This window comes from Mesorhizobium sp. WSM4884 (assembly GCF_029625675.1).
In the GTDB taxonomy this organism is placed as follows: Bacteria; Pseudomonadota; Alphaproteobacteria; order Rhizobiales; family Rhizobiaceae; genus Mesorhizobium.
In genome coordinates, this window is the sequence record NZ_JARTVO010000028.1 from 1 (window position 1) to 55923 (window position 55923).

Below are 55923 nucleotides of genomic sequence, written 5' to 3' on the forward strand. Positions count from 1 at the left end.
ATCCAACGTCACCATCTCGAGCGCGGTCTGTTCGGGGGTGGGTCGCTTCAACATGACCCAGTGAATCAAAAACCCCCGGCAAAAGCCAGGGGTTTGTCAGCAGTCTGAACGGGGCCTGGCAGGCCCCGTTTGCATCGTCAGCTGTACGGCGATCAGAGCTTGTGCCAAGTCTGGCTCTTGCAGATCAGCCCGCCCAGCACGCAGCCGCTCATCTTGAGCGAGGCGCCGGAAAGCGTCGCCCTGCCGGAATAGGTCTTGTCGGTTTCCGGATCGGTTATGGTGCCGGTGTATTTGTTGTCGCCGGCTGCCTTGAATGAGCCGATGGTCTTGCCGGCATATTTGCCGGACTTCAGCGTGATCGAGAACGAGTCGCTGCCGGCGATCGCCGCGGTCGAGCCGGCCTGCGTCTTCCAGTTGCCTTCGATCGGATCGGCCGACGCGGCGCCTGCGATGATCAGGGTAGCCGCCAGGGCCAGGCTTACTTTTCGAAACATATCTGTCCTCCTCCCTACAGGTTCCGGCGGGACTCGCTCCGCCTCTCCGCCCCTTACGCAAACGTAAGCTAATCCAGCCGCCGCCAAAACGAAAGCGGTGCCGCCAGGGAAGGTTGCGAGGATTTTGGCCGCGCGGGACCTTGAAAATAAACGGGTGGCGAAAAAGGCTTCGGTTTCCGTGGTTAGCGAAGTCTTGATTCCGGCGCCTGAAATTTTCATCGAATTTAGCGCAAAGAGGCGGAATTGCGCCATTCCTATGCTTAACAGTTTTTCGCGTTTACCTCTTGTTTTAGCTTTGTTTTCTTCAAATTAAGCAAGCCATTTAACGACGAATTCAAGGCGAGCCGTCATCCTCGAAAGCATCGAAAGAGCGGCCCGTCCCGAGGGATTTCAGGGGACAGAAGGAGGCAGCTCTCGGGAGCAGACAGGGGATTGAAATGGCACGTTTTGAAATGCTTGAAGACGGCTTCGGCGCCATGGGGGCAACTGCCCAGGCCGACATTCTTTTCGAACTGGGCATGATGTATGCGACCGGCCGCGACTGCGAGACCGACGTCGTCGCCGCCCACAAATGGTTCAACATCGCCGCGATCAAGGGCTCGGCCCGCGCCGCGGAGCTGCGCTCGGAACTGTCGGCCACGATGTCGAAGGCCGATATCGCCAAGGCGCTGCGCGAAGCGCGCGAATGGATGACGATGCACTGATCTTGCGGGCCAAGAGTCTTCAGGGGACAAGGCCGCGAAAAGACGGTCAGCAAATAACGAGAGAGAACGCGGCAGGTCAACGAACCAAGCCGTGCGACAAAACAGGGAAGCGAGCGGGTTCAGGCGCGGGGGGCGCTGGGGAAGCTCGACTGCAAAAAGCCGCGACCGGCCGGAACAAGGCCGGCGCGGCTTTTTGCATTTCACGATCCTCCTGCTTTCATCGCGGCTTGGCCCAAGCAATCCTCTCCAAAATGAACCAAATCCGGTTGCACTGTCCTCTCGACAGTTCCGGCGAAGGGTGAAATTGTCCCGGCTCTGTGGAACAAGCGCGGCCGGGCGGCCGCGCGCAAGTGGAGGAGTCCATATTGTCATGAAAAGATTAGGTATTTTGAGCGCGGCCGCATTGGGCCTGATGATGAGCGCATCGGTTGCCTTCGCCGATGACATCACCATTTCGGTGGTCGGCCCGATGACCGGCCAGCTCGCCACGATCGGCGACCAGTTCAAGCAGGGCGCGCAGGCCGCCGCCGACGCCATCAACGCGGCCGGCGGCGTCAACGGCTCCCAGATCAAGCTCGACATCGAGGACGACCAGTGCGACCCGAAGCAGGCGGTGTCGGTTGCCAACCGCATCGTCGCCAACGGCGTCAAGTTCGTCGACGGCCATGCCTGCTCGGGTTCGAGCATCCCGGCCTCCGCGGTCTATGCCGAAGCCGGCACGCTGATGATGAGCCCGGCCTCGTCCAACCCGGTGCTGACCGACGCCGCGGCGAAGTCCGGCTGGCCGACGATCATGCGCCTCTACACGCGTGACGATGCGCAGGGCGCCTTCATCGGTCCCTGGATCGCCAAGAAATTTGCCGGCAAGAACATCGTGATCCTGCACGACAAGAGCGCCTACGGTCAGGGCGTTGCCGATGCCGTGAAGGCGACGATGAATGCCGGCGGCCTTAAGGAGGTCGACTACGAAGGCATCAATGCCGGCGAAAAGGACTATTCGGCTCTGGTCACCAAGCTGAAGCAGCTCAAGGCCGACGTCGTCTATTTCGGCGGCTATCACCCGGAAGCCGGCCTCATCCTGCGCCAGTCGGCCGAGCAGAACGTCAAGTTCCAGCTGATCATGCCGGACTCGATCGCATCGCCGGAATTCTGGCAGGTCGCCGGTCCGGCCGGCGAAGGCACCATGTTCGTCTTCCCGTCGGATCCGCAGGCCAAGCCGGAAGCGAAGGACGCGGTCGCCAAGATCAAGGCCGGCGGCTTTACCCCGGAAGGCTTCACGCTGTTCTCCTATGCCGTGATCCAGGCCGTTGCCGAAGGTATCAAGCGCGCCGGCACCGACGATCCGGGCAAGGTCGCCGAGGCGCTGAAGGACGGCAAGCCGATCAGCACCGTGGTCGGCGACGTCATCTTCGACGAGAAGGGCGATCTGAAGAACGCCAGCTACGACATCAACCAGTGGCACGACGGCAAATACGCGCCGATCAAGCCGTAATCGCTTCCGCATACAGACGGAGATGGCCGGGTACATCCCGGCCATTTCTTATTGCCGGCTAACCGACGCTGGCGCTCTACGGCGCCCCCCTCTGTCCTGCCGTCCTACCTATTTGTTGCGCTGGCGACCCAAAGCGAACAGCCGCCTCAGCCTTGGCCGTCCTCGACAAACCGCACCAGCACCGTGCCGTCGCTCACCTGTGCGCCCTCGGCCGCAATCTCGGCGACCACCCCGTCATGCGGGGCCGCGATGGTGTGCTCCATCTTCATCGCCTCGAGGATCAACAGCGGCTGGCCCTTGATCACGGCATCGCCCGTGGCCGCGCGCACCAGCTTGACCAGCCCCGGCATCGGGGCGCGCAGGCTACCCGAAGCGGCCGCGGCCTCGTCCGCCTTGGCGAGCGGGTCGGGAACCGCGAAGGTGTGGCCGGCCGCACCTTCGAACACGGTGACATGGCCCGGCCAGCGGGCGGTGCGCGGTAAGTTCCTGAGGTCGTGCGAATTGATCGCGTCATGCGGCGCCTCCAGCGCCACCTGGAAGCGGCCGTCCGGTCGTGCCGAGACGCGCGCCAGTATGTTCTCCTCGCCGAAGCGCAGCCGGATGCGGCGCGCGAGCGTATGGAAATGCGCATAACCCGCGAGCGCGAACCATGGATCGGCGGCCGGGCTGGGCGCGCCCGCATCGGTCGCCGCCAGCGCCGCCGCAGCGATTGCCTCATCGCTTGGCGCGGCAACGGCGACGAGAGCATCCTGATGACGGCCGATCAGGCCGGTGTCGACATCGCCGGCCGCGAAATCGGCGTCGGCGGCGAGTGCCGCGAGGAAGGCGGTGTTGACGGTCGAGCCGGCAATTTCCGTCCGTGCAAGGGCGTCGAGCAGCGCGCCAAGCGCCGTGGTCCTGTCCTTGGCCCGCACCACCAGCTTGGCGATCATCGGGTCGTAGAAGGGCGAGATCGCATCGCCGGCCCGCACGCCGGTTTCGATACGCATGGCGGTGCCCGCGTGCGAGGCGTCCGGGAATTTCAAATGGTGCAGCGTTCCTGTCGCGGGCAGGAAGCCTTTCGATGCGTCCTCGGCGTAGAGGCGCGCCTCGAAGGCATGTCCGGCAAGCACGATCTCGTCCTGCGTCTTCGGCAGCTTTTCACCCGAAGCGACGCGCAATTGCCATTCGACCAGATCGACGCCGGTGACCATTTCGGTGACGGGATGCTCGACTTGGAGCCGCGTGTTCATTTCCATGAACCAGAAGCGGTCGGGCATGAGCCCCGCGGAGGCGTCGACGATGAATTCGACCGTGCCGGCGCCCGAGTAGTTGATTGCCTTGGCGGCAGTGACGGCCGCTTCCGTCATCGCCTCGCGCAATTCAGGCGTCATGCCGGGGGCGGGCGCCTCCTCGATCACCTTCTGGTGGCGGCGCTGCGCCGAGCAGTCGCGCTCGAACAAATGCACGGCATTGCCGAAATTGTCGCCGAACACCTGCACCTCGATATGGCGCGGCTTGTCGACGTATTTTTCCACCAGCACGCGGTCGTCGCCGAAGGCGGCCTTGGCCTCGCGCCGCGCTCCGGACAGCGCCTCCGAGAAATCGTCCGGATGGTCGACACGCCGCATGCCCTTGCCGCCGCCGCCGGCGCGCGCCTTGATCAGCACGGGATAGCCGATCTCGCGCGCCTTGGAGGCGAGCAGCACGATCTCCTGCCCTTCGCCGTGATAGCCAGGCACCACCGGAACGCCGGCCTTTTCCATCAGCCGCTTGGCGGCGTCCTTCAGTCCCATGGCGCGGATCGAGGCGGCGGACGGCCCGATGAAGACCAGCCCGGCCTTCGTCACCTGGTCGACGAAGTCGGGGTTCTCCGACAGGAAGCCGTAGCCGGGATGGATCGCCTCGGCGCCGATGGCGCGCGCCGCGGCAATGATCGTGTCTCCGCGCAGATAGCTTTCGCCGGCGGGTGAGGGGCCAATATGCACCGCTTCGTCGGCCATCTCGACATGCAAGGCGCGGGCATCGGCATCCGAGTAGATCGCGACAATGCGTACGCCGAGCTTGCGCGCGGTGCGGATGACGCGGCACGCGATCTCGCCGCGATTGGCGATCAGGATCTTGCCGAACATGGAGCCTCCTCGAGCAAGGTCCGAACCGAGGGAGAAGCACGGCGCTTGTGCACCCCCCTCTGTCCTGCCGGACATCTCCCCCGCAAGGGGGGAGATTGGCTGTCGCGACGACTTTCGCCAATCTCCAGCGTTGGAAGGATTGCGCAAGGGCGAAGCTGCTGATCTCCCCCCTTGCGGGGGAGATGGCCGGCAGGCCAGAGGGGGGTGCTGTCCCGCCAGCCTCTCCGGGCAGGCATTCGCCCAACACGATGGACCTCTCCCTTACCAAGGGAGTGCTCCACGCAGAGCGAGGTTTCTTGCGCAATCTCTTGGCCCATAAGGTCAGCTTTCCCTAGTGGCGTGCCGGTATAGCGCCGCCGTCGCTTCATCGAAGCAGCAGAAAGTAACGACTTCCGGCATCTTATTTTGCCGCAGGAAGCCGCTCACGGTGGCAACGGCGATCTCGGTCGCCTCGTCCTTCGGATAGCGATAGATGCCGGTCGAGATCGCCGGAAAAGCGACCGTCCGGCAGTCATGGTCGCGGGCGATTTCGAGCGAGCGTCGATAGCAGGAGGCGAGCAGATCGGCCTCGCTCCTGTCGCCGCCCTGCCAGACTGGCCCAACGGTGTGGATGACATAGCGCGCCGGCAACCGATAGCCCTTGGTCAGCTTGGCGTTGCCAGTGCTGCAACCGTTCAGCGTCCGGCATTCGGCGAGAAGCTCAGGCCCTGCGGCGCGGTGGATGGCGCCGTCGACGCCGCCGCCACCGAGCAGCGAGGAATTGGCGGCATTGACGACGGCATCGACCGCGAGCCTGGTGATGTCGCCGGTGTGGACCCGGATCCTGTCACTGACGCCGTTCATCGTCACATCCTGAACACGCCGAACTTCGTCTCTTCGATCCCGGCATTGAGCGCAGCCGAAAGGCTGAGCGCCAGCACCTCGCGCGTTTTCGCCGGATCGATGATGCCATCGTCCCAGAGCCTTGCCGAGGAATAGAGCGGGTGGCCCTCATGCTCGTATTTCATCAGGATCGGCTTCTTGAACTTCGCTTCCTCCTCGGCGCTCCATTGCCCGCCCTTGCGCTCGATGCCCTCGCGCTTGACCATGGCGAGCACGGTCGCCGCCTGCTCGCCGCCCATCACCGAAATGCGCGCGTTCGGCCACATCCATAGGAAACGGGGCGAATAGGCGCGCCCGCACATGCCGTAATTGCCGGCGCCGAACGAGCCGCCGATGATGACGGTAAGCTTGGGCACGCGGGCCGTGGCAACCGCCGTGACCAGCTTGGCGCCGTCCTTGGCGATGCCGCCGGCCTCGTATTTCCTGCCCACCATGAAGCCGGTGATGTTCTGCAGGAAGATCAGCGGAATGCCGCGCTGGCAGCACAGCTCGATGAAATGCGCGCCCTTCAGCGCGCTTTCCGAGAACAGCACGCCATTGTTGCCGAGGATGCCGACCGGCATGCCGTGCAGATGGGCAAAGCCGGTGACCAGCGTCGTGCCGTAGTTCTGCTTGAACTCGTCGAACTCGGAACCGTCGACGAGACGTGCGATCACCTCGCGCACGTCATAGGGCTGGCGCAAATCCGTCGGCACGATGCCGTAGAGTTCATGCGGGTCGTGAAGCGGCGGTACAGGTTTCTGCAAGTTCAGGCTTACGGCCTTGTTTCGATTCAGGCTCCTGACGATGCGCCGGCAAATGGCCAAGGCGTGTTCGTCGTCCATCGCGTAGTGGTCGGCGACACCGGAAAGCCTGGTGTGGACATCGGCGCCGCCGAGTTCCTCGGCGCTGACATCCTCGCCGGTGGCGGCCTTCACCAGTGGCGGGCCGCCGAGGAAGATGGTCGCCTGGTTGCGTACCATGATCGTCTCGTCCGACATCGCCGGCACATAGGCGCCGCCCGCCGTGCAGGAACCCATGACGCAAGCGATCTGCGGGATGCCCGCCGCCGACATGTTGGCCTGATTGTAGAAGATGCGGCCGAAATGCTCACGGTCCGGGAAGACCTCGTCCTGGTTGGGCAGATTGGCGCCGCCGCTGTCGACCAGATAGACGCAGGGCAGGTTGTTTTGCAGCGCGATCTCCTGCGCGCGCAAATGCTTCTTCACGGTTAGCGGATAATAGGTGCCGCCCTTCACCGTGGCGTCGTTGACGACGACCATCACCTGCGTGCCCTCGACGCGGCCGATACCGGTGATGATGCCGGCCGCCGGGATGTCCTCGCCATACATCGACCATGCCGCGAACTGGCCGACCTCGAGGAAGGGCGAGCCGGTGTCGAGCAGCTGCGCCAGCCGCTCGCGCGGCAACAGCTTGCCGCGGCCCTGGTGGCGCTCGCGCGCTTCGTCCGAGCCACCGCGCTCGATGCCCGCCGCCTTCTCGGCAATATCGTCGACCAGCGCCCGCATGCGCTCGGCATTGGCGCGGAAGCTGTCGGAGGAGGGGGAGATTTGTGTTTGCAGTGTAGTCACGTTCCTCACACCTCTTGATGCCGCAACGGAACCGGTGTAACAGCCCACGCCCGAATGCTGCGTGCCAAGCGTGGCATCTTTTGTATGAGCGACACACTCAGGAGGCGATGATGAAAGGCATGCATATGCACTTCACCAGATGTCTCCCTTCGGCCATGGCCTGACGCCGCCGAAGGGCGGCTTTCCACGTCCCGAATTTGAACAACAGGAACACGACGCTGGCCAGCGTCGTGGGTGTCGTCATGTATGTGCGGTTTGTAACGCCGCTGATCCATCCGAAGAGCCGGGTGGAGACCGGCTTTTTTCATGCGTCCGGGTATCTGCACCGGAACGGATGCCCTGACTGGATTCATGGTGAGCTTGAGGATCAGTTCGACTGGTTCAACCAGCATCTGCCCTTTCCCGGTCGGGTTGGCCGGCATTTCAAGCGGCGAAATTCGATCTGGGGTATCTGCTGGTTCCACCCGGACGCCAGGGAAGCCATCAGCCGTGCGCGCTATTGCGCCTGGCTGATCGAGGAGGGCGGCTTGCCTGTGCGTTCGATCACGTCGCGGCGCCAACGTGAGATTCTGTGGCGCGATGCGCATCAGATCGTCGCCAAGCCAACCGACGACCTGCCCAAGGCTTTCGGCTGAGATGGCGGAGGGGGACATCACACCCCCTCCGCCATGATCTCGCGGCCGATCAGCCAGCGGCGGATCTCGCTGGTGCCGGCGCCGATCTCGTAGAGCTTGGCGTCGCGCAGCAGCCGTCCGGTCGGATAATCGTTGATGTAGCCGTTGCCGCCGAGCAGCTGGATGGCGTCGAGCGCCATCTGCGTCGCCTTCTCGGCGGCAAACAGCACGCAGCCGGCGGCGTCCTTACGTGTGGTCTCGCCGCGGTCGCAAGCGGCGGCCACGGCGTAGACATAGGCGCGCGCGGCGTTCATCGTCGTGTACATGTCGGCTAGCTTGCCCTGCACCAGCTGAAAGCTGCCGATCGACTGGCCGAATTGCTTGCGCTCATGCACATAAGGCACCGTCACGTCGAGACAGGCCGCCATCAGCCCGATCGGCCCGCCGGAAAGCACTGCGCGTTCATAGTCGAGACCCGACATCAGCACTTCGACACCGCGCCCTTCTTCATGCAGCACATTCTCGAACGGCACCTCGACATTCTCGAAGACGAGTTCGCCGGTGTTGGAGCCGCGCATGCCGAGCTTGTCGAGCTTCTGCGCCACCGAAAAACCGGCGAAAGTTCTCTCGATGATGAAGGCGGTGATGCCGCGCGAATGGCGCTCCGGATCGGTCTTGGCGTAGACCACCAGCGTCTCGGCGTCCGGTCCGTTGGTGATCCACATTTTCGAGCCGTTGAGCACATAGCGGTCATTGCGCTTTTCGGCGCGCAGGCGCAGCGACACCACGTCGGAGCCGGCGCCGGGTTCCGACATTGCCAGCGCTCCGACCGCCTCGCCCGAGCAAAGATCGGGCAGATACTTCTCCTTCTGCGCCGGCGTCGCCCAGCGGTTGATCTGGTTGACGCAGAGATTGGAATGCGCGCCATAGGAGAGGCCGACCGAGGCTGAAGCGCGCGAAATCTCTTCCATCGCCACAACATGTGCGAGATAGCCCATGCCGCTGCCGCCGAAATCCGGATCGGCGGTGATGCCGAGCAGGCCGAGCGCGCCGAGCTCTCTCCACAGATGCGCCGGGAATTCGTTGGAGCGGTCGATCTCGGCCGCGATCGGCGCGATCCTGTCCTGCGCGAAACGCCTTGCCGTATCGCGCAGCGCCTCGATATCGGCATCGAGTCCGAAGTTCAGCGTATTCGTGTACATGCCGTTCCTCCCCGCGCATGACCCCGAAAAAGGATCATGCGCAAAATTCAAAGTGCTGCAGCGTCCCTTGCGCGTCCGAAGGGACGCGCCGCGCCGTAGGCGTCAATCTTCGCGCCGACCAGGCGCATTGTCATCGAAAGATATGATGCCGTTACCTCGGCGATCGACAGCCGCTCGCCCGGCCGGAACCAGACGATGACGCCGGTCATCATCTGGATCAGCGCCATGGCGGTGAGCCCGACATCGTCGATCTCGAAGACGCCTGCCTCTGCGCCGTCGCGCAGGATCGCACGCAGCTCCTTCTCATAGGCGGTGCGCAGCTTGAGAATCTGCGTCAGCCGCTCATGCGAGAGGCTGCGCAATTCCATGTTGGAGACATGGGTGGCATGGCGCCGCTCAATATGGAAGGCGATATGGTTCTCGACATAGGCGGCAAGCCGCGCCGCGGGATCGAGTGTGGCCGGACGCGCCGTGTTCCAGGCGTCCAGCAGGCCTTCCATGTGCTCGCGCATCAGCGTGAACAACAGGTCTTCCTTGGTCGGGAAATAGCGATAGAGCGCGGCGGCCTGCACACCGACTTCGGCCGCCAACTGCCGCATCGACATCGCCTCGTAGCCGAGGCGTGCAATCAGGCTGACCGCCGCTTCGCGGACGGCCGCCTCGGTTTTTTCTCCGTCGGAACCCGTGGTGCGCGCCATATTTCGCCTCTGGCGGCATTAATAAAACGAACGTTCAATTAATTCAAGGGTCGAATCTCCCTCCAGAAGAGAGATACCTGGCCTAGGCGACAATCCTGAAGTCGGCTGGCGCATCATCCGAGGCTTCCTCGATCTCGACCTTCGAGACCAGCGCGCCCCGCGGCCCTTGCCAAAGCCGCTCGATCATGGCGGTGACTGCGGCGTCTGCGCCGGCGACGAGCGCTGTGACCGAGCCGTCGCGCTCGTTGCGCACCCATCCCGTCAACCCGAGACGCATGGCTTCGCTCCGCATCCAGACGCGATAGCTGACGCCTTGCACCGTACCGAAAATGCACGCCCTGACAGCCCGTTGTTCGCCCTGCATTGCCAAGCTCCAGTATCCTCATCAATCTGGAGCAGCGCGGATCAAATGCAACGGCCATGAAAGGCGAATGACTTCGTCAATTAAATAGTTGACTTGGTCAAGTTGAAGGAGAATTGTCGGATGGCGCAAATGTCTCTGAGGGGAGGTCTGCATGCCTCACGAAGCCCTGGTTGACGAGATTCGTCGCTTCAACCGGTTCTACACCGGCCTCGTTGGACTGCTCGATGAGACATTGATCCAGAGCCCCTACACGCTGACCGAGGCTCGCGTGTTGTTCGAGCTTGACCGCAGGCCCTTAACGGCCGGCGGCGAGGCCGGCCTCCTGGCGCGGATGTTTCATCTCGATGTTGCGCCGATAGCGTCGGAACTGGCCGGCGAGCTGCGGCTCGCGCCCGTCTGCGTTCTGAGAATCCTTAGGAATTCATCGCTATGGGGTTGGCTGGGATACATGCTGACCCCGAAGGCGGGCTATCCTTCGTGTCGCTCACGCCGCGCGGCAAGGCCGCGCTGGCCGACCTCGAGGCTGGAACGATCCGCGACCTTGCCCGCCTGACCGACAAGCTCGGCGATGAGGAAGCCCTGGCGCTTTCGGATGCGCTGAAGCGCGTAACGCGCCTGCTGGAAAAATCATAAAAAGCGCAAGAACTGCAGATGCCCGCGCGGCTCATGCCGATGCTGCGGCCCTAATGCTCTTCAGTTCCCTCGCGCCGCGGCAAGCGCGCCCGGCAATTCCTCGGCGAAGATGTCGAGCTCGTGGTCGAGGCCGACGCTGACCCTGATGCAGCGGTCGAGCCGTGGCGCCATCGGCTTGCGGATGAAGACGTCGCGCGACAGCAGCCCCTGCATCACCTTCAGCGCGAAAGCGCCGTCGCTGCCGCAGTCTATGGTGACGAAATTGGTGGCCGAGGGCAGCGGCGTCAGCCCGTTTTCCTCGGCGATCGCCGCAATGCGTCGGCGCCCGGCGGCCACGCGCGCCACCACCGAATTCAGATAGTCCTGGTCGGCAAGCGCCTCGAGGCCGGCGATCTGCGCCATGCGGCTGACGCCGTAATGGTTGCGGATCTTCTCGAAGTCGCGGATCACCTCAGCCTCCGCCACCGCATAGCCGCAGCGGATGCCGGCCAGCCCGTAAGCCTTGGAAAAGGTGCGCATGCGCACCACGTTCGGCCGCGTGACGTCGATCGGCGGCAACGCCGAGGCCGGTCCCAGTTCGCCATAGGCCTCGTCCAGCACCAGCATGGTGGTTTCCGGCAGCGCCTCGATGAAGCGGATGATCTCCGGCGCCTCCCACCAGCTCCCCATCGGATTGTCCGGATTGGAGAGATAGACGAGCGGCGCCTTTTCCCTGACCACTGCCGCGAGAAGTCCGTCGAGGTCTTCCCTGTCGTTGGCGTAAGGCACGGTCACCAGGCGGCCGCCGACGCCAGCGATGTGAAAATTGAAGGTCGGATAGGCGCCAAGCGAGGTCACCACCGCGTCGCCGGGCGCGACATACATGCGCGCCATCAGTCCGAGCAGCCCATCTATGCCTTCGCCCACGACGACGTTCTCGACGCCGACATCATGATGCGCGGCCGCCGCGACCTTGAGGTCGAAATTGTCGGGGTCGCAATACATCCACTGGTCGCGCGCGACGCTTTCCATGCGGGCAATCACGCGCGGCGAGGGACCGAAGCTGCTCTCATTGGCGCCGATGCGGGCGCGGAACGGCCGCCCGCGCTCGCGCTCCTGCGCCTCCGGCCCGACGAACGGCACCGTGGTGGGAAGCGCGCCGATGATCGGCGTAAGGAGAGGGCGCTGGCGCATGGCAAAGGGCTCGGTTGAGACGAGGTCTCTTGCTAGCGTGCGCGAAGGGTGGGTGCAAGTTGGGTGACAAGCTGAAATTGTCTGGCTTGACCGGCACCCGGTGCCAGCTGTTGAGAGGTGTGCCGCTTGCATGGGACTGGTGAACGCAGCGGCGGACGCCGCTGTCGCCTCCGAATTCGACGCGGACGACGTATCGCTGGATTCTCCTCCCCGCTTTTGCTAGCGAGGCAGGATGAGCAACCGATTACCGCCCGCCTGGGCAAAGCACCTCAAGACGCAGCCCTCGGCGAGGGCGGTAGCGCCGAAAGCTGCACCACCCAAAGCCCAGCTGAAGGCCGGCCCACCCCGCAATCAGGCCGACGATATGCTGCTGAGGCAGGCACTCGAGCTGCAAGCAGCCGAGCAACTGCCGGAGGCCGAGGAACTCTGCCTCAAGGTCCTGGCGCGTACGCCAAACCATCCGCTGGCCTTTTACATCCTGGGAACCCTCGGCATCGGATACGATAACGAGAAGGCACTGCGATATTTTGCCCGTGCGGTCGCAGAGGAGCCGCGAAATCCATATTACCACCTTAGCCTCGGTGAGACCTACCTGAAGCTCAGCGAATTTACGCCGGCAATCAGGCACATTCAGCAGGCCTTGGCCTTGAAGCCGGATCTGGTGGAAGCTCTTTGCGCCCTGGGCGATGCTTACAAGGCGTTCGACAAGGGAGAAATGGCGCTGTCGCTCTTTGAGAAGGCGCTGAAAGTCGACCGAGATCATCCTGTGGCCCGGCTCGGGCTGCCCGCTGCACTCGCAAGTCTTGGCCGTATGGACGAAGCAGCGCTTCATCTAAAAGAGGCGATAGAACAACGCATCGCGGTACCGGCTGCCTACAACGCGCTTGTGCAAACCCGCAAATTCACGGAAGAGCCGCCGGAGCTTGCGGCAATCCTAGCCGAGCTTCGAGACCTGGATCATGGGTCGGCGGGGGCGGCAGCGCTCCATCACGCCGCCGGAAAGGTTCTCAACGACCTCCGCCGCTACAAGGAGGCGATGGACCACTTCAAGCAAGGGAATCAGGCCAGGGGTCAAACATTTGACCCGGGAAGCTACCGTAGCTGGGTCGACGCCATGATCGAGACGTTCACGCCCGAACTGGTGGCTTCATTGGCCGTTCATGGCAATCCGTCGGAAGTGCCTGTGTTCATAGTCGGCATGCCTCGCTCGGGCACCACGCTGACCGAGCAGATTTGCGCCAGCCACCCTGATGTTCTTGGCGCTGGTGAGCTCAGCAAGCTCAGACGAATAGCCAATGCGATAGCCCTCAAGGACGGCTCCGAAGCAAACCTCGGCAAATCGGTCGCCACGATTACTCCGGAGCTGACCAGGACTTTGGCCGAGGAGCACCTTTCCTATCTCCGCGAGCGAAGTCCCGCTGCGCTTCGAATAGTGGACAAGATGCCTCACAATTTCGAGTTGATCGGCCTGATTGGCATTCTGTTTCCCAACGCGCGCATCATTCATTGCCGCCGCGATGCCATCGACAATTGCATCTCCTGTTTCGTCCTGCCATTCAACGAAGCACACAGCTACAGCAGCGATCTTCAGACTCTCGGGCTCTACTACAGGGAATATGATCGTCTAATGCGACACTGGAGCAAGGTCCTTCCGGGGCGCATCTTCGAAAACCGGTATGAGACTCTGATCGAAGACCAGGAGGCGCAGTCCCGCCGTCTTATAGATTATCTCGGGCTGCCCTGGGACAATGCCTGCTTGCGCTTTTTTGAAAGGGATGGCTCGGTAAATACTTTCAGCCGTTGGCAGGTCCGCCAGCCGATCTACAAGTCGTCAGTCAAGCGATGGAAGAATTACGAGAGCGAGATCCAGGCTCTGATCGACGCGTTGGGAGATCTTGCCGAGGTTTGACCAGTAGAAATTCGTGCTGAGCCATAGCGCTCCCTGCGCTGAGTGCTCAGCCTCCAAGGCTCCGATAGCTTGCAATTCCGGCGATCGCGCCGAATGCAGCGCTTTACGCAAACGCTGCCCGGGTGCTGGAAGCGAAAAAGAAACCCGGCGGTTGCCCGCCGGGCCGATTTCGATCGGGCAAAGCCCGTTAGAACGAGCGCTGGAAGCGGAGCAGGCCGCCGACGCTGTTCTTCTTGTCCGCACCGGTGAAGTTGACGGTCGAGGTAGGATCGGCGTTCCACTGATCAAACTTGCCAAAGTGATCATAGTCGACTTCGGCTGTGACCGTGAAGCCGGGAACGATATCGTAGGCGACGTTCGCCGCCACGCCATAATTCTTGTCCTGATCACCCGACACCTGAAGGTTGAACGAGGTCTTCTCGTTGAACTTGTAGGTGCCGCCGGCCCAGAATGCCCAGTTGCCGCCCCAGATCTTGTAGAAGCCGCGGCCACGGGCGTCGATGACGTTCGTCGGGTCGTTCAGGTTGTCGTCGCTGCCGTAACCGAACATGCCGAACAATGACAATTCGTTGGTGACGTTGACGTCGAGGCGGACCTTGCCGGCGACTTCTTCGTAGTTGCTGTCGTAGGCAACGACGCCGGTGATGGCGCCCCAGCCCTGCGTGTACTTCACGCCGCCGACGATATGCGGAACATAGCTATCGATCGTGCCGACAGTGCCTGCGCCTTCTTCCAGCGAAATCACCGCCGAGAAGCCGTTGCCGGCATCGAAGTAGTACTGGACGACGTTGGTGTCGAAGTCGCCATAGGGGACCAGCGTATCCTGGATGACGTTGCCGGCATAGCCGATGAACGTATCGAAGGCCGATTCGTCCTTACCGACGCGCAGGCCACCGAGCTGGATCCAGGCGAAATTCAGCGAGACGTTCTTGTTGCCCGCCGGATTGTCGACATAGCCTCCCGTGACCGGATTGAAGGAGGCGCCGCGATTGTTGTTGCCGAAGTTGAAGCGAGTCTCGGTGTAGGTCTTCAACGTGCCGAGCTCGGTTTCCTGGCCGGTCCAGGTCTTCAGCGTGAAGCGGGCATGCTTGAAGAACGTGCTGTGCACGTCGCCGTCCTGATGATCGACCGACTTCGCGCCGTCGAACGAGCCGACGTCGCCGATGCCGATGTCGTAGCGGACATAGCCGCCGATGCGCAGGCAGGTCTCGGTGCCGGGGATGTAGAAGTAGCCCGAGCCGTACACGTCGCAGATCTTGACGTATTCAGCCGGTTCCGGCTCGGCGACGGTCACCGCGTCGGCGGCGCGGGCGCCCGAAACTGCGATCAGGGCCGCAGCTGAGCCGAGAAGAAGGCTCTTGATGTTCATTTTCTGACCTCCAGTCAGAATCGAACGGAAGAGCTGAACCTGAGGCAGGCATTCTTACGGCAATTGATTGATGTTGCTATATTTTTTCGGAAAATGATGCAGATCTGCGGAGTCACGACAGAGCATTGCGAATGTCACAGCGCGCGTTTGTGGGCACGAGAGAGCATCGCGGACGCATGTGCTGCAAGTGGCAATCGCAAACCTTGGAGATTGGCCGAAGCATTTCTCCGGTCGTCATCCTCGGGCGAAGCAAGGAGCGAAGCGACGCGGCGCAGACCCGAGGATCCATGCCGTTACGTCCACGTATCGCGGCGGTGCAGGATCTGCTTCAGCGCAAGGCGATCGGCCAATTCGTCGCGCCGCTTCGTTTCTCGGCCGATGTCACGGCATGGATCCCAGGGTCTTCGCGACGGAGCTTCGCTCCTGCTCCGCCCTGGGATGACGACGTCCGGAGGCTTCGGAGCCAAGCTTTGCAAGGGATTCGCAGGAAGCATCCAAGGCCAATCCTGCGAAGCCCGCAGGGCGTAGGGTGGCGGAGAGGATGGGATTCGAACCCACGAGAAGCTTTTGACCTCTACTCCCTTAGCAGGGGAGCGCCTTCGACCACTCGGCCACCTCTCCGTCGCGCCGCTGGATAAAGAAAAGCGCCGGCACAATCAACAAGCCGGCGCCATAATCGCCGAAAATTCGGCACGAGCTAGCTGGGTGGATGGCGCCATGCGGCGATTCCATGGCGATTCCCTGCCCGGCGACTCGTGGCTGGCGCCGCAATTTCGGCCGCCCATCGCCGGATTCGACCGGCTGCAAGGCCTTAATGGTTAATGAGAACTTTCGGAGTGAGGCCAAATCGTGTCATTTGTGCAACAACGTCCGGGGATAGCGTCCGGATAGGGCTTTCGCCGATACGATCGTGGTTGAACGCCGCCGCCGCCTGGGTAAATGTCACGTTCGAAGGAGCGGCGCGGTGCGCATCTTTTTCGGTAAGTGGGGATGGGGCAGGGAACGCTGTCCTTCAGCAAAAAATACCCAGACCCGTTTTTTAACTTTTGACTGGAGGTCAGAAAATGAACATCAAGAGCCTTCTTCTCGGCTCAGCTGCGGCCCTGATCGCAGTTTCGGGCGCCCGCGCCGCCGACGCGGTGACCGTCGCCGAGCCGGAACCGGCTGAATACGTCAAGATCTGCGACGTGTACGGCTCGGGCTACTTCTACATCCCCGGCACCGAGACCTGCCTGCGCATCGGCGGCTATGTCCGCTACGACATCGGCATCGGCGACGTCGGCTCGTTCGACGGCGCGAAGTCGGTCGATCATCAGGACGGCGACGTGCACAGCACGTTCTTCAAGCATGCCCGCTTCACGCTGAAGACCTGGACCGGCCAGGAAACCGAGCTCGGCACGTTGAAGACCTACACCGAGACTCGCTTCAATTTCCAAAATAACAACAACTACGGCACGGGGACGTTCACTGACGCCTACGGTGTGCATCCGGCCGGCAATCCGGCAGGGAACGGCAGCGTTTCGCTGAACTTCGCCTGGATCCAGCTCGGTGGCCTGCGCGTCGGTAAGGACGAATCGGCCTTCAACACGTTCATCGGCTACGCCGGCAACGTCATCAACGACACGATCGTCCCCTATGGCGATTTCGACACCAACGTCGTCCAGTACTACTTCGATGCCGGCAATGGCTTCTCGGCGGTGGTATCGCTCGAAGAAGGTTCGGGCATCAAGGGTACGATCGACAGCTACGTTCCGCATGTCGTCGGCGGCGTGAAGTACACGCAGGGCTGGGGCGCCATCACCGGCGTCGTCGCCTATGACGCCAACTACGAGGAAGTCGCCGGCAAGGTCCGCGTGGACGTGAACGTCAACGACGCGATCTCGCTGTTCGCCATGTTCGGCTATGGCAGCGACAACAATCTGAACGATCCGACCAACGTCATTCCTGCGCATGGCCGCGGCTTCTACAAGCAGTGGGGTGGCAACTGGGCCTGGTGGGCCGGTGGTACCTACAAGTTCAACGAGAAGACCTCGTTCAACCTCCAGGTGTCGGGTGATGACGACAAGAACTATGGCCTGGCTGCGAACGTTGCCTACGACATCGTTCCCGGCTTCACGGTCACAGCTGAAGTTGATTGGGACCACTATGGTCACTTCAACGATCCGGCCAGCTTCACCAACGTGAACTGGACCAACGCCGACAAGAAGAACAGCGTCGGCGGCATGCTCCGCTTCCAGCGCTCCTTCTAAGGGCTGGACCGCAACTGAAATCCGGCCCGGGCGTCTCTATGCCCGGGCCGTTTTGTTTTCGCGATTGGTCGAGACAAACGAAAGGATGGGGGTGAAACGGTAAGCTGACCGGGTCTGTGGAGCGACTTTGTGGGATCCGCTACCGGCGGATGTGGTCGGCCGCAAGATTCGAAAACTCTTGAAAGGACATCTCCGAACGGTTAGGGCTGAAGGCTTAACCACAGGGGGTGTGGCTAAAAATGTCGAACGAAGCGATTCAAGAGGGGGAGCCCTCTGGTCATTTTGCGGTATTTTCTTCTCAGAATTCGAAGTTTAGGTACACCTACAACAAGATCCGGGAAGTAAAATCGTACAGGATCGGAGAACTCTTTGCAGCATACCGGGATATACTCTGGGATGATGGACGGCATAAATACAATGTCAGCTCCTTCATCGGTGAAATAGACGAGATCCTTCTGGGAGAACGTTTCAGCACCTTTGACCAGAACACCTTGGACAATCTTATCGGTACCTTGCGCCAGCGCGGGAACAGCAACGCAACCATCAATCGCAAGATGGCTGCACTCAGCAAGCTGCTGCGCAAGGCTCATAAGATGGGAGATATCCACAGCCTGCCCGAGTTCCGCCGCCAGAAGGAGCGGGCGGGACGGATTCGTTTCCTCGAACGGGACGAAGAGGCAAGGCTGTTCGCTGCCATCAGGAGCCGCAGCGAGGACGCCTACAGGCTCTCCGTCTTTCTGGTCGATACCGGCTGCCGCCTCGGCGAGGCGCTCGGCCTGATCTGGAACGACATCCAGGAGCACCGGGTCAGCTTCTGGATCACGAAGTCCGGCCGCAGCCGCACCATCCCGATGACCGAACGGGTCAAGGAGGTGATCAAGCTGCCGCCGACAACCGAAGGGCGCCGGCCGAAGGGTCCGTTCGCCATGCTGACCCAGGCACAATATCGCGCCATCTGGAACGAAGCGAAGACCGAGGTCGGTCTCGGTGCCGACGAGCAGGTGGTCCCGCATATTCTGCGCCACACCTGCGCCTCGCGCCTCGTCCAGGGCGGCATCGACATCCGCCGTGTGCAGATGTGGCTCGGCCACCAGACGCTGGCCATGACCATGCGCTACGCGCATCTCGCCACCAATGACCTCGACGGCTGCGTCGTCGTGCTGGAAAAACCGCGTGTCGATCAGGCGTCCGGCCAGGCGGAGAACTCCGCGTTTGCCTCTCCCTTGACCACGCCGTCGCCCTCCAAGGCCGCTCGCAAGGAGAGCGGATCGGAGCCGGCAAAGGCGGGCCGCAAGAACTCGAAGGCGAAGTAGCTCTGGATCCGCTCCCCTTCTCCCCTTGTGGGGTGAGAAGCGGTCCGCGCAGCGAACGAAAAGCCAATTGCTTGGCTTTTCGAGCTTCGAACGCCCTGAGCCATGCGAAGGGCCGGGCGGTGTTGCCGAAGGCGACGGATGAGGGGTGTTCCAGGGAAAGCCAGCGTATCACTCCGCTGGAGCACCCCTCAACCGTCTCGGCGCTCCGCGCCGATCCACCTTCTCCCACAAGGGGAGAAGGGGGCGCGCGCTTGCATCGTCGATGCCTATACTGCCGCAGCCCCCCGGCATCCGGTTCTGATCTTCGGTTTTACTTGGGGACAACCTCACGCTCGGTGCGATCGAGGAAATTCGCAATCTGCTCCGGCAAGCTTCCGGTTTCCAGGAAGGGCGCGTGTCCCTGGCCTTCGACGGTGGTCGTCTCCATGCCGGGATGGCGCTTTTGCATCTCTTCGAGCGTCGCGGCGGACAGAAGCCTCGAATTGCCACCGCGAATGGCAAGCAGCGGCACGGCGGCAAGCGCATCGAACTGCGGCCACAGATCCGGGAGCGGCTTGGTGACGTCGACGCCGGCCAGCGTTTCGACCAGGGCCGGATCGAAATCCGGCACCCACCCGGCGTCGGCATCTCGGCAGATGGCGGTCACCATCCGCGACCAGTCGGCGTCGGAGAGTGCCGGGAAGCCGGCGCCATGCACGCGCCGCTGCGCGTCGACCGCCTCGGCGAATGTCTTCGGTTTCGGGTTGCGGTCGAGATAGGAGCGGATATGGGCAAGGCCTTCCGCCTCGATCACCGGGCCGATGTCGTTGAGGACGATGGCCTTCAGCATGACCGGCTTCAGCGCGCCGAGCACATGGATGATCAGCCCGCCGCGCGACGTGCCGATGAATGCTGCCTCTTCGATGCCCAGTTCCGACAGCCCGGCCAGCACATCGCCGGCCTCGACGCCGACATTGTAATGGCTGATATCGGGGTCGTAGTCGGATCGGCCGCGCCCGCGATAGTCGAAGGCGGTGACTTTACGCAGCGTCCTTGCGTTGCTTGAAAGGTAGAGCGCGAGCTCATGGAAGTCGCGCGTATTGCGCGTGAGGCCGGGCAGGCAAACGACCGGCCAGGCATCGCTGTTCGCCTCGCCGTAGATCCGGGCGTGGAGCTTGAGACCATCGGGTGCGGCATAGAAGAAGTCGGAGAAACCTTCGTGGCCGGACATAAGCACTCTCGCGATTGTCGGATCACCTTCGACTGCTACAGGCGCGGGCAGGGGTCGTCAAATGGCGGGCCTCTCCTTCTCCCCTTGTGGAAGAAGGTGGATCGGCGCGTAGCGCCGAGACGGATGAGGGGTGTTGGAAGGGAATGCGAGGTCGGCGATCTGTTGCCGTCTACCTCGGCTGAAAAAGGGCATTGCCAAGCTGGAACACCCCTCATCCGACCGAGCTTCGCTCGGCCACCTTCTCCCACAAGGGGAGAAGGAAAAGGCCCTCAACTCCGCCCGTTCACCAGATCTCCCACGATGTCGTACTTGCCCGAAATACGCATCTTGTAGACCTCGTAATTCTCCATCACGCGCTGCACGTAACTTCTTGTTTCCGTGTAGGGAATCCGCTCGATCCAGTCGACGACGGCGTCCACGTCCTTGCCGCGCGGGTCGCCGTATTTCGCCACCCACTGGGCGGCGCGGTTCGGACCGGCATTGTAGCCGGCGAAGGTCAGCACATAGGAGCCGTTGAAGCGGTCGAGCTGCTCGCCGAGGAAGGCGGACCCGAGCGTGGCGTTGTAGCCCGCATCGGTCGTCAGCCGCATTTGCGAAAAGGTCATGCCGGCCTTCTTCGCCAGCTGCCTGGCGGTGCCCGGCATCAATTGCAAGAGGCCGCGCGCACCGGCGCTGGAAATTGCGCCGACGTTGAACTCGCTCTCTTGGCGAGCGATGGCATAGGCCAGCGCCTTGCCGGAACCGGAGATGTTGGCCGAATCGGGGATGACGCCCAACGGATGCGACAGCGCGCCGACATCGATGCCGCGCTGGGCGGCGATCTTGCCGACTTTCAGCGCCATGAAATGGTTACCCTGCTGTTCGGCGAGCACCGCCAGCAGCGCCAGCTCGCCCGGGCTGGTCAGCTGTCCCGCGAGGTCGCGATAGAGCGTTTCGGCATAGCGGTCATAGCCCGCTTCCTGCAGGCGCTTGATCGCGTTGACCGCTTCTCTGGCTTCGAAACTCTGGCGGTCGGCTGCGCTCGGTTTCGGATAGGCGATGTTGAGGGTCCTGAGGCCAACGCGCTCGCCGGCGAGCTGGCCATAGAAAGTGGTGCCGTAGCTGGCGGCTCGCGTGAAATAGTCCTTGGCGTTGCCCGGACCGCCGACCTCCGCGGCGCGGCCGAGCCAGTAGTAAGCGCGCGACAGCGACACCGGCCCCTGGGCGAGCTCCGCGATGCGCGAAAAATGCGCGGCGGCCATTGCCGGGTCGTTGAGGCCGCGCAGCGCGTACCAGCCGGCATGGAACTCGGCTTCGGCGGCGCTGGCCGGGCTTTCGGCCGCATGCATGGAAGCGATCTTGTAGGCGGTCTTGACGTCGCCCTGGTCGACCAGCTCGCGCGACAGAACGCGGCGCTCCACCCACCAGGCATCGGGGTCGACCAGCGCGTCGCGGTCGGTCGGCGCCTTCATCACCACCGCGGCTGCATCGGCAAACTTCTGCTGCTTGCGCAGATATTCGGCCTCGGCGAAGAAATAGCCGGCCGAGCGCTGCGCCGCCGGCACGGCCTTCAGCAGCTTCGCCGCATTCTTGTCACCCTTGTCGGCCGCCGCCCAGGCGTCCGCCAGTTGCTGGGCGCCGGCGAGACCGGCGACACGCAGCGCGGAGGACGGCCGCTCGGCATAGAACATGCGCTCCATGCGGTAGCGATGGTCTGCCGCCGGGATCAGCGCGCCGAATTCCTTGATAAAAGCGGTTTCGTCCTTCGCCTCCAGCTTCTCCGTGCGCCAGAAGGGCACCAGCACTGCGCGCGCCGCCGCGGCATCGCCCAGCGCCACCTGGGAGCGGGCAAGGATCATCACGCCTTCCGGCGTCAGCGGCTGGCTGCGGCCGAAAGCCTGCACCACCACCTGCGGCGGCGGGTTCTCGCGGTAAAGCGCACGCTCGCTGTTCTTGCGCAACGCGATCGTGCCGGGCCATCCCGGCAGCATCTTGGCCGCGTCGGCGATCTCGCCGCTCGGCACCTTGTCGCCGCCATAGAGCGCGATCGCCCAGGCCAGTATGTGCCGGTCGAGCGAAGTGGCGGGCAGCGTGTCGCGCGCATTGCGCGCACCGGCGATGTCGTTGCCGGCCAGCGCGTCGAGGCCGCTCTTCAACTGGGCGATGCTGGCTGGAGGCGGGGAGGGCTGCGCCTCGCCAGGGGCCTGCGGCGCGTCGGATGCGGGGATCGTCGCCATCACACGCACGTCGACGCTGCCGCCGATCGCCATCCCCGGCATCAGCGCGACGACCGCGCTGAGAAGCGCGAAGAGATGGGGCCGCCTCGTCGGCATTCTTCATATCCTAGCACATTGTCAGCAGGCAGGGAGGCTGAAAGCCCGGTCCGCAGCCTAGACTTAGGTCGTGAAAGGCTCGTAAACAAAAGGTTATCGAGGCCGCCCGAATTGCGCTTGCTGGTGTCCCGATTCTGAAATTCGCATCACCTCGATATCGTGCGCGGCGCGAATTTCAGAATCGCAAGGACACTAGCCATCTGCCAACCAACCAGCATCGTGGTTTTCGATGTTCGCTCCGAGCCCGATATCAACGTCAAGCGAACATCGAAAACCACGATGCTGGCACTATTGCGATGCTTGCCGCTGAACCATGTCGAGACTATGGTGCGCGGCTTCGCTTTCGGTTAGAAGGCGCGCAAATAAACCGATCGACAAAACACCGACGCATGTCGCCAAAAACAACGACATGCATAGCCAACAAAGTTCCAGGAGTTTGGACAATATGCTGAGAGGCTCGCTGACCGCGCTCGTCACACCGTTCGAAAAGAGCGGGCGTTTCGACGAGAAAGCCTTTCGCGCTTTTGTCGAATGGCAGATCGCCGAGGGCACCAAGGGCCTCGTTCCGGTCGGCACCACCGGCGAGTCGCCGACGCTGTCGCATGACGAGCACCGCCATGTCGTGAAGGTCTGCATCGAGGTGGCCAAGGGCAGGGTCCCGGTCGTGGCCGGCGCCGGCTCCAACAACACCGAGGAAGCCGTCGGCCTGGTGCAATATGCCGAAAAGGCCGGCGCCGATGCCGCGCTCGTCGTCACGCCCTACTACAACAAGCCGACCCAGCGTGGCCTCTACGAACACTTTGCCGCCGTCGCTCGGGCGACAAAGCTGCCGATCATCATCTACAACATCCCGCCGCGATCGGTGATCGACATGACGCCGGAGACGATGGGCAGGCTTCGCCACGACTTCAAGAACATCGCCGGCGTCAAGGATGCGACCGGCAAGGTCGAGCGGGTCTCCGAGCAGCGCATGACCTGCGGCAAGGATTTTATCCAGCTCTCCGGTGAGGATGCCTCGGCGCTGGGCTTCAACGCCCATGGCGGCGTCGGCTGCATTTCGGTGACCTCGAATGTCGCGCCGCGCCTTTGCGCCGAGTTCCAGGAAGCGACGCTCTCCGGCGACAGCGCCAAGGCGCTCGAACTGCAGGACCGTCTCCTGCCGCTGCACAAGGCGATCTTCATGGAGCCCGGCGTGTCCGGCGCCAAATACGCGCTGTCGAAGCTGGGCAAGGTCGAGAACGTGGTCCGCTCGCCTTTGGTGACGGTCGAGGCTTCGACCGCCGAGAAGCTCGATCAGGCGATGAAGCACGCCGGCTTGATTAATTAGGGGTGAGGCGCCACCTCTCCGCATTATGAATCAAGTCAAGAAAGCCGACCCCAACAACAGGACGGTCGCCGAAAACCGCAAGGCGCGCTTTTCCTACGAGGTGCTCGACACGATCGAGACCGGCCTGGTGCTGACCGGCACCGAGGTGAAGTCGCTGCGCCAAGGTCAGGCCAACATCCAGGAAAGCTACGCCTCCGCCGAAGGTGGCGAGATTTGGCTGATCAATTCCTATCTGCCGGAATATCTCCAGGCCAACCGCTTCAACCACGAGCCGCGCCGGCGCCGCAAGCTGCTGGTCAGCAAGCGCGAGATGGCCAAGCTGTCGCAGAGCGTCGAGCGCGAAGGCATGACGCTGGTGCCGCTGAAAATCTATTTCAACGATCGCGGCCGCGCCAAGCTCCTGCTGGCGATCGCTCGCGGCAAGAAGCTGCACGACAAGCGCGAAACCGAAAAGCAGCGCGACTGGTCGCGCGAGAAGGGGCGGCTCCTCAAGGAGCGCGGATAAACAAATCGGCAATATCCAGGCAGGCTAGCAGGGAGCCAAGGCTTGAGGAACCGCTTGATTGTCCTGGCCCTGGCTTTCGTCTTTCTGGCGCTTGCTGTCGAGACAGACAGCTTTTTCCGGCCCCGCGCCTTCCCGCCGGATCGCGCCGAATTCCCGATCCGAGGCATCGACGTTTCCCACCACCAGGGCAATATCGATTGGCAGCGCGTCGCGGCCGACGATGTCGCCTTCGCCATCATCAAGGCGACCGAAGGCGGCGACCATGTCGACGATGCCTTTGCCGAGAATTTGCGCCAGGCTCGCGCGGCGGGCCTCGTGGTTGGCGCCTATCATTTCTTCACCTTCTGCCGCTCGGGCGCCGATCAGGCGAAGAACTTCCTTTCGGTCGTGCCGCGCGGCGAGCCGCTTTTGCCGCCGGTCGTCGATATCGAGTTCCACGGCAACTGTCCGAATCGACCTTCGCCCGCCGAACTGAGCGCGGAACTGCTTGCGTTCCTGCGGCCGGTCGAGGCAGCCTACGGCAAGCCGGCCATCATCTACATCACCGACGAGGCGGCGCCGACCTATGCCGCTCATATCGCGGTTCGCCAGCGCTGGCTGCGCTCGATTGCGATGCCGCCGAAAGAGGAAAATTGGGTTTATTGGCAATATCTCGATACGGGCCGCGTCGACGGCATCGACGGCGATGTCGACCTGAACGTGCTGAACGGCGGGCCGGCGAAGCTCTCGGAGCTTTTTTCCCCGGCGCCTGAATCCAGCGCTTCAGGAACGCCTAGCCTTGCAGGAACGCCGCAATCTCCGTGAACACGTTGACGAACATGTCTTCCGTCAGCACGCCGGTATTGGTGTTGTAGCGCGAACAGTGATAGCTGGAAAACAGCGTGATGCCGCCAGCCTCCTGGCGCCCACCATGGCGGAACGGAAGGGCGGCGACGCGCCCGCCCAGCGCCCGCACCGTCGACTGATGCGCGATCGAGCCCAGTGTCAGGATGGCGCGCAAATTTGGGAAGCGCACGATGGTCGGCCTGAGAAAGGTCCGGCAGGTGGCGATCTCGGCGCCGACAGGCTTGTTCTCCGGCGGCACGCAGCGCACGGCATTGGTGATCGCCGTGCCGATCAGCTCCAGCCCGTCATCCGGCCTCGCCTGGAATTCCCCGCGCGCCAGTCCTTGCGCGATCAGCGTGCCATAGAGCAAGTCGCCGGCGTAGTCGCCGGTGAAGGGGCGCCCGGTGCGGTTGGCGCCGCGCAGGCCGGGCGCTAACCCGACGATGAGAAGCTTGACGGAATCCTCGCCTTCCGGCGGCAGGAAGGTCGGCACCGGCGCGTTGAACCAGCCCGGCTCGCGCTGGCGCCAGGCGGCGATGAAATCGTGCAGCCGCGGGCAGAGCGGGCAATCGCGGCTGGGTTCGGGGGAGGGTGCGGCGCTCAAGGCCGCCGCTCTCAATAATCGTCCTCGTCGGCTTCGGCCGGCTCAGGCCGGCGTACCGGCCGCTCCGACGGGTCGCGGCCGACCTCGTTCTTCAATGTCATCAGGTCGATGAAGTGGTCGGCCTGGCGGCGCAGGTCGTCGGAGATCATCGGCGGCTGCGAGGCCATGGTCGAGATGATCGACACCTTGCGGCCGCGCCGCTGCAGCGCCTCGACCAGGGTGCGGAAGTCGCCGTCGCCGGAGAAGATGACATAGTGGTCGACGACGTCGGCAAGCTCCAGCGCATCGACGGTGAGCTCGATATCCATGTTGCCCTTGATCTTGCGCCGGCCGGTCGAATCGGTGAACTCCTTGGCAGGCTTGGTCACCACCTTGAAGCCATTGTAGTCCAGCCAGTCGATCAGAGGCCGGATCGAAGAATATTCCTGATCCTCGACCAGTGCGGTGTAGTAGTAGGCCCTGAGCAGGTAGCCGCGCTTCTGGAAGCTCGACAGAAGCTTGCGGTAGTCGATGTCGAAGCCCAGCGCTCGCGATGTGGCGTAGAGATTGGCGCCGTCGATGAAAAGAGCGATCTTTTCACGGGGATCGAACATTGAAAAATATCCCTTTCGAAAATTTCTGTCGTCTAAATGGACGCGACGGGCAGGCCCGATAATGGTCCCTTTTGCCGTCTCTTCCGAGATAACGCCAGATTGATGGATATCCAAGGGCGCGGGCGCGCATTGCAAGCAATTGTGATCGGCACTATGTCAGCGACTGGTGTCCGGTTATCGAGCCGGGCAAAGGCCGTCCTTCGGCCGCTGCCGCCATAAAGCTTGTATTTCGGCGGCGTCCTTGTTATGGAGCCCGCCAGTTTTCCATCAAATCCACGCATGAAAGGGGCAGTCCATGGCCCGCGTAACCGTTGAAGATTGTATCGACAAGGTCGACAACCGTTTCGAGCTCGTGCTGCTCGCCGGCCACCGTGCCCGCCAGATCAGCCAGGGCGCGCAGATCACCGTTCCTCGCGACAATGACAAGAATCCGGTCATTGCGCTGCGCGAGATCGCCGAGGAGACGCTGTCGCCCGACGACCTCAAGGAAGACCTGATCCACTCGCTGCAGAAACATGTCGAGGTCGACGAGCCGGAGGCCGACGGCGAGGCGATCGCCGACCAGACCGGCGCCGCCACCGCTGCCGCCGACACCGACGATGCCGAAGAGAACATCGCCTTCGATCGCATGAGCGAGGAAGACCTGCTCGCCGGCATCGAGGGTCTGGTGCCGCCGGAAAAGAGCGACGACTACTAAGCGTCACTGGAACTTGCCTGGATCAAGCATCCGGCACTTCCGTCTCGTAAGTTTCGTGGCTATCTATGGGATGCGTCGCACGCCTGTGCGGCGCATCAATCATTTCAGCACCGCGAGATCCCGCCCATGATGCGTCAGTATGAGCTTGTCGAGCGCGTCCAGCGCTACAAGCCTGACGTCAACGAGGCACTGCTCAACAAGGCCTATGTCTATGCCATGCAGAAGCATGGCCACCAGAAGCGCGCCTCGGGCGATCCCTATTTCTCGCATCCGCTGGAAGTCGCCGCCATCCTCACCGAGATGCACATGGACGAGGCGACCATCGCGGTTGCCCTTTTGCACGACACGATCGAGGACACTACCGCGACGAGGGCCGAGATCGACGAGCTCTTCGGCCCCGAAATGGGCACGCTCGTCGAGGGGCTTACCAAGCTGAAGAAGCTCGACCTCGTCTCCAAGAAGGCCGAGCAGGCCGAGAACCTGCGCAAGCTGCTGCTGGCGATTTCCGAGGATATTCGCGTCCTCCTGGTCAAGCTCGCCGACCGCCTGCACAACATGCGCACCCTCGATCATATGCCCGAATCCAAGCGCTTGCGCATTGCCGAGGAGACGATGGACATCTATGCGCCGCTCGCCGGGCGCATGGGCATGCAGGGCATGCGCGAGGAACTGGAAGAGATCGCTTTCCGCTATATCAATCCGGAAGCCTACCGCGCCGTCACCGCCAGGCTGGCCGAGATCTTCGAGCGCAACAAGGGCGTGCTGGAGGAGATCGAGAAGGCGCTGTCGGGCCTGTTCGAAAAGCACGCGATCAAGGCCAGCGTCAAAAGCCGACAGAAGAAGCCGTGGTCGGTGTTCCGCAAGATGGAGGCCAAGGCGCTCTCCTTCGAGCAGCTCTCGGACATCTTCGGCTTCCGTGTCGTCGTCGACACGGTCGAGGACTGCTACCGCGCGCTCGGCGCCATCCACACCACCTGGTCGATGGTGCCCGGCCGCTTCAAGGACTACATCTCGACGCCGAAGCAGAACGATTACCGCTCGATACACACCACCATCGTCGGTCCGTCGCGCCAGCGTGTCGAACTGCAGATCCGCACCCGCGAGATGAACAAGATCGCCGAATACGGCGTCGCCGCGCATTCGATCTACAAGGACACGGGCGGCAAGGCGAATGGCGCCGCGCACGCGATCTCCAAGGAGACCAACGCCTATGCCTGGCTGCGCCGCACCATCGAGCAACTGGCCGAAGGCGACAACCCCGAGGACTTCCTCGAAAACACCAAGCTGGAGCTCTTCCAGGACCAGGTGTTCTGCTTCACGCCCAAGGGCATGCTGATCGCGCTGCCGCGCGGCGCCACTCCCATCGACTTCGCCTATGCAGTCCATACCGATGTCGGCGACACCTGCGTTGGCGCCAAGGTCAACGGCCGCATCATGCCGCTGATGACGGAGTTGAAGAATGGCGACGAGGTCGAGATCATCCGCTCCAAGGCGCAGGTGCCGCCGGCGGCCTGGGAATCGGTCGTCGTCACCGGCAAGGCACGAGCCGCCATCCGCCGCGCCACCAAGAACGCCATCCGCAAGCAATATTCGGGGCTCGGCGCCCGCATCCTCGAACGCGCCTTCGAGCGTGCCGGCAAGAACTTCACCAAGGAAAGCCTGAAGCCGATTCTGCATCGCTTGGCGCGCAAGGACATCGAGGACGTGCTGGCCTCCGTCGGACGCGGCGAGCTCGCGTCGACCGACGTCATGAAGGCGGTCTTCCCGGACTACAAGGACGAGCGCGTCACGGTCGCGGCGCCCAAGCAGCGTGAGGAGGGCTGGTCGAAGATCCGCAATGCCGCCGGCATGCTGTTTCAGATGCCCGGCCGCGCCGCGCGCAAGGGCAAGGACCAGCAGCGCGACGGAGCGGTGCCCATCCGCGGTGTGCGCGGCGATCTGCCGGTGCGTTTCGCGCCGGAAGGGGCGGTGCCCGGCGACCGCATCGTCGGCATCATCCAGCCGGGAACCGGCATCACCATCTATCCGATCCAGTCGCCGGCGCTGCAGGCCTTCGACGACCAGCCCGAGCGCTGGATCGACGTGCGCTGGGACATCGACGAACGCACCAAGGAGCGCTTTCCAGCGCGCATCTCGGTCACTGCCATCAACGCGCCGGGCTCGCTCGCCGACATCGCCCAGGTCGTCGCCCAGAACGATGCCAACATCCACACGCTGTCGATGGTGCGCACCGCGCCCGATTTCACCGAGATGCTGATCGACCTCGAGGTCTGGGATCTGAAGCATCTCAACCGGCTGCTGTCGCAGCTCAAGGACAATTCGAGCGTCAGCGACGCGCGGCGCGTGAACGGGTGAATAGTGAATAGTGAATAGTGAATAGTGAAATAGAAGGTGCTCTCACTACCATTCACCATTCACCATTCACCATTCACCCTCATCATTCACCATTCGCCAAGAGCATGGAGCGAACATGAATACCGACGAAGTGCTGGGCATATTCCGCGAGGCGGGCGCGGTCCTCGAAGGTCATTTCATCCTGACGTCGGGCCTGCGCAGTCCGATCTTCCTGCAGAAGGCGCGCGTCTTCATGCATGCCGACAAGACCGAGCGCCTGTGCAAGGCGCTGGCCGAGAAAATCAAGGAAAGCGTGCCCGGCAGGATCGACTATGTCGTTGGCCCGGCGATCGGCGGCCTGATCCCGGCCTACGAGACCTCGCGCCATCTCGGCGCGCCGGCGATCTGGGTCGAGCGGGAAGGGGGCGAGTTCAGGCTCCGCCGCTTCGAGATCGCTGCGGGCTCACGCGTCGTCATCGTCGAGGATATCGTCACCACCGGCCTGTCGATCCGCGAGACCATCGAATGCCTGCGCGAAATCGGCGCCGACGTCGTGGCGGCCGCCTGCATCATCGACCGCTCGGCCGGCAAGACCGATGTCGGCGTGCCGCTGATCGCGCTCGCCGAATATGAGGTGCCGGCCTATCCGCCAGACCGCCTGCCGCCGGAGCTTGCCGCCATCCCGGCCGTCAAGCCCGGCAGCCGGAATATCTGAAGTCGCGTCACGATGATCGCTGGCATCGATCATTTCGTGCTGACGGTCCGCTCGGTCGAAGCGACCTGCGAATTCTATCAACGTGTGCTTGGCTTGCGGCGTCTGGATGAGCCGAACCGGCCGACCGCGCTTCTGTTCGGCTCGCAGAAGATCAATCTGCACGAAGTCGGCCGCACCTTCGAGCCGAAGGCGAAGACGCCGACGCCGGGCTCCGGCGATTTCTGCCTCGTGGCGGCGGTGCCCCTTGCGGAAGTCCGCGCCAGCCTCGAGGCCAACGGCGTGGCGATCGAAGTCGGCCCGGTCGAGCGCATCGGCGCCCGCGGCAGGATGACGTCGGTCTATTTCCGCGATCCCGACGACAATCTGGTCGAGGTCAGCGAATATTCGGTTTAGTGCGGTTCAGATCGAGCCGCATGGCGCAGCGCCGCTCGGCCGGCATGCCGTGTTCTGCCTCGCCGCTAATGAGGTCGGCGAGCCTTTCGTCGATCAAAGCGCCATCCAGGATGCGAAAGCCGAACTTTTGGTAGAAGGGCGCATTCCAGGCGACCTCGCGAAACGTGGTCAGCGTCACCGCCGCCAGGCCGCGCCGCCTGGCGTCCTCGATCGCCCGTTCAAGCAAGGCGCTGCCGATGCCGGAGCGTTGCCGGTCCAGGCGCACGTCAAGCTCCCATATGTGCAGCGCATCGCCTTCGACCCCGGCGCTCAGGAAGGCGACCGGCCGGTCCTGGTCATCGGCGGCAACCCAGCATGCGCCTTCGGCGATGAGCGCACGGTGCCGCTCGGCGCTCACATTGTCGCCGTCGGCGAGCCAGGCGAGGTCCGGGACAGCACGAAACGCCAGCCCGGCGGACTGCTCGATGTCCGGCAAAGCTTCGGCGTCGTCGGCCCGCGCCGGTCGAATGGTGATCATCGGCTTCGTTTCCCCGGTTCTTCCTCAGTTTCGCCAGAATGGCGCTCTTTTTACAGCCTGCGGCAGACCATCGCGGGTGCCTTCGTTGTTCCGTGGCCTGCCCGTCGCTATATCAAAGTCTTGTTGCCTTCCTGCGCCCTCGAAGCGCAAGATATGTCGTCGCGACCCGGGGTGGCAGGGGAGCGTGTGTTGGACCGGGAACTGAAACAGAGTGCTTTTTCGACGCCGAGAGCCTGATGGCCTCCTGGAGCGGGTGCGTACTTACCTTTGGCCGCGCCGTTCGTTCTCGCGCTCTGTGCAGTATTTCTCCAAGCGCATCCTGCGGCTGAAGGCGACGCCCCATTCCGTGGCGGCCGGCGTCGCGGCCGGCGTTTTCGCCTCGTTCTTCCCGCTTGGCTTCCACTTCGTCATCGCCGCCGTACTCTGCTGGGTGATCGCCGGCAATCTGGTTGCGGCAGCGCTGGGCGCTGTGTTCTTCGGCAATCCGCTGACCTTCCCTCTGCTCTGGGGCGCGTCGTGGGAGACCGGCAAGCTCATCCTGCATGAGCGCCTGCCCAAGCACGGGCCGCCCGAGCATCTCGGCGAAATGATGCATACGCTTTCCTTCGGCAAGCTGTGGCATCCGGTGCTTGAGCCGATGCTGATCGGCGCCGTGCCGCTCGGCCTCGTCTTCGGACTTGTCTTCTACGGCGTCACGCGCTGGGGCATGACCGTGTTTCGTGAGCAGCGGAAGAAACGCATGGCCGAGCGAGCCGAGAAGGCCAAGCGCGCTGGCGGACGGGAAGTTCCCGCGGAATGATCATCGGCATCGGCAGCGACCTGATCGACATCAGACGCATCGAGAAGTCGCTGGAGCGGCATGGCCGGCGCTTCGTTCAGCGCATCTATACCGAGGTCGAGCAGGCCAAGTCGGAAAAGCGCGCGGCTCGCGCCGCCTCCTACGCCAAGCGCTTCGCCGCCAAGGAGGCTTGCGCCAAGGCATTGGGCACCGGCATGGCCGAGGGCGTATTCTGGCGCGACATGGGTGTGGTCAACCTGCCCAGCGGCGCGCCCACCATGGCGCTCACCGGCGGTGCTGCCGCCAGGCTGGAAAAAATCCTGCCCAAGGGCCATCGCGCGCTGATTCACCTCACCATCACCGACGATTTCCCGCTTGCTCAAGCCTTTGTGATCATCGAGGCGGTGCCCGTCGAACAAGCGCCACATTGATTCCATCTGACCACGGGCGGCATGACGTTGCCCAGCGCGCGCCGAGACTCTATACCAACCAACGCACAATCGAGGACGACATGAGCGTGGCTGAAAAATCGCAGAAGAAATCCGGCGGGCTTGGTGAAACCTTTTCCGTCATCATCCAGGCTCTGCTGCTCGCGCTCGTGATCCGCACGCTGCTGTTCCAGCCCTTCTCCATCCCGTCCGGCTCGATGCGGCCGACGCTGCTCGAGGGCGACTATCTCTTCGTCACCAAATGGGCCTATGGCTATTCGCGCTATTCGTTGCCTTTCGGCCCGAACCTGTTCTCCGGCCGTATCTGGGGCTCCGAGCCCAAGCGCGGCGACGTGGTGGTATTCAAGTTCCCGCCGGATCCGTCCGTCGACTACATCAAGCGCGTCGTCGGCCTGCCTGGCGACAAGATCCAGGTCAAGGACGGCCAGCTCTTCATCAACGGCACCGCCGTGCCGCGTGAAAAGGTCGGCCAGATCGACAATCCCGACATCACCGAGGTCGACCGTCCCGTCGACGTCTATCGCGAGACGCTGCCCAATGGCGTCACCTACGACACGCTCGACCTGACGCCCAATTCGATCGGCGACAACACGCGCGAGTTCGACGTGCCGCCGGGTCACTATTTCATGATGGGCGACAACCGCGACAATTCCTCCGATAGCCGCTTTACCGTCGGGTTCGTGCCGGCCGAGAACCTTGTCGGCCGCGCCAACGTCATCTTCTTCTCGATCGCCGATGGAGCAAGCCCGTTGGAGATCTGGAAGTGGCCGTCGCTGATGCGCGCCGGACGCTTGTTCCATCTCGTCCACTAAGGTCATGGCGGCCACCAAGCGTTTGACCACCGATGCCCTCGCCGAAGCGCTTTTCGAGCGCACCGGCCACGCCTTCGCCGACCGCCAGCGCCTGCAGCGCGCGCTGACCCATGCCAGCGCGCGCTCGACCCATGCCGGCGTCGACTACGAGCGCTTTGAATTCCTGGGCGACCGCGTTCTCGGCCTCGTCGTGGCCGACATGCTGCTGGCGGCCTTTCCCGAGGCCGCCGAAGGCGAGCTGTCGCTGCGCCTCAACGCGCTGGTCAACGCCGAGGCGCTCTCCGAAATCGCCGAGGAGATCGGCCTGCCGGAGCTGATCCGCGCCGGCTCCGATGTGCGCAACCTCGAAGGCCGCAAGCGAACCAACCTGCGCGCCGACGCGCTGGAGTCGCTGATTGCCGTGCTCTATCTCGACGGCGGGATGGAGGCGGCGCGCGCGTTCATCCACCGCTACTGGCAGCCGCGCTCGCAGGCGACAGGTGCCGCCCGCCGCGACGCCAAGACCGAATTGCAGGAATGGGCGCACCAGGCGGCGTCTGGCGCCGTCCCGGCCTACCGGGTGGATAGTCGTGAGGGCCCCGACCACGATCCGCTGTTCACCGTCAGCGTCAAGGTCGGCTCCTTTGCGCCGGCGATCGGCAGCGGTCGTTCCAAGCGCGAGGCCGAACAGGCCGCTGCGGCGGTGCTGTTGCTGCGCGAAGGCGTATGGAGCGCGGCATGACGGAAGTCGACAGTCCTGAGGCCGCCGCGACCCGCTCCGGCTTCGTCGCGCTGATCGGCGCGCCCAATGCCGGCAAGTCGACGCTGGTCAATCAGCTGGTCGGCGCCAAGGTTTCGATCGTCACCCACAAGGTGCAGACCACCCGCGCGATCGTGCGCGGCATCGCCACGCATGACAACGCGCAGATCGTCTTCGTCGACACGCCGGGCATCTTCAAGCCGAAGCGGCGGCTGGACACGGCCATGGTCACCACCGCCTGGGGCGGCGCCAAGGATGCCGATGTCGTGGTGCTCCTGATCGATGCCGAGCGCGGCATCAAGGGCGATGCCCACGCCATCCTCGACCGGCTGAAGGACGTCCAGCAGCCGATGCTGCTTGTCCTCAACAAGGTCGACCGGGTCAAGCCGGAGACGCTTCTGGCCCTGGCCGCGGCAGCGAACGAACGAGTGCAGTTCAAGCGCACCTTCATGGTCTCGGCGCTTACCGGCTCCGGCTGCAAGGATCTGCTCGACTATCTCGCCGAGACGCTGCCCGCCGGGCCTTGGTACTATCCGGAAGACCAGATCTCCGATTTGCCGATGCGCCAGCTGGCGGCCGAGATCACCCGCGAAAAACTCTATCTGAGGCTGCATCAGGAGCTTCCCTATTCCTCGCATATCGAGACCGAGAAATGGGAAGAGAAGAAGGACGGCTCGGTGCGCATCGAGCAGGTCATCTATGTCGAGCGCGACAGCCAGAAGAAGATCGTGCTCGGCCACAAGGGCGAGACGATCCGCGCCATCGGCCAGGCCGCGCGCGCCGAGATCGCCGAGATCCTCGAGCAGAAGGTGCACCTCTTCCTGTTCGTCAAGGTGCGCGAGAACTGGGGCGACGACCCCGAGCGCTACCGCGAGATGGGACTGGAGTTTCCCCATTGATGCATGTCGCCCAAAAGTGCCAAGCGGTTTTGGGACAACGACATGCATAGCACAAACATGCATGTCGGCTAGGAATGCCGTCCGTCGATCTGGGACAACGGCATGGACAACCCTAATGTAGATATCGACACCGATCTTGTGCGCCGCCTGGTCGAGACGCAGTTTCCTGAATGGCGCCATCTGCCCGTGAGGCCCGTCGCGTTCGGCGGCTGGGACAACCGTACCTTCCATCTCGGCGACGAGATGACGGTCAGGCTGCCAAGCGCGGCTCCCTATTCGCTGCAGGTCGAGAAGGAGCATCGCTGGCTGCCAAGGCTCGCGCCGCATCTGCCGCTGCCGATCCCCGCGCCGCTGGCCATGGGCGAGCCGGCGGCGGACTATCCCTGGCACTGGTCCGTCTATCGCTGGATCGAAGGCGAGACGGCAAGGACCGCGCGCATCGGCGATCTTCGCGCGTTCGCGGTGACGCTCGCCGATTCCTCGTCGCCCTGAAACGGATCGATCCGGCGGGCGGCCCGGCGCCGGGCCGGCATAATTTTTATCGCGGCGGACCGCTGACGGTCTATGACGGCGAGGCGAGGCAGGCCGTCGCCGCGCTCGAAGGCGAGATCGATGCGCAGGCCGCCACCACCGTCTGGGAAGCGGCCCTTGCCGCCACCTGGCACGGTTCGCCCGTCTGGTTCCACGGCGACGTCGCCTCGGGCAATCTCTTGGTCGAAGACGGCCGCCTGAGCGCCGTCATCGACTTCGGCACATCCGGCGTCGGCGACCCGTCTTGCGACCTGGCGATCGCCTGGACGTTCTTCGAGGGTGAAAGCCGGGAGGCCTTCCGCACCCGCATCGCCGTCGATCGGGCGACCTGGGCGCGCGGCCGAGGTTTGGACGTTGTGGAAGGCCCTGATCACCGCTGCCGGACACGACGCCAACCGAGCCGAGGCCGAAAGGCAGCGCCGGGTAATCGACGAGGTGCTCGCCGATCACGAACGCTGGGCGTGACGCGGATTATAACAGGCTTTAGCCCTGAGATCGGCAGCGAACGTCGCCAGCGGCATCACGAGAGTCAGCGGTTTTCCCGACAGCGGCTCGGCACCATATCCACGGTACCAGTTCGCGGCGCGCTCGCTCTTGGCATCGATGAAGTTAGAGCAGTTCAGCGTTTCCGTGAAACGATGAACTGCTCTACGAAACCTCGGTCTGGTCGGGCGCATCGTGCCCTTCATCGGGCGGACCGTCCTGGGTGACCTTGGTCTTGCGCCCGCGTTTGGGCGACTTGGCCAATGCAGCATCTGTCGCCGCGCTGCGCTTGGGCCTTTCCGTCGTCGGCTTTGGCCCGGGCCGCTTGATGCGCGGCGGCGGTGACTTGCCCGCCTTGTCTTCGCCGCCCATGTAGAACGTCACATGAGGGAAAGGCATCTCGATGCCGCGCTCCTCGAAGACCTCCTTGATGATCTCGTTATAGGCGCGACCCAGGGCAAAATGCTTTCCGGGTTTGGTCTTGATGCGGGCCCGAACCAGAATGGCGGAGTCGGCGAATTCGGTCACGCCATGCATCTCGAGGTCGCCGATGATGTCGCCCGCGAACCCGGCCTCCTTCAGTTTGTCGAAGGCCTCGTGCATCGCCTGCTTCACCTCGGGAATGCTCGCTCCGTAGTCCACGCCGATCGACGCGACGTGATAGCTGAAGTTCTTCATGAAGTTCGTCACGGCGTCGACGGAAGAGAACGGGATGAGATGATAGGCGCCGTCGAGAGTACGCAACGACACGGAACGGATTGTCAGTCGCTCGACGGTACCGGTGACCCCGCCTGCGGTTACCACGTCGCCTTCATTCATCGCGTTCTCGAACTGTATGAAGGCGCCAGTGATGATGTCCTGCACGAGCTTTTGCGCGCCGAAGCCGACCGCCAGGCCGACGACGCCGGCGCCGGCAAGCAGTGGGCCGATATTTACTCCAAACTCGGACAGCACCAGCATGACGATGAGGACGCCCAGCGCGACCACGAAGGCGTTGCGGAACAGGGAGAGAAGCGTCCGTTCCCGCGGGGAGGGGACATGGCCGTAATTCGGATTGAGGCGATATTCCACCCACGATTGGACGGCGAGATAGATCAGGCCGCCGACCAGCATTATCAGGATTGCGGAAACGATTGAAACGGCGAAGCGCTGGCCGACCTCGCTCGACAGCCATCCGACGACGTCTGCCGCTCGCCAGAATTGGGCGATGACCAGCAACACAACCGCGGCGACCAGGATGCGAACCGCCCTGAGCACATTGGGAACGAAGGCATTGAGGCGCCGCTCGAGCAGCGGAAGGCGCTCGCTGACTTCGGCGGGCAGGTTTATCCCCGCTCCGGCGACCCGCGCGACGATGCCTGTCAGCAGCACGCCTATGGCCACCGCGAGGATCGACTGGACGGTGGCCGCGAGGACGAACGGCAGGGCCATCGCGGGAGCCGCGAGCCAAAGAACGAAGACGAGGATCAGGTATCCGATCGCCACGACATGCCAAAGCCTGGCGAGACCGGCCAGGAACCTGCCCAGAATGTCGGTTCGGCGGGTCTCGCTGCGGCGCAGCAGCCATCGCCGTACCTGATCGCGATTTTGCAGGATGACGATCAGGGCGAGCACCAGCGCAGCAAACATCACGATCACGCGGACCACTTGCGCGGCGTCTTCCGAGACGTTGACCGCAACGATCGGCGCGAGGAAGAACATCGTATAGCCGACCACGCTGACGAAGCGGCTCAGCCAGAAATACCAGTATGCCGCCGTTGTATCGCCCAATGTCCAGATCCGCAGCGCGGGCCATCTCGGGGCAAGCAGCGTGCGCGCAAGGACCTTGATGAACTCGATGACCAGGAAGGCGTTCAGGAATAGCGCACGGTTCATCTCCGCCTGGCCCGCCTGGTCGATAACGAATGCAGAGAGCGAAGACACCGAACCGATTGCCCATGCCGCGAGCACGGTGAGCGCGTCGGCCAGCGCGGACAACCCGATGAAGCCGAACCGCTCGAACCTGCCTCCGCGTGTCGCTGCATTGGCGAATGTGCGCTGGAACCGTCCAAAGGCGAACCGCAATGCGATGTAGACGGCGAAGGTGAGGACCACGACAAGGGCGCTGTTGCGGACGGCGTTCCATAGGCTCCGCACATCGATTGAAACGCCTCCGGAAAAGACGCCGGCAATTCTCTCGACGAGGGCGGCGGTCGTCTTGATCAGGCCGGAGGCGCTCTCTGCCGCGTCCCTCGTATACGCGGCGACCTCCTGGGCGATCGTCGCTTCAGGCGCTGTCTCGGCCACCGGCTGGTTGCCCTCCGCGGCCGCGGCGCGCAGCTTGTCGATCAGGCGGTGCCGCGCCTGGTCGTTCTCCAGTATGGTGATGAGCGCTTGGACATCGGCGTTCGGTTCGCCGGGCTTGGCGCCTCCTTGTGCGGCCGGCTGGGCGAAGCTTGGTGCCCCGCAGAGCAGTAGAAACAACAACAGAGAAATTAGAGTTCGCATTGCTGGCCCAGGCGGAAAACTATCGATCGGGGTGCGCGCTGCCGGCGCCGGCTCGGACATTCTTGCAAGATCTCAGGCAGCCGCATTGGTGCAGTTCATCTAGGGCGAACCTGCTGGGGTGGAAGTTGGTACATTCGTCGAGTGCGGCAAGCTTTCGTCTCTCCTCGGCGACGCACTCTGGGTGCCATAACGAACTTTGTCGCCGATCGTTGCCTGGTTGGCCAAGGTCAGCGTCATCGACAGCGCGAACCGTCCCATGTTGAAGCGCTCGGTTCGCTCGCTGGCTGGTTTCTCCGTGTCAGCTACGACATACGCAAATCTTGATTTCGCCGTCCAACGGGTGAAAAGCTCGGGCCATGGAATGGCGCGATGAGGGAATCATTCTTGGCACCCGCAAGCATGGCGAAACCAGCGCCATCCTCGAGGTGATGACGCGCGCGCATGGCCGCCATCTCGGTCTCGTGCGCGGAGGGCGCTCGCGCAAGCAGCAGCCGGTGCTGCAGCCCGGCAACCGCGTCGATCTTCTATGGCGGGCGCGACTCGACGAGCATCTGGGTATCTTCCAGGCCGAGGCGATCGAGATGAACGCCGCCCGGCTGATGGACAGCGCGGTCGCCGTCTACGGCCTGCAGACCATGGCCGCGCATCTCAGGCTTCTGCCCGAACGCGACGCCCATGGTGGGCTCTACGAGGCGCTGGCGGTTATGATCTCCCATCTCGACGACGCCGATGCCGCGGGCGAGCTGGTGGCGCGTTTCGAGCTGCTGATCCTCGATGAGCTCGGCTTCGGCCTCGACCTCAGCCAATGCGCGGCGACCGGCACGCGGCAGGACCTCGCCTATGTCTCGCCGAAATCCGGGCGCGCGGTTTCGCGCGCCGCCGGCGAGCCCTGGCGCGACAAGATGCTGGCGCTGCCTGCCTTCCTGCAGCGCGGCTCAGGCCTGCGCGCCGATCAGGCGGCGCTGGAGGACGCCTTCCGTCTGACCGGCTTCTTCTTCACCCGCCACGTCTACGATCCGCGCGGCATCGAGCCGCCCGACGCCCGCGCCGGCTTCCTTGCCGCGCTGCGCCGGCATCAGGCGGCGATGAAGGCGATCGCTGGCGAATAGACCGGCGTCTAATCGCCCCGCCGCTCCAGAAAATCGTCCAGCATGGGGCGCTGGCCTTTCAGGATTTTCGTACCGGCTTCGGGAAGCGAAAACCAGGCGGCTTTATCTACCTCGGGGAATTCCTTCATGGCGCCCGACCTCGGCGGCCATTCCATGGTGAACGTGTTGCTTCTGACGGCATCCACGTCGATGTCCGCTTCCACGCTCCAGGCAATCACGATCTTGCCGCCCGGCTGCTTGTAGCTGCCGACGGGCTGGAAGTCGCCGCCGATGGCGACGCCGAGTTCCTCCTCGGCCTCGCGCCGGGCCGCGTCCAGCTCGTCCTCTTTGTCGTCGATGAGCCCTTTCGGGATCGACCACGCGCCTTCGTCCTTCTTTGCCCAGAACGGTCCGCCGGGATGAACCAGCAGGAACTCCAGTGCTCCGGCGGTTCGCCGGTAGATCAGCAGGCCCGCACTTCGCTGCGGCATCGGTCACCCTCTAGGCAATTTCAGCGAATGTCAGAGAATAGCACGAGTATTTTGCGGCCAGCGGCGGGTAATTTCCTGGCCCGAATCTCAGCCGTTTAGACCTATCGCCTTTGCAAGGCGTCAAGTTGCTGGCAATCGAAGCCGAAACATGCTCGGTCTTGCGGGCCGGCACGGCGCAGATTTCGGCAGCCGTCTCATTGCCGTATTTGTCGGCCACGACTGGTCCGGTTTTGAGGGGAAACCGCCATGTTTTTCAGCCTGATCGCCATTGCCGCCGTCATCGCTCTATTTGTCATCATTTCACGCCAGCAAACCCGCATCGGCCTGATCGAGCGCGAGCTTGGCGCGCTGCGCAGCTTGGTGCTTTCGGGCATCCCGCAGCCCGCGCCCAAGATTGGCGAGGCGACAGGCACGTCGGACGAAGCTCCCGCCGCGGCGGCAGCGACGACCGCGCGGCCGGCAAGTGAACCCGCCCCGCAAGCCGCCGCCGCGACGCCCGACGAACCCAGAGCCGAAGCGCCGGCCCAAGCTGGCGAGGCGAGTGCGCCCGAACCCACCGGACCGGCGCAACCTGCCACGCCGGCCGAATTGCCTGCGCCTGCAATGGCCGCGCGCGATGTCGAGACGGCGCTCGGCACACGCTGGGCTGTCTGGGTCGGCGGCATCGCGCTGGCGCTGGGTGGCCTCTTCCTGATCCGCTACACCATCGAGGCCGGCATTTTCGGCCCCGGCGTGCGCCTCACCATGGCCGGCATCCTCGGCCTGGTGCTGATCTCCGGCGCAGAATTCATCCGCCGCACCGGCTTCAGGGTGCCGGTGCAGGGTGCCGCCGGCGCTTACATCCCGGCGATCCTGACGGCGGCCGGTGCCTTCATCCTGTTCGGCACCGTCTATGCCGCGCATGGCATCTATGGCTTCCTCGGCCCGGCGCTGGCCTTCACTTTGCTCGGCGCGATCGGCGTCGCCACCATCGCCGTTTCGCTGGTCCACGGCCTGGCGCTGGCTGGCATCGGCCTCGTCGGCGCCATGGTCACGCCGGCACTGGTCGCCTCGCGGGCGCCCAATCCCTGGGCGCTGTTCGGCTACCTGGCGGTCGTGCTCGCCGCCACGGCGGCCATAGCCCGCATTCGCGACTGGAAGGCGCTTGTCGCGGCGGCGTTCGTGGGCACCGGCGTCTGGACCATTCTCTACATGACCGATGCGCCGGAGGTGAACCTTGCCGCGGTGCTGTTCATCAGCCTGGCGACGCTCGCCGCGCTCGTCTTCGTCTGGCTCGGTCGGCGGGATGAAGCGGAGCCCGGCTTCGACTGGCCGTCAGTCGCGCCCGGCTTTTTCGTGGCGCTGACCGCGCTCGGGCTGTCGGTCGATCCGGTCTTTGCCAAGGCGGGCGACGCACTGCATGGCGCGGTCTTGCTCGCAGCGCTTGTGGCGGTGGCGCTCTACCGACCGCGCGCCTTGCCACTGGTCTTCGCCGCCGGCCTGGCGACGGTGCTGATCTATCTCGGCATCATCCCGCCCGCCGCCATCGGTGTCGACGCGCTCAATGTCGGTCTGGGCGCCGAACCGCTGGCGACATCCGACGCACTGACCTTCCGCCTGGGCATCGCGCTCGCCTTGGTCTTCATCGGGGCCGGCTTCTGGGCCGCGCGCCGCTTTGCCGCCGCGGCACCCATCCGCGCCGCGTCCTGGGCGGCATGGGGCGTGACTGCGCCGCTGGTCGTGCTCACCGCGCTATGGCTGACCTTCGGCGATATCGACCGCGACCTCGGCTACGCGCTGCCGGCGCTGTTTATGGTGCTGGTCTTTGCCGCCGGCGGCGAGTGGATCGCGCGCGCCGAGGAGCCGCCGCTCGGCGGCGGCCCGGCCGTCTCCTTCGCGCTCGCCGGCGCCGGCGTTGCCGGCCTTTTGATGCTGCACATGGCGTTCGGCTCCGGCTGGACGACGGTGCTGCTCGGCGCCGCCGCAATCATTCCGGCGCTGGCGACGCGCTGGTGCTCCTACCCGATGCTGGGCTGGATCGCGGTCGGCGCGGCGGTTGTCGTGCTCGGCCGCGTCGCCTTCGACCCGACCATCGTCGGCGCGGCGGCGCTGTCGAGAACGCCTGTCTTCAACTGGCTGCTGCCGGGCTATGGCGTGCCGGCGCTCGCCTTCGGCTTCGCCGCCTGGCAGCTGGCGCGCACCACCAACGGCCGGCCGCGCCTCGCCATGGAGGCGGCCTCGGCGCTGTTCGCGCTGCTTGCCATTGCCATGCTGGTTCGCCATGCCATGCATGGCGGCGTCATCGACACTGGTCCCGTTACCCTTGCCGAACAGGCGATCTACACGCTCATCGCGCTCGGCGCCGGCGCGATCCTCGTCGCCATCGACATGCGCTCGCCGAGCTCGGTGCTGCGCTATGGCTCGATGGCCGCTGGTGTGGTCTCGGCGGGCTTGATCGTCATCCAGCATTTCGCGGTGCTGAATCCGCTGGTGACGGATGAATCGACCGGCACCATTTTGTTCTTCAACCTGTTGTTCCTCGCCTATCTGCTGCCGGCGATCGCCGCAGGAGCACTCGCCCTTTATGTCCGCGACAAGCGCCCGAGATGGTATGCGGCGATGCTGGCGCTGCTCGCCTCGCTGCTTGCCTTCGCCTATGCGACGCTGTCGGTGCGGCGCCTGTTCAAGGGCGAGTTCATCGGCCTGTGGAGCGGCCTCGGACAGCTTGAGACCTACACCTATTCGGCGCTCTGGCTGGTCATCGGCGTGGCGCTGCTCACCGCCGGCGTCTGGCTGAGGTCGCAGGTGCTGCGCATCGCCTCGGCCGTGCTCATCGCGGTCGCGGTGCTGAAAGTCTTCCTCTTCGATATGTCGGAACTGGAAGGCGTGCTGCGCGCGCTGTCCTTCATCGGCTTGGGCGCCGTGCTGATCGGCATCGGGCTGTTTTATCAGCGGCTTTTGACAAGGGCGGCGAGGTCCGAAATCAGATAAGGTCAGGCCAGATCGATCTGCGCGAGGTCATTGCCCTTGTACAGCAGAGGTACGCGGTAGGCTTTGGCGCATGCGTAACTGAAGCAGTCGCCGAAATTCAGTTTGGCAGGATGGCCGACATATCGACCGTACTCGCGAGCGGCCTTGACAGCGAGTTCTCGAATCTTCGTGTCCAGCGGAATCTCGACGGCCTTGAGTTCGGCCAGGAAGCCCAAGACGATCGTTTGACATTCTTCGATCAGGGCCGGCGGTGTCGGTACCTGGTCGCCGTTTTCTGCTACGGATTTCCTACGAGCTATCCCAACGATCGCCTCGAATGAGGAACTCGGCGAGAAATAGAGTTTCTCGGCAGCTTCCACTCTCTTGAGAAGACGGTGGGCTTCTGCTTCTTCCGAAATGATCGCGATGATGGCGGAAGCATCGAGAAACATCAAATGTTACCCCATCCTTCGTCCATGAATTTCTTCATGTCGAAGTCCGGGTTGTCTGGACCGAGCGCCCTCACTGCGTCCTGATACTTTTTGATGCGCTCGCTTAGTGGGAGGACTGCGTGCGCCCGTTCGAGCTCACGCTTGAGCGCGATTCGTACTGCTTCCGTCTTCGTGGGCGCTTTGATCGCGGACTGCAACTGACGAGCCAACGCGTCGACGTCGTCATCGCGGATGTACAAAGACATAGCAAACTCCCACCCGGTGTATATTCCGAGACGAATATTCAAGATATTCAAGGGTGAATATACGGCGGCCAGAGCCGGTTTTCAATCTTGGCTTGGGCTCCACCCAAGGCGGGAATAAATCCGCATTCGCCGGCGTTATTAAGGTGCTTGGGTACCGGAGCGGGTGGTCCGCTTCGCGCTGGCTGCTTGCGCCGCGCCGGAAAGGCGCGTTCAATCAAATGGAAAACGACCTCGAAACAAGCGGTCATGGACGACAAGAAGGCAGCGATCCTGAGCGAGATACCGCGTTTGCGCCGCTACGCACGCTCGCTGCTGCGCGACCGCGATTCCGCCGACGACCTCGTGCAGGACTGCCTGGAGCGCGCGCTTGTGCGGCTCGACAACTGGCAGACTGGAGAAAGCCCCAGGAGGTGGCTGTTTACGATCATGCATCACTTGTTCATCGACCAGATGCGCAAGGTTAACCGGCGAGGTGAGGCGGCGATGCTGCCGCTGGAAGCCGGCGAAGCCCAATCTGCGCCCGCCGATCAGGTCGAGACGGTCGCCTCGCGCGAGATCATGGATGCGCTGCAGGCGATCAGCCCCGATCGCCGCGCGGCATTGGTCATGGTCGCCATCGAAGGCTTTTCCTACGCCGAGGCCGCCAACATTCTGGGCGTGCCGGCCGGCACGCTGATGTCGCGCATCGCGCGCGGCCGCGAGGAACTGCGCGGTCTGCTCGACGACTCCTCGCGCCGCCGCTCGATAAGGATCGTCGAGCGATGACCCGGCGCGATTTCTCCGAACGCGATATCCACATGGCCCTCGACGGCGAGCTGCCGGGCGAAGAGCGCATGGCCTATGACGCCTGGCTCGAAGCCAATCCCGAGATGCGGGCAAAGAGCGCCCGCTACATCGCCGACCGCGCAGCGCTCCGCGCCGCCTTGGCCGGCGTGATGGACGAGCCGGTGCCGGCAAGGCTCAAGGCAGCGGTGCTCGGCGAAGCGCCGGCGAAGGCGCCTGTCTGGCGTTCGCGCTGGTGGCTTTCGGCGGCGGCAGCCGCCGTGCTGATGGTCGGCGGGCTCGGCGGCTATGTAGCCGGCATCGGCGGCATCGGCCGAAGCGGCGAGAGCGACGACCAGCTCGCCGAGCAGGCGATCGCCGCCCATGTCATCTACGCCGCCGAGAAGCGTCATGCGGTCGAGGTGCCGGCAAGCGACAAGGACCATCTGCAGACCTGGCTGTCCAACCGGGTCGGGCTGAAGGTGGTCGCGCCCGATCTGGCGGCCGAAGGCTTCGAGCTCGTCGGCGGCCGGCTGCTGCCTTCCGGCGAGCACGGCAAGGCCGCGATGCTGCTTTACGAGGACGCCAAGGGCGAGCGCATCTCGCTCTTCGTCACCGCCGAATCGTCCGCGACCGCCAAGGGCACCTATGCGGCCGAGGCGGACGGGCCTGAGGCGGTCTACTGGCTCGACAAAGGCTATGGCTGCGCCGTCGTCGGCTCGTTGCCGCGCGAGCGCCTGTCGGATGTCGCCAAGAGCGCCTATGGCCAGCTTCTCGCCGGTATTTCGAGCTGAGACCGGCTGCGTTTCTCACAGCCGGCCGGCCTTCCAAACAGTGATCTTGTTCAAACAGTTTGCGCTTCCTTGCCGCCGCGCAACCTGTCACAATTCGGCCCAAATCAAGGAGCGATAGCGCTTGATGAGTACCGGCGCTTCGGCCGGGATGTTGCTTGTTGACCGGGGCCATTCCTTAACCCAATCGAGGTTCTCCCAAGCCCGCATGCCTGCCGAGATCCGCAAGGCCCGCGCGTCAGACGTCGATGACCTCGCCGCCATCGAGAAGGCTGTTTTCTCGGGTGACCGGCTTTCCCGCCGCTCCTTCCGTCAGTTCATCGAGCGCGAGACCGCCGAGATGCTGGTGGCGCAAAATGATGGCCATGTCGCCGGCTACGCGGTGGTGCTGTTTCGCAAGGGCAGCGGCGTGGCCCGGCTCTATTCGATAGCCGTCGGTCCGTTCTTCGGCAGCCTCGGCATTGGCCGTCAGCTGCTGGCCGCGGCCGAGGAGGCGGCTTACGAGCACGACCGCATGATGCTGCGGCTCGAGGTGCGCGAGGACAATCAGCGTGCCATCCACATTTACGAGCAGGCAGGCTACCGCAGGATAGGCCGCGAGCCCGACTACTACGAGGACGGCGCCACCGCGCTGCGTTACGAAAAGACGCTGCGCGGCGATGTCCCGACCGCTACCGGGGTGCCGTTCTATCAGCAGACCTGCGAATTCACCTGCGGCCCGTGCTGCCTGATGATGGCGATGGCGAATTTCGACCGCGGCTTCGTGCCTGACCCCGTCATGGAAATCCGCCTGTGGCGCGAGGCGACCACCGTGTTCATGATGTCGGGGCCAGGCGGCTGCGAGCCTTTCGGCCTGGCGGTTGCAGGCTATGAAAGCGGGCTTGCCGCCGAGATATTCGTGTCCTTCCACGGCGCGCTCTTCCTGCAGTCGGTGCGCAGCGAGGATAAGCGCCGGGTGATGGAACTCGCCCAGGTCGACTTTCGCCGTCGCGCGGAACTCTACGGCATCCCGGTGAATTACCGTTCGTTCGGCATCGACGACATCCGCTCGGCCCTTGCCGACGGCAAGCTGATGCTGGTGCTGATCAGCGGCTTCCTGATGTTCGGCAAGAAGGTGCCGCATTGGGTGCTCGCCATCGGCGACGACGGCGACCATATCCTGATCCATGATCCCTGGGTCGAGGACGAAAGGCAGGAAACGATCCTCGACGCCGCCAACATCCCCGTGCCCTATGGCATCTTCATGAACATGGCGCAGTTCGGCCGCGACGGGTTGCGCGCCGCCATCACTCTGGGAAAACGCTGAAACAATGACCTGGGTCATCCTCACAGGCAGGCAGAACGATCTCGACCAGGTGGCGACGCCGCACAAGATCATCACCAACCGCGACTATCTCGCCCATCCGGCGCTGTTTCGCGGCCAGCGGCCGAAGGTGATCAACCTGTCGAACAACTATGGCTATCAGAGCCGCGGCTACTATGCCTCGCTGCTTGCAGGCTCGCGCGGCCACAAGGTGATCCCGACCGTCGAGACCATGATCGATCTGTCGGAGCGCAAGCTCTACGAGCACGCGCTGCCCGAGCTCGAGCTTGCGCTGAACAAATGCCGCAAGGATCTCGGCGGAACCTTTCCCTCGAAGGTCGCAGTCTTCTTCGGCATTGGGCCGTCGAAAGTGTGGGACCGCTTCACCAAGCTGCTGTTCGACTGGTTCCGCGCGCCGGCGCTCGAGGTCCACATCAAGGACAGCGCCGAATGGGCCTCGATCCGCAAGATCGGCTTCCTGCCGCTCGCCCGCATGACCGACGAGGAGGAAGCCTCCTTCCTGCAGTGCCTGGAGACTTACACCAACCGCGAGTGGCGCGACACCAAGGGCCGCACGCCGGCGCGCTACACCTTCGCCACCTTGGTCGATCCGCATGAGGAGCTGCCGCCGTCGGAGATTTCGTCATTGCGCTACTGGGCGCGGATCGCCGAGAAGATGGGCGTCGAGGTCGAGCCGATCACCAGGAAGGATCTGGCCAAGCTCGCCAACTACGACGCGCTGTTCATCCGCGAGACCACCTCCATCTCCAACCACACCTACCGCTTCGCGCGCCGCGCCCAGCAGGAAGGCATGCCTGTGATCGACGATCCGCTGTCGATGATCCGCTGCACCAACAAGGTCTATCTCAACGAGCTGATGACCTACAACAAGGTGCCGGTGCCGCCGACGGTGATGATTGCCGGCACCTCCGATCTGGAACTTGCGGCGCAGACGCTGGGCTTCCCGCTGGTGCTGAAGATCCCGGATTCGTCCTTCTCGCGCGGCGTCAAGAAATGCGAGAATCTGGCGGAGTTGACTAAGCTCGCGACCGAATGGCTGGAGGATTCCGACCTCCTCATCGCGCAGAAATTCATCCCGACCGAATATGACTGGCGCGTCGGCGTGCTCGGCGGCCAGCCGCTGTTTGCCGTGCATTATCTGATGGCAAAGAAGCACTGGCAGATCGTCAATCACAAGGCCAACGGCAAGCCTGACCAGGGCGGGATAAAAACCTTCACGCTAAAGCAGACGCCGCCGCATGTCGTCGAGACGGCGGTCAAGGCGGCAAAATGCATCGGTGACGGGCTCTACGGCGTCGATCTCAAGGAGACCAAGGACGGCGTCTTCGTCATCGAGGTCAACGACAATCCCAATCTCGACCACGGCTGGGAGGATTCCGGCGAGAAGGACGAGCTCTGGATACGGCTGACGCAGTGGTTCCTGGAGCGCCTGGAGAGGCCGGATAAGTAGCGGCCGGAGAAGCGGAAGTGAGGAACTGGGGAATTGAGGAACTGAAGAGCTGGAGCGGTTAGAAGGTCGTCAGTCCTCAATTCCTCAGTTCCCCAATTCCAGATTGATCTACCCGAGGGAAAAGATGCTGTTTTTCGTGATCGAGGATTTTCACGGCTCGGACCGCAAGGAGATCTACCGCCGCTTTCGTGACAAGGGCCGGCTGAAGCCGGACGAACTCGTCGTGCATCACAGCTGGATTGCCGGCGACATGAGTCGCTGCTTTATGCTGGTGGAAGCCGATGACGCTACGGTGCTGCAGCGCTGGGTCATCGAATGGGCGGACCTGGTCGAGTTCGAGATCGTTCCGGTGGCGACCAGCAAGGACATGGTCGCGGCGCTGGCCGGACATCTCTGAGAGCTAGGCAATCAGCGCCGGCGACCTGACCGCGCGCCGGCATTCCTTGATCAGCCATTCGCGAAACGCCGCCACCACGTCGCGGCTTGCGCTGCGCTCCGGGATCGTCAGGCAGTAGGGCTGGCGCAAGTCCAGCGCCCGTTCCACCGGTCGCACCAGCCTGCCTTCTTCCAGCGCCTGGGCGCAGTAGATGCCTTGCGCCAGAGCCACGCCCAACCCCGACATGGCAAGGTCGAGCGCCGCCCGTGACGAGTTGGCTGAAAGGCCGCGCTGCGCCGCCCGGCCGGGGTCGGCACCCGCTGCGTCGAACCAGTTGCGCCATGACGGAAAGGCGGCGCCGGTCGGACCCCAGTCGGTGTGGATCAGCGGCAGCCCGGCGAGGCTTTCGGATTTGATCGCGCCGGGAAGGCTGGGTGTGCAGACGGGATAGACGGCGTCGCGGACGATCTCCTCGGTCGGGTGCTCGCGATAATGCGGACCGTAGGAGAGCCGGACATCGATCAACTCGCGGTCGAACGGCACCGGGTCGTCGTCGCCTCTGAGCGAAATATCGACGGCGCCGTGGCTGACGACAAAGCCGGCGAGACGCTCGGAGAGCCAGCCCATCGCCATCGAAGGCGGCACCGAGATGACGAGCCTCGGCCGGAACGCGCCGCCGACGACATCGCGCGCGACGCTACCGATCTCCTGAAAGGCCATGGTGAGCCTGGGCAGCATTTCCACGCCCGCCTCGGTGAGCACGACGCGGCGGTGGACGCGGTGGAATAGCTTGCGGCCCATCTGCTCCTCGACGGTGCGGATGAGCTGGCTGACCGCCGCCGCCGAGACCGACAGCTCGTCCGCCGCCGCGGCGAAGCTGCCGGTGCGCGCCGCCGCCTCGAAGGCTTGAAGTCCTCTCAGCGATGGAAGTGCGACCATGGCGATCCGCAAGGTAAGATAAGCTTATCTATTTTGCAGAATTCCTCGTTTTTCGAAAGGTTTCTTTCTGCAGTACGCTAGGCTTATGCATGCCATCGACCACGCTGAAACCATCGACCACCGCGACGTCATCGCCTCGCTGACCAACGAGGAGCGCGGCCGCCTGACCGGCAAGTCGGATGTGCCGGGCCTCATCCAGTTCGCCATCCATCTCGGCGCCATCGTCGTTCTCGGCGCGCTGATCGCGGCCAAGGTGCCGTTCTGGCCGCTTCTGATGCTGCCGCAGGGCATCCTGATCGTGTTCCTGTTCACGCTGCTGCACGAGACCGTTCACAGGACGGCGTTCGAGACGCAGTGGCTGAACGACGCCGTCGCGCGCCTCTGTAGTCTGGCGATCGCGCTGCCCGCAGACTGGTTCCGCTACTTCCATTTCGCCCATCACCGCTTCACCCAGGATGCGGAGAACGATCCGGAACTGGCCTTCCCGAAGCCGGAAACCCTGCGGCAATACATCGTTCACGTCTCTGGCCTGCCGGTGTGGTGGGGTCACTTCAAGACGCTCTACAGCAATGCGATTGGCCGCTGCCGCGACAGCTATGTGCCGCCGAAGGGCTTGCCGAAAGTCCAGGCCGAGGCGCGGGCGATGATCGCCTTCTACGTCGTGGTCCTCGCGCTCGCTGTGTGGTTCAAGGCATCGGTGTTGCTCTATGTCTGGATCGTGCCGGCGCTGCTCGGGCAGCCTTTCCTCAGGCTATACCTGCTGGCCGAGCATGGCCGCTGCCCCTTGGTCTCCAACATGCTGGAAAACACCAGGACGACGCTGACCAACTGGTTCGTCCGCAAGCTCGCCTGGAACATGCCTTACCATGCCGAGCACCACGCCTATCCCGGCGTGCCGTTTCATCAATTGCCGGCATTCCATCGGCTGATCGAGCGCCATCTCAAAGTGGTCGAGCCTGGCTATGTGAGCTTCCACGAGAAATACATCGAGACGCTGCGCTGACGGGTTGCCTCGCGTTAGCCGGATCGGCGCAGCGAGGCCTGAGAGCGCAGCAGCCGGCTCATTTCGGAAGCCTTGGCCGGCACGCCGATCAGAAAACCTTGCGCCTCGCCGCAGCCGGCTTTGCGCAGCATGTCGAGCTGGGCTTCAGTCTCGACGCCTTCGGCGGTGACGGTGATGCCGAGTTCTATCCCAAGCCCGATCACCGTGCGCACGATCGCCGCCGTGTCGCGCTTGTCGAGGTCGCGGATGAAGGAGCGATCGATCTTGATCTTGTCGACGGGAAAGCGCCTGAGATAGCCGAGCGAGGAATAGCCGGTGCCGAAATCGTCGAGCGCGATGCGCACGCCGAGCCCACGCAATTGCCCGAGCGTCCTCAGTACGGTATCGCTCTCGTCCATCATCACCGTTTCGGTGATTTCGAGTTCCAGACGGTTGGCCGGCATGCCGGAGAAAGCGAGCGCAGAGATCACGCTTCGGGCGAAGCTGCCGCTTTTGATCTGAGCCGCCGAGACGTTGACCGCCATGCGCACGTCCCGCGGCCAGCCGGCCGCCACGCCGCAGGCCCTGCGCAGCGCCCAATCGCCGAGCTGCACGATGAGCCCGGTCTCCTCGGCCGCAGCGATGAAGTCATCCGGCGGTACCAGGCCGCGCGACGGCGAGCGCCAGCGCATCAGCGCTTCGGCGCCGACGATGTCGCCGGACGGGATGTCGAGGATCGGCTGAAAATCCAGTTCGAACTCGCGTTTGGGCAGTGCCGCCTCGAGATCGGCTTCGAGCGCCCGGCGCTCGCGCACCATGGCGTCCATGCCCGGCTCGAAGAAGCGGTAGACGTTGCGCCCTTCGCTCTTGCCCCGGTAGAGCGCCATGTCGGCATTGGTCAAAAGCGTGTCCGCTTCCCGCCCGTCGCAGGGATAGAGCGCGATGCCGAGGCTCACCCCGACATGCATCTCGCGGCCCTTGTCGCGATAAGGCTTGCCGATCACCTCGATGATGCGCTTGGCCAGCTTTTCGGCATCGGCCGCAGCCTTGATGTTGAACTGGATGATGGCGAATTCGTCGCCGCCGAAACGCGCCACCACGTCCTTGTCGCTGCGCAGGCAGCGCTGCAGGCGCTCGGCCACGCATTTCAGCAGCCAGTCGCCTGCCGGGTGGCCGAACGTGTCGTTGACCGCCTTGAAGCGGTCGAGGTCCAGCGAGAAGATCGCCAGCGGCGCGATCTTGGTTTCGCTCAGCGCCTGGTCGAGCCGTTCGCGGAACATCGAGCGGTTGGGCAGATTGGTCAGCGTGTCGTGATGCGCAAGATGCGTCATGCGCTCCTCGGCGCGGCGGCGCTCGGTGACATCGTCGAAGGTCACCACCCATCCGCCGCCCATCGGCTGGCGCACGACGAGGAAGGTCCTGCCGTCGGATAGATAGCGGTAGGTCGAATGCATCTTACCCGCCTGCAGGCAGGCCGCGGTCTTGGCGACTTCGCTGGCGACATCGAGCTTGGTGTAGATGCCGAGTTCCAGCAGCCGTTCGAGCGCATCGCGATGCGTCGTTCCGAACGGGAAGTCCGCCGCGGTGACGTTGTAGAGTTCCAGAAAACGCTGATTGCGCACGATCATCTTGCCGTCGGCGTCGTACATCAGCAGGCCTTGCGACATGTTGGCCAAGGCGGCGTCGAAGCGGCGGTGCTGCTCTTTCAGCTCCTCTTCGGCGCGCCGCTGCTCGGTGACGTCCTCGTAGATCGACACCCATCCGCCGGAAGCCAGCGGCCGGTGCGAGATGACGATGATGCGCCCATCCGCCAGAGTCTCCTCATAGGTCGAGGGCTTCGCGCCGTCGATGTAAGGCTTGCGAAGGGCATAGAGCTCCTCCGCATTTTGCGAGGCGATGCCGATATCGACGCTGTGCTGCAGAATGTCGAAGAAGCGGATGCCGGGCTTCACCACTTTGGCATCGAGGCGGAAGAGGTCGATGTAGTTGCGGTTGCAGATGATCATCCGCTCTTCGGCGTCGAACATGCACAGCCCGTGCGACATGTTCTCGACGGCCGCCGAGAAGCGCTCGTTCTGCGCGCGCAGTTCCTCAGCTATTCGTCGAGCCGTACCAATACGGGTTGCTTTCCGCCTGCCTGCGGCCGAACCAGCCTTGACATGAGCGACGGGCATGAGCGCGCCTGCTGACCGTGACTGAACGCACTACTGTCGTGGCTGCCGGTTAATTTAGCGTTCTTTCACGTGACGGAATTCACAGCAAGAAAAGTCTGGCGATGAGCTTCTAGCGCCGCGAAACGCTCCAGAAATGCCGTCTGCGCCCAGGTCACCGAGCGCGGCGTGAAATCGAAGCGGTCGGCGGAAAAGCCGCGCGGCCGGCCGAAATATTCGGTCGCCTCCGCCGTCGAGAAGCCGGCAAGCAGCGTCGCCTCGTAATAGGCGGCGATCTGGTCGGCACGCTTGATCTCCTTGCGCAAGGCGGCGCTAAGCTCCGCCGGCAGCGAAAAGCGCAGATGGATGGCGCGCTGCAGCCTGAGCTCGCAGTCCTTGTAGGAGCCGCCCATCACCGACTTGAAGGGCGAGATCATGTCGCCGATCACATATTCGGGCGCGTCATGCAGCAGTGCTGCCAGCCGCGCCTCGGCGGAAGCGGCCGGCGCCAGTTCGCCATAGAGCGCCTCGACCAGCAGCGAATGCTGCGCCACGGAAAAGGCATGATCGCCTCTGGTCTGGCCGTTCCAGCGCGCGACGCGGGCGAGCCCATGCGCGATATCGCCAATCTCGATGTCGAGCGGTGAGGGGTCGAGCAGGTCGAGCCGCCGGCCGGAGAGCATGCGTTGCCAGGCGCGTGGCGGCGCGCCTGCCCGATCGGCCGCCATCAGGCCTCCTCCGCGCTAGCCGCGTCCTGCGGGAAGGAGAACTTCGCCCAGGCCGGGATGGCGAGCATGATTGCTGTCTCGCCGGCCATGATCGCATCGCAGGCATCAAGCGCCGCCTTGACGCGGTCGATGCGGGCGATGGCCAGGCCGCGTCCGCCGCTTACCGAACCCAGGGTGCCGACGGGCCGGCCATTGACGGTCACCTCGGTGCCGGTCGGGGGCAGCGAGCCGGCGGCAGTGGCGATCAGCACGCGGCGTCGCGCGGTGCCGCGATGCTGCATGCGCGAGACCACTTCCTGTCCGACATAGCAGCCCTTCTTGAAGCCGATGCCGCCGGTCTCGTCGAGCAGCACGTCATGCGGGAAGGCATCGCCGAGCTGGTAATCGGACCCGCTTTCGGCGATACCGTTGCCTATGCGCAGCGCCTGCCAGTCGCCGGCGTCGCCGCCGCTCTGCGCCGCATCGCCATAGGCGCGCTTGACCGCCACGTCGCGAAAGCGAGTGTCGGCAAGCGCCGTTGAATCAGAAAATGAGGCGGTTGAATCATCGCCCCACACAACCGTGACAACCACCTGATCCTGCTTGGCAATCTCGGCCTTGGCTCTTAGCCGGTAAAGCATCAGCCGGCGCATAAAATCGTCGGCGATGTCGGACCGGCAGTCCAGCCGGAAGCCGTTGTCGCCGGCACGCGATATCAGGAAATCGAACAGGATCTTGCCTTGCGGGGTCAGCAGCGCGCCTGGCTTTGCTTCGTCGGCGCCGAGCGCGTCGAGATCGGTGGTCAGGATGTTCTGCAAGAAATGCTCGGCATCCGGGCCTGACACGGAAATGAGCGAGCGGTCTTTTAGCAGGGCAAAGGGCATGAGCGGCCTGATCTTGCAAAATTGTCGGCCATTACGTAAGCCGGCCGCACTCCTCCGGCAAGAGATTGGACCTGCCCATGGCAACCACCTTCGACCTCATCCTGACAGGCGGCACGGTGGTCAACCATGACGGCGAAGGTCTGCGCGACGTCGGCGTGAGGGCAGGGCGCATTGCCGCTATCGGCGATTTAGGCCAGGCCTCCGCCGGCGAGACGATCGACTGCCGCGGCCTGCACATCCTGCCCGGGGTCGTCGACAGCCAGGTGCATTTCCGCGAGCCGGGGCTGGAGCACAAGGAGGACCTGGAGACGGGCTCGCGCGCGGCGGTGCTCGGAGGGGTGACCGCCGTCTTCGAGATGCCCAACACCAATCCGCTCACCACCAGCGAAGCGGCCCTTGCCGACAAGCTGCGGCGCGCCGCCGGCCGCATGCATTGCGACTTCGCTTTCTGGGTCGGCGGCACGCGCGACAATGCCGGCGATGTCGGCGAACTGGAGCGGCTGCCGGGCGCGGCCGGCATCAAGGTGTTCATGGGCTCGTCCACCGGCGACCTGCTGGTCGAGGACGACGATGGCGTCGCCTCGATCCTGAAGAACACGCGGCGCCGCGCTGCTTTCCATTCGGAGGACGAGTTCCGCCTGCGCGAACGGCTTGGCCTGCGTGTAGAGGGCGATCCCTCGTCCCATCCCGTCTGGCGCGACGAGATCGCGGCGTTGCGCTGTACTGAGCGCCTCGTGCGCATTGCGAGACAGGCGCGCGCACGCATCCACGTGCTCCACATTTCGACGGCCGAGGAGATACTCTTCCTCGGGCAGCATAAGGATGTCGCCACTTGCGAGGCGACGCCGCATCATCTGACGCTCTCGGCGGACGATTATGCGCGGCTCGGCACGCTGATCCAGATGAACCCGCCGGTGCGGGCCGCGCGCCACCGCGACGGCGTTTGGCACGGCATTTCGCAAGGCATTGTCGATGTGCTCGGCTCCGACCATGCGCCGCACACCCTTGCCGAGAAGGCAATGCCCTATCCGGCCTCGCCGTCGGGCATGACCGGCGTGCAGACACTGGTTCCGATCATGCTCGACCATGTGAACGCCGGCCGGCTCTCCTTGCAGCGCTTCGTCGACCTCTCCAGCCATGGCCCGCAGCGTATCTTCGGCATGGCGAGAAAAGGCCGCATCGCCGCCGGCTACGATGCCGATTTCACCATCGTCGATCTCAAGCGCCGCGAGACCATCACCAACGCGCAGGCCGGCTCCAAGGCTGGCTGGACTCCCTATGACGGCAGGGAGGTCACCGGCTGGCCGATCGGCACCATCGTGCGCGGCAACCGGGTGATGTGGGAAGGCGAGATCGTCATGCCTGGCCAGGGCAGGGCGGTGGAGTTTTCCGAGGCGCTGCCGGCTTAAAGCCTTCAATCCCCGGCCACGAAGAACAGCCACTGGCCGGTCGGCGTGATGCCGACGCGATAGAAGATGTAGGCGCCGAACTGCTTCATGTCGTCATAATCGCTTGCGGTGACGAGCTTGAACAGCTCGACGCGCTGCCTGGGGTCGAGCTTGTCGAGCGGCAGCGCGAAGAAATACGGCCAGACATAGAGCTCCTGCGGGGTGCCGGTGTCGACATGGACATAGCCGGCGCTGAGTACCTCTTCCAAAATGGCGAGGATCTCCTGGCCGTCGCTGTCGCCGGACAGGCCCTTGAGGAAGGTGATCGGGTCGCCCTCGATGTCGCCCAGCGACAGCTGCGTCATGGAATCGCCCGAGCCGATCAGCGGCCGAAGTTTCTCGATGTCACCGGTCTTGCAGGCCTCTATGAGCAGACCGTGCATGCGCTTGACCGGTTCGGGAAGCTTGTCGAGGTCGTAGACGACCGGTGGCGGCGGCGCGTCCGGATCGGTGCGTGGGCTGGTGACGCCGCCGCTGCCGGATGGCGTCTCAGGCTCGCTCTTGTTCGTGTCGTCGGGCGGCTGATTGTTGTCGGACGGTTTGCTGCCGAGTGGGTCCGGCATCGGCACGGTTGTCCCCGGCGCGACCGTGCCGTCATTGGCGGGCGGCATGACCGGCGAGGGCAGATCCTGACGCTGGATCTCGCTCAGCGCATAGGAAGGCGTGCTGGCGAGGCATAAGCCCAGCGGCAGCGCCAGGCCGGACGCAGCGAGCCACATACCCACCGTCCAGGCGCGCGACCGGCCTGCCAACGAAAATCTCACCCCTTGCCTCTCCATGGTTCCCAGGCTCGCAAGAGCAATTCCAGGAAGTGTGCAACGCTTTCCGTCGGAATTGCGTGAACCAATGGCTAGAGCAATTCGGTGATTCTACCAACCCGCTGAATTGCCCTAATGC

Annotated in this window: 52 protein-coding genes, 1 tRNA gene and 1 pseudogene; 29 read left to right on the forward strand and 25 right to left on the reverse strand. The window is 63.8% G+C overall.

Translation table 11 applies throughout. From position 1 onward, the window contains the following. Positions 1-152: 152 nt before the first annotated feature. The gene (locus tag P9236_RS28055; RefSeq protein ID WP_278077871.1) at positions 153-494 is read right to left on the reverse strand and encodes a DUF2147 domain-containing protein; all 342 of its coding nucleotides are present in this window, start codon (positions 492-494) and stop codon (positions 153-155) included. A 437-nt stretch (positions 495-931) separates the two neighbouring features. Between P9236_RS28055 and P9236_RS28060 the strand changes: the two genes are divergently transcribed. Next, on the forward strand, positions 932-1198 hold the full coding sequence (locus P9236_RS28060; RefSeq protein ID WP_278077872.1) for a sel1 repeat family protein: 267 nt from the start codon (positions 932-934) through the stop codon (positions 1196-1198). 370 nt (positions 1199-1568) lie between these two features. Beyond that, positions 1569-2690: an ABC transporter substrate-binding protein gene (locus P9236_RS28065; RefSeq protein WP_278077873.1), complete on the forward strand. Its 1122-nt coding sequence runs from the start codon at positions 1569-1571 to the stop codon at positions 2688-2690. Between the two features lie 146 nt (positions 2691-2836). Here P9236_RS28065 and P9236_RS28070 read toward each other — a convergent pair whose 3' ends face one another. The 3 genes from P9236_RS28070 to P9236_RS28080 form a co-directional block, all read right to left on the reverse strand. Next, on the reverse strand, positions 2837-4801 hold the full coding sequence (locus tag P9236_RS28070) for an acetyl/propionyl/methylcrotonyl-CoA carboxylase subunit alpha (protein WP_278077874.1): 1965 nt from the start codon (positions 4799-4801) through the stop codon (positions 2837-2839). Between the two features lie 321 nt (positions 4802-5122). Continuing rightward, complete coding sequence (locus P9236_RS28075; RefSeq protein ID WP_278077875.1) at positions 5123-5644, reverse strand: O-acetyl-ADP-ribose deacetylase; 522 nt, start codon at positions 5642-5644, stop codon at positions 5123-5125. 2 nt (positions 5645-5646) lie between these two features. Next, positions 5647-7254 (reverse strand): carboxyl transferase domain-containing protein, encoded by a 1608-nt coding sequence (locus P9236_RS28080; protein WP_278077876.1) that lies wholly within the window; start codon positions 7252-7254, stop codon positions 5647-5649. A 230-nt stretch (positions 7255-7484) separates the two neighbouring features. Between P9236_RS28080 and P9236_RS28085 the strand changes: the two genes are divergently transcribed. Beyond that, the gene (locus P9236_RS28085) at positions 7485-7889 is read left to right on the forward strand and encodes a hypothetical protein (protein ID WP_278077877.1); all 405 of its coding nucleotides are present in this window, start codon (positions 7485-7487) and stop codon (positions 7887-7889) included. Positions 7890-7906: 17 nt separating this feature from the next. Here P9236_RS28085 and P9236_RS28090 read toward each other — a convergent pair whose 3' ends face one another. The 3 genes from P9236_RS28090 to P9236_RS28100 all read right to left on the reverse strand — a co-directional run bounded on the left by P9236_RS28090 (position 7907) and on the right by P9236_RS28100 (position 10132). Beyond that, positions 7907-9070 carry an isovaleryl-CoA dehydrogenase gene (locus tag P9236_RS28090; RefSeq protein ID WP_278077878.1) on the reverse strand — a complete coding sequence of 388 codons (1164 nt, stop codon included), beginning with the start codon at positions 9068-9070 and terminating at the stop codon, positions 7907-7909. A 47-nt stretch (positions 9071-9117) separates the two neighbouring features. Next, the gene (locus P9236_RS28095; protein WP_278077880.1) at positions 9118-9768 is read right to left on the reverse strand and encodes a TetR/AcrR family transcriptional regulator; all 651 of its coding nucleotides are present in this window, start codon (positions 9766-9768) and stop codon (positions 9118-9120) included. Positions 9769-9850: 82 nt separating this feature from the next. After that, a complete protein-coding gene (locus P9236_RS28100; RefSeq protein ID WP_278077881.1) occupies positions 9851-10132 on the reverse strand; it encodes an acylphosphatase in 282 nt (93 codons plus the stop codon). A 429-nt stretch (positions 10133-10561) separates the two neighbouring features. On the opposite strand from P9236_RS28100, the gene P9236_RS28105 reads away from it, so the two are divergent. Further along, complete coding sequence (locus P9236_RS28105; protein WP_278077882.1) at positions 10562-10765, forward strand: hypothetical protein; 204 nt, start codon at positions 10562-10564, stop codon at positions 10763-10765. Positions 10766-10825: 60 nt separating this feature from the next. On the opposite strand, the gene P9236_RS28110 is transcribed toward P9236_RS28105, so the two are convergent. Then, entirely contained in the window at positions 10826-11938 is a 1113-nt protein-coding gene (locus tag P9236_RS28110) for a pyridoxal phosphate-dependent aminotransferase (protein ID WP_278077883.1), read from the reverse strand. Between the two features lie 232 nt (positions 11939-12170). Here P9236_RS28110 and P9236_RS28115 point away from each other — a divergent pair, with 232 nt between their 5' ends. Continuing rightward, the gene (locus P9236_RS28115) at positions 12171-13847 is read left to right on the forward strand and encodes a tetratricopeptide repeat-containing sulfotransferase family protein (protein ID WP_278077884.1); all 1677 of its coding nucleotides are present in this window, start codon (positions 12171-12173) and stop codon (positions 13845-13847) included. A gap of 187 nt (positions 13848-14034) precedes the next feature. Here P9236_RS28115 and P9236_RS28120 read toward each other — a convergent pair whose 3' ends face one another. Further along, on the reverse strand, positions 14035-15216 hold the full coding sequence (locus P9236_RS28120; protein ID WP_278077885.1) for a porin: 1182 nt from the start codon (positions 15214-15216) through the stop codon (positions 14035-14037). Positions 15217-15746: 530 nt separating this feature from the next. Next, a tRNA-Ser gene (locus tag P9236_RS28125) sits at positions 15747-15837 on the reverse strand. A gap of 443 nt (positions 15838-16280) precedes the next feature. On the opposite strand from P9236_RS28125, the gene P9236_RS28130 reads away from it, so the two are divergent. Next, positions 16281-17465, forward strand: a complete 1185-nt coding sequence (locus P9236_RS28130) for a porin (RefSeq protein WP_278077886.1) — start codon at positions 16281-16283, stop codon at positions 17463-17465. A 239-nt stretch (positions 17466-17704) separates the two neighbouring features. Next, on the forward strand, positions 17705-18778 hold the full coding sequence (locus tag P9236_RS28135) for a site-specific integrase (protein ID WP_278077887.1): 1074 nt from the start codon (positions 17705-17707) through the stop codon (positions 18776-18778). A gap of 310 nt (positions 18779-19088) precedes the next feature. On the opposite strand, the gene P9236_RS28140 is transcribed toward P9236_RS28135, so the two are convergent. After that, positions 19089-19988 (reverse strand): alpha/beta hydrolase, encoded by a 900-nt coding sequence (locus P9236_RS28140; RefSeq protein WP_278077888.1) that lies wholly within the window; start codon positions 19986-19988, stop codon positions 19089-19091. Positions 19989-20257: 269 nt separating this feature from the next. Next, a complete protein-coding gene (locus tag P9236_RS28145) occupies positions 20258-22300 on the reverse strand; it encodes a lytic transglycosylase domain-containing protein (protein ID WP_278077889.1) in 2043 nt (680 codons plus the stop codon). Positions 22301-22745: 445 nt separating this feature from the next. Between P9236_RS28145 and dapA the strand changes: the two genes are divergently transcribed. From dapA to P9236_RS28160, 3 genes are all read left to right on the forward strand, one after another. Continuing rightward, a complete protein-coding gene (gene dapA, locus P9236_RS28150) occupies positions 22746-23627 on the forward strand; it encodes a 4-hydroxy-tetrahydrodipicolinate synthase (RefSeq protein WP_278077890.1) in 882 nt (293 codons plus the stop codon). 25 nt (positions 23628-23652) lie between these two features. Continuing rightward, positions 23653-24132, forward strand: a complete 480-nt coding sequence (gene smpB, locus P9236_RS28155; protein ID WP_041002108.1) for an SsrA-binding protein SmpB — start codon at positions 23653-23655, stop codon at positions 24130-24132. A 63-nt stretch (positions 24133-24195) separates the two neighbouring features. Further along, positions 24196-24936, forward strand: a complete 741-nt coding sequence (locus P9236_RS28160; protein WP_278077932.1) for a GH25 family lysozyme — start codon at positions 24196-24198, stop codon at positions 24934-24936. Here P9236_RS28160 and P9236_RS28165 read toward each other — a convergent pair. Continuing rightward, the gene (locus tag P9236_RS28165) at positions 24905-25576 is read right to left on the reverse strand and encodes a uracil-DNA glycosylase (RefSeq protein WP_278077891.1); all 672 of its coding nucleotides are present in this window, start codon (positions 25574-25576) and stop codon (positions 24905-24907) included. The genes P9236_RS28160 and P9236_RS28165 overlap by 32 nt on opposite strands. Then, on the reverse strand, positions 25573-26154 hold the full coding sequence (locus tag P9236_RS28170) for an NYN domain-containing protein (protein WP_066997475.1): 582 nt from the start codon (positions 26152-26154) through the stop codon (positions 25573-25575). The genes P9236_RS28165 and P9236_RS28170 overlap by 4 nt, the downstream gene beginning before the upstream one ends. Before the next feature lie 295 nt (positions 26155-26449). Between P9236_RS28170 and rpoZ the strand changes: the two genes are divergently transcribed. The 4 genes from rpoZ to P9236_RS28190 all read left to right on the forward strand — a co-directional run bounded on the left by rpoZ (position 26450) and on the right by P9236_RS28190 (position 30293). Next, positions 26450-26851, forward strand: coding sequence for a DNA-directed RNA polymerase subunit omega (gene rpoZ, locus P9236_RS28175; protein WP_040972027.1), 402 nt, complete (start codon positions 26450-26452; stop codon positions 26849-26851). A gap of 126 nt (positions 26852-26977) precedes the next feature. Then, positions 26978-29206, forward strand: a complete 2229-nt coding sequence (locus P9236_RS28180) for a bifunctional (p)ppGpp synthetase/guanosine-3',5'-bis(diphosphate) 3'-pyrophosphohydrolase (RefSeq protein WP_278077892.1) — start codon at positions 26978-26980, stop codon at positions 29204-29206. Between the two features lie 115 nt (positions 29207-29321). Then, positions 29322-29900: an orotate phosphoribosyltransferase gene (gene pyrE, locus P9236_RS28185; RefSeq protein WP_278077893.1), complete on the forward strand. Its 579-nt coding sequence runs from the start codon at positions 29322-29324 to the stop codon at positions 29898-29900. Between the two features lie 12 nt (positions 29901-29912). Further along, positions 29913-30293: a VOC family protein gene (locus P9236_RS28190; protein ID WP_278077894.1), complete on the forward strand. Its 381-nt coding sequence runs from the start codon at positions 29913-29915 to the stop codon at positions 30291-30293. Here the strand turns inward: P9236_RS28190 and P9236_RS28195 are convergent. Next, positions 30274-30810: a GNAT family N-acetyltransferase gene (locus P9236_RS28195; protein ID WP_278077895.1), complete on the reverse strand. Its 537-nt coding sequence runs from the start codon at positions 30808-30810 to the stop codon at positions 30274-30276. The genes P9236_RS28190 and P9236_RS28195 overlap by 20 nt on opposite strands. Positions 30811-31021: 211 nt before the next feature. Here P9236_RS28195 and P9236_RS28200 point away from each other — a divergent pair, with 211 nt between their 5' ends. The 6 genes and pseudogenes from P9236_RS28200 to P9236_RS30890 all read left to right on the forward strand — a co-directional run bounded on the left by P9236_RS28200 (position 31022) and on the right by P9236_RS30890 (position 35483). Further along, positions 31022-31609 (forward strand): DUF2062 domain-containing protein, encoded by a 588-nt coding sequence (locus P9236_RS28200; RefSeq protein ID WP_278077896.1) that lies wholly within the window; start codon positions 31022-31024, stop codon positions 31607-31609. Beyond that, complete coding sequence (acpS, locus tag P9236_RS28205; RefSeq protein ID WP_278077898.1) at positions 31606-32019, forward strand: holo-ACP synthase; 414 nt, start codon at positions 31606-31608, stop codon at positions 32017-32019. The genes P9236_RS28200 and acpS overlap by 4 nt, the downstream gene beginning before the upstream one ends. Positions 32020-32099: 80 nt before the next feature. Beyond that, positions 32100-32849 carry a signal peptidase I gene (lepB, locus tag P9236_RS28210; protein ID WP_278077899.1) on the forward strand — a complete coding sequence of 250 codons (750 nt, stop codon included), beginning with the start codon at positions 32100-32102 and terminating at the stop codon, positions 32847-32849. A gap of 4 nt (positions 32850-32853) precedes the next feature. Continuing rightward, entirely contained in the window at positions 32854-33570 is a 717-nt protein-coding gene (rnc, locus tag P9236_RS28215; RefSeq protein ID WP_278077900.1) for a ribonuclease III, read from the forward strand. Beyond that, entirely contained in the window at positions 33555-34487 is a 933-nt protein-coding gene (era, locus tag P9236_RS28220; protein WP_278077901.1) for a GTPase Era, read from the forward strand. Before rnc ends, era begins: the two co-directional genes overlap by 16 nt. Before the next feature lie 102 nt (positions 34488-34589). Then, positions 34590-35483, forward strand: a pseudogene (locus tag P9236_RS30890) (aminoglycoside phosphotransferase family protein). Here the strand turns inward: P9236_RS30890 and P9236_RS28235 are convergent. Together P9236_RS28235 and P9236_RS28240 are read right to left on the reverse strand one after the other, a co-directional pair. Continuing rightward, the gene (locus tag P9236_RS28235) at positions 35465-35707 is read right to left on the reverse strand and encodes a hypothetical protein (protein WP_278077935.1); all 243 of its coding nucleotides are present in this window, start codon (positions 35705-35707) and stop codon (positions 35465-35467) included. The pseudogene P9236_RS30890 and the gene P9236_RS28235 sit on opposite strands and share 19 nt — an antisense overlap. Then, positions 35667-37967 carry a mechanosensitive ion channel domain-containing protein gene (locus tag P9236_RS28240; protein WP_278077904.1) on the reverse strand — a complete coding sequence of 767 codons (2301 nt, stop codon included), beginning with the start codon at positions 37965-37967 and terminating at the stop codon, positions 35667-35669. The genes P9236_RS28235 and P9236_RS28240 overlap by 41 nt, the downstream gene beginning before the upstream one ends. A gap of 377 nt (positions 37968-38344) precedes the next feature. Here P9236_RS28240 and recO point away from each other — a divergent pair, with 377 nt between their 5' ends. Next, positions 38345-39097 carry a DNA repair protein RecO gene (gene recO / locus P9236_RS28245; protein WP_278077905.1) on the forward strand — a complete coding sequence of 251 codons (753 nt, stop codon included), beginning with the start codon at positions 38345-38347 and terminating at the stop codon, positions 39095-39097. Between the two features lie 8 nt (positions 39098-39105). Here recO and P9236_RS28250 read toward each other — a convergent pair whose 3' ends face one another. Beyond that, entirely contained in the window at positions 39106-39567 is a 462-nt protein-coding gene (locus P9236_RS28250) for an NUDIX domain-containing protein (protein WP_278077906.1), read from the reverse strand. Positions 39568-39813: 246 nt separating this feature from the next. Between P9236_RS28250 and P9236_RS28255 the strand changes: the two genes are divergently transcribed. Beyond that, positions 39814-42537, forward strand: coding sequence for a DUF2339 domain-containing protein (locus P9236_RS28255; RefSeq protein WP_278077907.1), 2724 nt, complete (start codon positions 39814-39816; stop codon positions 42535-42537). Positions 42538-42539: 2 nt separating this feature from the next. On the opposite strand, the gene P9236_RS28260 is transcribed toward P9236_RS28255, so the two are convergent. Both P9236_RS28260 and P9236_RS28265 read right to left on the reverse strand, forming a co-directional pair. After that, positions 42540-42968 carry a type II toxin-antitoxin system VapC family toxin gene (locus P9236_RS28260; RefSeq protein WP_278077908.1) on the reverse strand — a complete coding sequence of 143 codons (429 nt, stop codon included), beginning with the start codon at positions 42966-42968 and terminating at the stop codon, positions 42540-42542. Continuing rightward, entirely contained in the window at positions 42968-43213 is a 246-nt protein-coding gene (locus P9236_RS28265) for a type II toxin-antitoxin system VapB family antitoxin (RefSeq protein ID WP_278077909.1), read from the reverse strand. Before P9236_RS28265 ends, P9236_RS28260 begins: the two co-directional genes overlap by 1 nt. A 246-nt stretch (positions 43214-43459) precedes the next feature. On the opposite strand from P9236_RS28265, the gene P9236_RS28270 reads away from it, so the two are divergent. The 5 genes from P9236_RS28270 (at position 43460) to P9236_RS28290 (ending at position 47937) form a co-directional block, all read left to right on the forward strand. Next, positions 43460-43978 (forward strand): RNA polymerase sigma factor, encoded by a 519-nt coding sequence (locus P9236_RS28270; RefSeq protein ID WP_126085039.1) that lies wholly within the window; start codon positions 43460-43462, stop codon positions 43976-43978. Then, positions 43975-44769 carry an anti-sigma factor gene (locus tag P9236_RS28275; protein ID WP_278077910.1) on the forward strand — a complete coding sequence of 265 codons (795 nt, stop codon included), beginning with the start codon at positions 43975-43977 and terminating at the stop codon, positions 44767-44769. The genes P9236_RS28270 and P9236_RS28275 overlap by 4 nt, the downstream gene beginning before the upstream one ends. 205 nt (positions 44770-44974) lie before the next feature. Then, positions 44975-46072, forward strand: a complete 1098-nt coding sequence (locus P9236_RS28280) for a GNAT family N-acetyltransferase/peptidase C39 family protein (RefSeq protein WP_278077911.1) — start codon at positions 44975-44977, stop codon at positions 46070-46072. 4 nt (positions 46073-46076) lie between these two features. Then, positions 46077-47540 (forward strand): RimK family protein, encoded by a 1464-nt coding sequence (locus P9236_RS28285; protein WP_278077912.1) that lies wholly within the window; start codon positions 46077-46079, stop codon positions 47538-47540. 124 nt (positions 47541-47664) lie between these two features. Then, the gene (locus tag P9236_RS28290; protein WP_278077913.1) at positions 47665-47937 is read left to right on the forward strand and encodes a DUF3303 family protein; all 273 of its coding nucleotides are present in this window, start codon (positions 47665-47667) and stop codon (positions 47935-47937) included. A 3-nt stretch (positions 47938-47940) separates the two neighbouring features. On the opposite strand, the gene P9236_RS28295 is transcribed toward P9236_RS28290, so the two are convergent. Next, on the reverse strand, positions 47941-48855 hold the full coding sequence (locus P9236_RS28295; RefSeq protein ID WP_278077914.1) for a LysR substrate-binding domain-containing protein: 915 nt from the start codon (positions 48853-48855) through the stop codon (positions 47941-47943). A gap of 112 nt (positions 48856-48967) precedes the next feature. On the opposite strand from P9236_RS28295, the gene P9236_RS28300 reads away from it, so the two are divergent. Beyond that, positions 48968-49858 carry a fatty acid desaturase family protein gene (locus P9236_RS28300; RefSeq protein ID WP_347405213.1) on the forward strand — a complete coding sequence of 297 codons (891 nt, stop codon included), beginning with the start codon at positions 48968-48970 and terminating at the stop codon, positions 49856-49858. A gap of 14 nt (positions 49859-49872) precedes the next feature. Here P9236_RS28300 and P9236_RS28305 read toward each other — a convergent pair whose 3' ends face one another. From P9236_RS28305 to P9236_RS28315, 3 genes are all read right to left on the reverse strand, one after another. Then, on the reverse strand, positions 49873-52011 hold the full coding sequence (locus tag P9236_RS28305; protein ID WP_278077917.1) for an EAL domain-containing protein: 2139 nt from the start codon (positions 52009-52011) through the stop codon (positions 49873-49875). 65 nt (positions 52012-52076) lie between these two features. Then, positions 52077-52715 carry an HD family hydrolase gene (locus P9236_RS28310; RefSeq protein WP_278077918.1) on the reverse strand — a complete coding sequence of 213 codons (639 nt, stop codon included), beginning with the start codon at positions 52713-52715 and terminating at the stop codon, positions 52077-52079. Then, on the reverse strand, positions 52715-53578 hold the full coding sequence (locus P9236_RS28315) for a folate-binding protein YgfZ (protein ID WP_278077919.1): 864 nt from the start codon (positions 53576-53578) through the stop codon (positions 52715-52717). Before P9236_RS28315 ends, P9236_RS28310 begins: the two co-directional genes overlap by 1 nt. Before the next feature lie 77 nt (positions 53579-53655). Between P9236_RS28315 and P9236_RS28320 the strand changes: the two genes are divergently transcribed. After that, positions 53656-54987, forward strand: a complete 1332-nt coding sequence (locus P9236_RS28320) for a dihydroorotase (RefSeq protein ID WP_278077920.1) — start codon at positions 53656-53658, stop codon at positions 54985-54987. A 5-nt stretch (positions 54988-54992) separates the two neighbouring features. Here the strand turns inward: P9236_RS28320 and P9236_RS28325 are convergent, their stop codons facing one another. Next, positions 54993-55745 carry a hypothetical protein gene (locus tag P9236_RS28325; protein WP_278077933.1) on the reverse strand — a complete coding sequence of 251 codons (753 nt, stop codon included), beginning with the start codon at positions 55743-55745 and terminating at the stop codon, positions 54993-54995. Between the last annotated feature and the right edge of the window lie 178 nt (positions 55746-55923).

Bases quoted from the DNA above. Each gene is read 5' to 3' on its own strand.
- P9236_RS28055 (WP_278077871.1), bottom strand. From the start codon at position 494: ATGTTTCGAAAAGTAAGCCTGGCCCTGGCGGCTACCCTGATCATCGCA.
- P9236_RS28060 (WP_278077872.1), top strand. From the start codon at position 932: ATGGCACGTTTTGAAATGCTTGAAGACGGCTTCGGCGCCATGGGGGCA.
- P9236_RS28065 (WP_278077873.1), top strand. From the start codon at position 1,569: ATGAAAAGATTAGGTATTTTGAGCGCGGCCGCATTGGGCCTGATGATG.
- P9236_RS28070 (WP_278077874.1), bottom strand. From the start codon at position 4,801: ATGTTCGGCAAGATCCTGATCGCCAATCGCGGCGAGATCGCGTGCCGC.
- P9236_RS28075 (WP_278077875.1), bottom strand. From the start codon at position 5,644: ATGAACGGCGTCAGTGACAGGATCCGGGTCCACACCGGCGACATCACC.
- P9236_RS28090 (WP_278077878.1), bottom strand. From the start codon at position 9,070: ATGTACACGAATACGCTGAACTTCGGACTCGATGCCGATATCGAGGCG.
- P9236_RS28095 (WP_278077880.1), bottom strand. From the start codon at position 9,768: ATGGCGCGCACCACGGGTTCCGACGGAGAAAAAACCGAGGCGGCCGTC.
- P9236_RS28100 (WP_278077881.1), bottom strand. From the start codon at position 10,132: ATGCAGGGCGAACAACGGGCTGTCAGGGCGTGCATTTTCGGTACGGTG.
- P9236_RS28105 (WP_278077882.1), top strand. From the start codon at position 10,562: ATGGGGTTGGCTGGGATACATGCTGACCCCGAAGGCGGGCTATCCTTC.
- P9236_RS28110 (WP_278077883.1), bottom strand. From the start codon at position 11,938: ATGCGCCAGCGCCCTCTCCTTACGCCGATCATCGGCGCGCTTCCCACC.
- P9236_RS28115 (WP_278077884.1), top strand. From the start codon at position 12,171: ATGAGCAACCGATTACCGCCCGCCTGGGCAAAGCACCTCAAGACGCAG.
- P9236_RS28120 (WP_278077885.1), bottom strand. From the start codon at position 15,216: ATGAACATCAAGAGCCTTCTTCTCGGCTCAGCTGCGGCCCTGATCGCA.
- P9236_RS28130 (WP_278077886.1), top strand. From the start codon at position 16,281: ATGAACATCAAGAGCCTTCTTCTCGGCTCAGCTGCGGCCCTGATCGCA.
- P9236_RS28135 (WP_278077887.1), top strand. From the start codon at position 17,705: ATGTCGAACGAAGCGATTCAAGAGGGGGAGCCCTCTGGTCATTTTGCG.
- P9236_RS28140 (WP_278077888.1), bottom strand. From the start codon at position 19,988: ATGTCCGGCCACGAAGGTTTCTCCGACTTCTTCTATGCCGCACCCGAT.
- P9236_RS28145 (WP_278077889.1), bottom strand. From the start codon at position 22,300: ATGCCGACGAGGCGGCCCCATCTCTTCGCGCTTCTCAGCGCGGTCGTC.
- dapA (WP_278077890.1), top strand. From the start codon at position 22,746: ATGCTGAGAGGCTCGCTGACCGCGCTCGTCACACCGTTCGAAAAGAGC.
- smpB (WP_041002108.1), top strand. From the start codon at position 23,653: ATGAATCAAGTCAAGAAAGCCGACCCCAACAACAGGACGGTCGCCGAA.
- P9236_RS28170 (WP_066997475.1), bottom strand. From the start codon at position 26,154: ATGTTCGATCCCCGTGAAAAGATCGCTCTTTTCATCGACGGCGCCAAT.
- rpoZ (WP_040972027.1), top strand. From the start codon at position 26,450: ATGGCCCGCGTAACCGTTGAAGATTGTATCGACAAGGTCGACAACCGT.
- P9236_RS28180 (WP_278077892.1), top strand. From the start codon at position 26,978: ATGATGCGTCAGTATGAGCTTGTCGAGCGCGTCCAGCGCTACAAGCCT.
- pyrE (WP_278077893.1), top strand. From the start codon at position 29,322: ATGAATACCGACGAAGTGCTGGGCATATTCCGCGAGGCGGGCGCGGTC.
- P9236_RS28190 (WP_278077894.1), top strand. From the start codon at position 29,913: ATGATCGCTGGCATCGATCATTTCGTGCTGACGGTCCGCTCGGTCGAA.
- P9236_RS28195 (WP_278077895.1), bottom strand. From the start codon at position 30,810: ATGATCACCATTCGACCGGCGCGGGCCGACGACGCCGAAGCTTTGCCG.
- acpS (WP_278077898.1), top strand. From the start codon at position 31,606: ATGATCATCGGCATCGGCAGCGACCTGATCGACATCAGACGCATCGAG.
- lepB (WP_278077899.1), top strand. From the start codon at position 32,100: ATGAGCGTGGCTGAAAAATCGCAGAAGAAATCCGGCGGGCTTGGTGAA.
- rnc (WP_278077900.1), top strand. From the start codon at position 32,854: ATGGCGGCCACCAAGCGTTTGACCACCGATGCCCTCGCCGAAGCGCTT.
- era (WP_278077901.1), top strand. From the start codon at position 33,555: ATGGAGCGCGGCATGACGGAAGTCGACAGTCCTGAGGCCGCCGCGACC.
- P9236_RS28235 (WP_278077935.1), bottom strand. From the start codon at position 35,707: ATGAAGGGCACGATGCGCCCGACCAGACCGAGGTTTCGTAGAGCAGTT.
- recO (WP_278077905.1), top strand. From the start codon at position 38,345: ATGGAATGGCGCGATGAGGGAATCATTCTTGGCACCCGCAAGCATGGC.
- P9236_RS28250 (WP_278077906.1), bottom strand. From the start codon at position 39,567: ATGCCGCAGCGAAGTGCGGGCCTGCTGATCTACCGGCGAACCGCCGGA.
- P9236_RS28255 (WP_278077907.1), top strand. From the start codon at position 39,814: ATGTTTTTCAGCCTGATCGCCATTGCCGCCGTCATCGCTCTATTTGTC.
- P9236_RS28260 (WP_278077908.1), bottom strand. From the start codon at position 42,968: ATGTTTCTCGATGCTTCCGCCATCATCGCGATCATTTCGGAAGAAGCA.
- P9236_RS28265 (WP_278077909.1), bottom strand. From the start codon at position 43,213: ATGTCTTTGTACATCCGCGATGACGACGTCGACGCGTTGGCTCGTCAG.
- P9236_RS28270 (WP_126085039.1), top strand. From the start codon at position 43,460: ATGGACGACAAGAAGGCAGCGATCCTGAGCGAGATACCGCGTTTGCGC.
- P9236_RS28275 (WP_278077910.1), top strand. From the start codon at position 43,975: ATGACCCGGCGCGATTTCTCCGAACGCGATATCCACATGGCCCTCGAC.
- P9236_RS28280 (WP_278077911.1), top strand. From the start codon at position 44,975: ATGCCTGCCGAGATCCGCAAGGCCCGCGCGTCAGACGTCGATGACCTC.
- P9236_RS28285 (WP_278077912.1), top strand. From the start codon at position 46,077: ATGACCTGGGTCATCCTCACAGGCAGGCAGAACGATCTCGACCAGGTG.
- P9236_RS28290 (WP_278077913.1), top strand. From the start codon at position 47,665: ATGCTGTTTTTCGTGATCGAGGATTTTCACGGCTCGGACCGCAAGGAG.
- P9236_RS28295 (WP_278077914.1), bottom strand. From the start codon at position 48,855: ATGGTCGCACTTCCATCGCTGAGAGGACTTCAAGCCTTCGAGGCGGCG.
- P9236_RS28305 (WP_278077917.1), bottom strand. From the start codon at position 52,011: ATGCCCGTCGCTCATGTCAAGGCTGGTTCGGCCGCAGGCAGGCGGAAA.
- P9236_RS28310 (WP_278077918.1), bottom strand. From the start codon at position 52,715: ATGGCGGCCGATCGGGCAGGCGCGCCGCCACGCGCCTGGCAACGCATG.
- P9236_RS28315 (WP_278077919.1), bottom strand. From the start codon at position 53,578: ATGCCCTTTGCCCTGCTAAAAGACCGCTCGCTCATTTCCGTGTCAGGC.
- P9236_RS28320 (WP_278077920.1), top strand. From the start codon at position 53,656: ATGGCAACCACCTTCGACCTCATCCTGACAGGCGGCACGGTGGTCAAC.
- P9236_RS28325 (WP_278077933.1), bottom strand. From the start codon at position 55,745: ATGTGGCTCGCTGCGTCCGGCCTGGCGCTGCCGCTGGGCTTATGCCTC.